The sequence below is a fragment of the Bacillus cereus group sp. N14 genome, assembly GCF_016483555.1.
Taxonomy (GTDB): domain Bacteria; phylum Bacillota; class Bacilli; order Bacillales; family Bacillaceae_G; genus Bacillus_A; species Bacillus_A wiedmannii.
The window spans coordinates 1-57,671 of the sequence record NZ_JAEHBQ010000024.1; the positions used below are offsets into that span (position 1 = coordinate 1).

Consider the following 57,671-nt stretch of genomic DNA (forward strand, 5'->3'; position numbering starts at 1 on the left):
TCGTCGGCAGCGTCAGATGTGTATAAGAGACAGCAATAGATGGTAATAAAAATGAAAATATTTCTTTCCCTTAGAAACATATAAACGTACGGTACTATCAAGAAAATAAGGCCAAAGAAATATTTGATACTTACCAAAATAACCAATAAGAATTTTGTTGCGCTAATTTTTCTGATAATTAAGAAAACACATTTTGTCCCTAAACAAAATTTATTAGCACGCAAAATTCAAATACACTAGAACACCCAAATAAATGAAATGTCCTTTTTTATTGAGCATTGAGGTATGAAAAAAGAATTCTTCCTACAAAATTCAGCTGAGTAGCATAAAAACATCTAAATTATTGCCTTTAGCGCCATCTATTGTTGACAATATATTTACCAACTATAAAAAAGAACCTATCGAAGGTTCTTTTTTGTTATAATCATTCAAATTTCAATTCTATCTTGATACTTAGATTTCCACACAAATTACCTCTACTTTTTTACTCTCAATTATTAATTTCCATTCCAAATTTGTTTAAATTTATGAATAAAATTCCATCATATAAAAATAATAAATACAACTAATCGTTATATATTAAAGAGGTGTCAATTTTGTCCTTAAATGAAGAGACCTTAGAAACTAAAACAGATAAAAACATTGAAAAAATCCAAACAAGTAACTTAGAAGAGCTTAAAAATACATTAGATAATATCTTTGATATTAGTGCAGATTTAATCGAACATCCTTTGCAATTAAAAACAAACACGAATATTTTACTATATTATTTTGAAGGCCTTACAGATGGTGTCGCTTTAAAAGGCAATGTTGTTACACCATTATTACAAAAAGTAAATGAGGACAGCCAAATATTTAATTCTAATATTATTGCTACTTATACCAAAATAGTTTATACATGGAATGAAATTAAAGAAGGATTACTTGAAGGTCAATGTGTTCTATTTATGGAAGGAGAAAAGCGGTCACTTCTAATAAATACAAAAGGCTGGGCAGAAAGAGCAATTCAAGAACCAATTTCAGAAGTTACTATTAAAGGCTCACATGATGGATTTATTGAGAATGCCACAAAAAATATAGGCTTAATTCGTCGATATCTTCCTTCTACAGAGTTAAAAATCAAAAAGCTGACGATTGGAGAACGAGCAACTTCATTAGTCTATTTAATTTACTTAGGTGATGTAGCAAACGCAGATGTTGTCCAAGAAATAGAAACTAGAATCTGTAAAATTAAAACGGATGCGGTATTGAGCATTGGAGAACTATCTAATTATACAAAAGATCAAAATTGGACTCCTTTTCCACAGGCTTATTTAAGCGAACGCCCAGATGCCATTTCAAATCATTTACTTGATGGGAAAGTAGCAGTGTTAATGGATAGATCCCCTGGTGCAATGATTGTTCCAATGAATTTAATTGGATTTTTTCAAACTCCAGATGATTATAATATTCATTGGCTCATTGCATCTTTTTTTCGCCTATTACGATTTGCAGGATTTATTATAGCTATTTTTTTACCGGCATTTTATATTGCTATAGTCTCTTTTCACTTTGAAATCATTCCTATAGATTTATACACTTCTATTGCAACGTCAAGAGTCAAAGTCCCTTTCTCTCCCTTATTGGAAGCTTTTATAATGGAAATCACACTAGAAATGCTACGTGAAGCTGGTATTCGCTTACCACAACCCATTGGACAAACTATAGGAATTGTTGGAGGGATTGTAATTGGACAGGCTGCTGTTCAAGCTGGTCTTGTGAGTAACGTTATGGTTATTATCGTATCTATTACAGCCATTGCATCATTTATTGTTTCTAATTATGATTTATCAAGTTCTATACGCCTTATTCGTTTTCCAATGATGTTATTGGCATACTTTTATGGGATTGTAGGTATTGTTAGTGGATTAATGCTCTTATTCGCTCATTTTGTTTCACTAACTTCCTATGGTTCACCATACGGATTGCCAATCGCGCCATTTCGGCTCAAAGAATTAAAAGATTCTTTTGTAAGATTTCCTATTTCTATGATTACCACCCGCTCGAGTACAGGACAGCCGAAACAAAAAAAGAAAAAAGAAGGTGGTCCGCATGGGGAATCTTAAATTTCAAAACCTAACTTTATTCGAATTTATTATTTTCATTCATTCACTGCAACTAGCATCAGGTATGTTAATTATGCCAAGTCCACTTGCTACTACAGCTGGCACAGATGGCTGGATTTCCATCATTCTTGGATGGATAGTTACTTCTATAATAGGCATATTTATTATATTAATGTTACAAAAAAATCCTAACAAAAATTTCTCACAAATCTTAAAAAGATACTTTGGTAAATGGATAGGGACAATTCTTTTTCTTTTATATGCCTTTTATCTATTTTTTGCTGGCTTTAATACTTTATTAAAGGCAACTGATATTGTAAAAGTGTGGATATTCCCTTCCACTCCTGCTTATCAAATCACCATATTATTACTATTACCTTTTATTATTTTAGCCCTGAGTGGGTTAAGGGCTCTTACTAGTTATTCTATGCTTGTTTTCTTCTTCACTACTTGGATGCCACTATTTCTTCTTTTTTCACTAAAGACTAACTACAACCCTTTACACCTACTACCTATTTTTAAAGATGGATTATACCCTATTGTAAAGGCAACAAAAGAAACCATTACTCCTTATGCTGGCTTAGAAATTGCATATTATATATACCCGTTCTTACAAAGAAAACAAAAAGCCATAAAAGGACTACTAATTGCGAATACTGGAACTATGTTTTTCTATCTATATGTGACTATTCTTTCTTATATATACTTTAGTCCGGAGGGGATAAAAGACGTAATCTGGCCAGTATTTCATCTGTTAAAAGGGGTTCGTTTTTCATTCATGGAACGATTAGAAATTATATATATCGCTTACTATTTAATTGTATTTTCCACTACGATATATCCGTATTTATTTTTCAGTTTTGAATCTGTGACCATTTCACTTCAAAAAAACACCCGCAATTGGGCGCTGCTTGCTTTTATGTTATTTATAGTTGGCATATTTATTTTCCTAAATCCCGATGTAGATCAATATTTGTTTATATATTCTCTTATGGATATCTTAAATGTCATTTTCTTTATTCTATTACCGATCTTATTTTTCGCTTACAGTATTCTTTTTACTTGGGTTACTAGGAGGAAACAACTTTGATTCGAAAATGGATATGGATTGTAATTTGTTGTGTATATATAATTGGTTGTAGTCAGAGAATTCCTCTTGAAAAGGTTTCATTAATCCTGTTAATTGGCCTGGATAGAAGCTCTAATGGAGACATAAAAGTTGGAACAAGTATACCACTCTTTCATCATAAACAGCCAAAAAGTACTATAGAACATTGGACACAAGCATCAACTGTATATACTGGATTCAGTAAGATAGATACGAAGTTAACTGGCTTTATGACAGCTTCCAAAGCTGAAATCATTTTAATTGGGAAAAAATTAGCGCAAGAAGCAAATTGGTTGCAGGAGCTTGATTCTTCTTACCGTGATCCTTACGCTACCATTAATGCTAAAGTAGTACTTGTAGATGGACCTGCAGAAGAAATCTTTAAAATTCACAAGCCTAGTAAACCATCACTTTCATCTTATATAAATGGTGTAATCGAATCCTCTATTCAAAATAACCAATCCGTCTCTTCTACAATTCAACAATTAATGAGAAAACAAAATGAAGAAGGAATGACGCAAACTGTTCCAATTATCAAAAAAACAATGAATGAAATCGACACAGTAGGAATTGCATTTTTAAATCGAAAAGGGAAATATTTAACTCATATCCCTAAAAAAGATGTTAAATTTTTCAATCTTATAAATAAGCCAAAAAGTAACGGCCGAATGATACTACACCTTGCGCTTCCCCCTAAAAAAGCAAACAAAAAAACAAACACTTCTATCTTCGTACAGAACGCGACAAGGAAGGTAGATGTTACTTTTCAAAACGGAAAGTTTGTATTTAATTTCAATATACATGCTAATATAGCTTTAATAGAAAAAACCAATACGAATTTAGTTAAGGGGCATTATGATAATAAAAAAAATATAAATAATTTAGAAAGCGCTATTCAAAAAGAAATTAATAGTAAATTACAAAACATGTTGCATGACATACAGCAGAATAAAATTGATCCAATCGGATTATCTTTATATGCTAGAGCTTTTCAATATAAAGAGTGGAAAAAACGAAAAGGAGATTGGCTGCAAGCGTTAGCAGAGGCTAAAATAAATGTAAAGACACACGTTAAAATAAAAGATACTGGGACCATTAGAAATTAGATTAGCCTATTCTTTTATTTGACAGCTTTTCTCAGTCGAGTGAGTTTTTTACAAGTTACATTAAAAAATATAGCTGTTGATGAAAACAAAAGTATATATAATAGAGAGTGTATTTTCATTTCACTTTTATATAAATAAAAGCTAAATAGCCGTTCATAATGAACGGCTATTTAGCATCTTACTAATAATTTGAATGTTCTTCATGTTAATCTATTTTGTTTAATCCCGTAGAAGTAACTTGATAGGTTCTTTTTTTACCTATATATTCTTGTTTATTATTCTCAAGGTTAATAAGTGTAGCGCGTGTCTTTTCCTTTACTGCTTCCCCTTCTATATGGGTAAACTCAATGTAATCTCCCACTTTTACGGGCACAGCTTGGCTTTCAGCAGTTTGTTGTCTATTTCCCACTATTTCCTTATTGTACACAACACTACCGGATGAATTCTGTACTTTAATACTTGCATACGTATTATTAAAGTAAGAATGTGGTACACCTGCTTCTAAATTCACCTGCATTTTCTCTGTTACCCAATTATAATCTACTTTTGCGATTTCTCTATCACTATATCCCTTTAAAGACCAGCCAAATTGATTCCCGTCTAAAACCGTTGTTTCTGGCATTTTTTCTACTTTCTTCAGACCTTCTTTTGTAACTTCGTACATTGCTTTTTTTCCAAAGCTTTCTTGCTTACTGTTATCTACATTTGTTAAAGTAGCTCTATGCACACCTTCTAGATGTGTTAACTCAATATAATCTCCTACTTTAACTGGAACTTTTTGCGATTCAGCATTTTGTTGTTTGTTTCCATAAATGTCTTTCTTGTATACTACTTTGCCTGATGCATTTTGTACTTTAATACTCGCATATGTTTCATTAAAATAGTGATGTGGTACGCCTGCTTTTAAGTCCATTTGCATTTCTTCTGTCGACTTATTGAAATTGATTTTAGCAAACTCAAAATCACTTATTCCTTTTAGTGACCATGCAAATTGATTCCCATCTAAAATTGTTGATTCTGGCATTTTTTCTATTTTTTTCAGGCCTTCTTTTGTAACTTCGTACATTGCTTTTTTTCCAAAGCTTTCTTGTTTACTATTATCTATATTTGTTAAAGTAGCTCTATGCACACCTTCTAGATGTGTTAACTCAATATAATCCCCTACTTTAACTGGAACTTTTTGCGATTCAGCATTTTGTTGTTTGTTTCCATAAATGTCTTTCTTGTATACTACTTTGCCTGATGCATTTTGTACTTTAATACTCGCATATGTTTCATTAAAATAGTGATGCGGTACGCCTGCTTTTAAGTCCACTTGCATTTCTTCTGCCGACTTATTGAAATTGATTTTAGCAAACTCGAAATCACTAATTCCTTTCATTGACCATGCAAACTGTCTTCCTTCTAAAATATTATTTGCATTAGGCACATTTGGTTTAATCGGATTAGAATCAGTACCCTTCCAAATCTCTGCTGTTAAAATTGGATATCCTAATGCAGCCACTTTTTGAATGGTATCATTATTTGGACGTAATCCCCACTTCTCAAAGAAAGGCATCAAATTTTGTTTGGCTACTTTTGATGCTGAGATCATAAATAATTGTTTTTTATTTTCATCTGTTTGTGGAAGTTCATCAGAAGGCATATCTCTATACAATTGATGCAGTTTAGGATAGAAGTCTTCTCCATATGCTAATTGTAGTTGCCAAAGCATAACAAGCTTAACAAAAGCATCACTAATTTCATCATAATTTTTATTAGATTGTTCTAAGTATTGAAATGCCTTAGTATAAGCACCCTCTTGTTGCAATCTAAAAGGTTGATTAGATGTAAATGCTTTTTCTACAGAAAGGCTGTAAATATTATTTTGTACTTCTGTCATATTATAAAACTTCCAAGGTGATTGCTGTCTCAAATGCCCTGCCTCATGCCATGGACCCCAACCATCTTTTATAAATTTATTAATATCTAACACGTATTGGATTGCGTCTCCCACATATGCGGTTCGATAAGAAGTTGCATACATATAATAATCAGGAGAATGATTTTCTTCTACGTAATGAATATAATGTTTATCTGCTTGTTCTTCAGATAATCCAGCTACTTTGTCTTGAATTCGAGTAGCTTCATCCATCTTTTTTAAGAGTTGTACAGGATCTGTATTAGAACCTAACAAATATTTCTTAACACGTGCCGGGCTGGCCGTAATTAATACACGTTCTCCTTTTAACTCCACTGCATGTGCATTTGGATATTGGTCCAGCATGTTTATTAAATCTTGTTTCGTATGTTTGCCTAGTTCAAAGAAAGGAGTAGTCGCTCCACCCGTTGTGACTGTTGTTCGAATAGTGCCACCTTGTTGTTTATTATAAAAATAAATCATCCCCCCATTTGGAGATTGGATTGTGTTTATACCAGGTTTTAATGTAAATGATTTTATTTTAGAATCTTCTCTCCAAGAAGCATCATACGAATACGTTCCAATGTATGCTTGAATATTTTGATTTCCTTCTACATTAATCGTTATTTGTTCATTTGGCTTTGCATATAAACCAGTGGGTTCATATGGACTAAATGCCATACTTTTTCTTTCCTGTTGTTTCAGTAGCTCAACATCCCCTTTTCCCGGGACTGTATATATTCTGTTTTCTGATTTAACTGACTTTCCCTCTTGCAGTGATGTTGATAATTTTTTTTGCTGCTTTGTTTCCTCTGCAAAGACATCTGATGAAGAAATCATTCCAGTCGCAAGCATAGTTACTGTAGCAGTAGCTGCAAGTATTTTTATAGTTTTATATTTTGAATTATTCCCCATATTATCTCCCTCATTTTTCCTTAGTGCATGTAAGGATTATTATTTTATTTATTATTTTTTTACACCAAAAATTATTTACGCTATTTATGTTGTATCTAATACTCTATTTTTTCTCATAATAGTCTCCTTTTCTTTATTTCTAATTGTTTATAAATGTTATTTGATGACACATAAAATAACAACTTTACGATAAACTCATCAATAACAACCTATTATGTTTTGATTTAGTATTCTTAACTTCCATCTAATTGTATAAAAGTATTCAATTAGGAAAATAAGAATATAAAGCTCACTAATCATAGATTAGGTTTTACGGAAAAATTCATAAAAATCATTCACCTTAAAAATTCAAACTTGCATAACTACTTTCTACATATAGGATGGAATTATAAAAATATTTCAATAAAACAAAAGACAGAGGCCTGATTATACCTCCGTCTTTTCAATTTATAAAGAACAAAAAATCATTTTATAACTGTATAAATGCCCTTGCAACAAATACCGTATTCCGCTATTTTTTTGAAGAAACAGGATCCATTTTTAATGTTTTTATCCCTTCTTTTAATGTAAACGCATCCGCTCTCAATGTTTTCCAACTATCTTTCGCTGCATTCAAATTAGGTTTTAGGAATTTGAATTTATTTTGATCCGCTTTTTGGGATGCTTTATCAATATGACTAAGCACTCCCGAATATTGAGAATCTAAATCATGCCATTGTGCAGACATATAGGTAAGTGCATTAATAGCCGATCCAATCGCATTGTGCATTTCATTAATATTATTATACGCAACACCAACTACACGATTTAATGTTACTTTATAATCTATAGTCTGACGTAATTGTGCTAACAACGGCTCTAACGTACCTAAATTATTTCTTGCTACCCCTATCATTACACCACCAGCAATCCACGTAGGAATTGAGGGAATTGATACAGTTATTATTCCATCTGATTCTACTTGTTTAAAATGTCTAACTTGCTCTAAAACTTCATTTAGGCGCTTTTCATCTTCATCAATTCCAGATGCTTGGTTTTTCAGAATCGAATGCAAAATATCTTTATGACCTCCAAATGCCCGGACATCTTCTCCAATACTATCTCTTAACTTAGCTAGTTCTTGTATTAAATTCTGTGTATATGCTTGATTTTGTTTAATCTCACCTTGTAAATCTGTAATGCCTTCTTTTAATGTGTCTGCATCCCCTTCATTAATCGCTTCTACTAATGTGTCATAATAATTGTCGAATTTAGTATCATACTCTACAATCCCCGTCAGTGTATCTAAAAGTTGTTTTTTTATGTGTGAATCCCATTTCGTAGCATGCTCTCTTGCATTCTTTTGATCTTGTAGAATTTGACTAGGTAGATTTGTATATCCTTTAATGTCAATTCCTTCAAAGTTAACATCTGGGTTTTTAATTAATAAATAAGAGTAATCATTCATAGATTTTGCAAATACCCCAGCATCTTGCAAAGCTTTTTTCATCTTTTCGCTGTTTACAGAAAGAGATATATCTTCGGTACTAGTTTGTTCCATTTTACTTTCACTTGCGAAGGCTGCCACTGGAGAAACTACAGTAGTTGTTGTCACAGTTAAAAACGTCGATACAGCAAGTAGTTTATAAGGAAAGTTTTTATTCATTTTAATTCCTCCTATACATATATATTGATTTTTAATTTGTTTTTTCTTGTTTAAAAGCAATGTCTTTTGAAATGAATTCTGCATCCTTATGAACATCATTCCAACTTTGTTTAGCAGCCTTTAAATCGTCAGGTATTAACGAAAGTTTATGTTCTTGCATTTGATCGATATTATCATATAAATCTTTATAATTTGCTCCCATCGTATTCCATTGTTGCTGAATATTCGTTAGAGACATAATTGCTTGATCCACTGTTTGATACAAATATGTCAACGTGTCTTTTGTATTAGTAAGTGAAATAACTGCTTGGTTAGCAAGATCGGCTTTCATACTTAATTCTCCGATTTTATTAGAAATTTCATTATAAGAGTTCATATGATTAGATGCCGTAACACCAGCTGCTGTTCCTAAACCAATACCAGCTGCCCCTAGAGCTGTTAGACCACCAACAACAGCTGGTGTCGCTGTGCCACCGGTCACAACAATTACTACCGCTCCTGCAATCGTTCCAATAACTAAAATAGCTGCTCCTAATCCACCACCAATTGACCAGGCTAATACATTATCAAAATGTGCTTTCTGCGTAGAACGTAAATTCTCAATTTCGGCCTGAAGTTGTGGGACTAGTGCTTGTTTTCCCGCTAATATAGCCGTTAATCCCCCTTGTCCATCTGGACTTCCAACATTATTTTTAAAATCTACAGTATTTGTATACAACTTTGTTTTGAAAGCTTCTAACATCTTAATAACTTCCGTAACTTCATTTGAATTTGTATGAATTGTACCGATTAAATCCCCTATTCCTTCTTTGAGGCCCGCCTTATCTTTCTTTTTTACAGTATCTACTAGTGTGTCGTAATAATTTTGAAATTGTTCATCATAATTTACAATATTACGTGCTGTCTTTTGAATGTTTGGCTTCGCTGTATCTAGCCAGTAATTTGCATTGATTCGTGACAGTTCCTGATTCAGGTGAATGTTTTTGATTAATTCTCCCCCTCCTGAACCTAAATCAACGTTGGATAAATTTACATTCGGTTGCTTAATCATTGTTTTTGCGTACAAATCCATTACAAGAATATGAGAGCCTGTTTCAGCCAACACTTTCTTTAACCCTTCAGGTCCTAACGCATAATTTTCTATTTTCTGTTCTTGTGCTGTCTGTTCTTGTGCAAGTGCGTGAATAGTACTACCATTCGTAGCAGTTATAACCGTTGCTAAAGCGGCCAAAGTTATGACCTTAAATGGAAATTTCATTTTTTAATTCTCCTCCTTATTTCCAGTTGCGTTATAATTTTTTTATTAAACCTTATTTCTTAATATTAAAATTTATTAACTTGTTCTTCGAGTTGATTTGTTACATTTTTTAGTCGTCTTAATGTATCTTTTTGAGACTGAGTGTTATTCGTATCAACTTCAGTCGATAATTTTGTAATACTCTTATTTATTAGATTCAAATCCTCTTTATAACGTTTCATTAGCTCAATTTCTCCATCTACTTGATTAGCAAATGTATGCAAATCATTTTGCATGAAAAGAATCATTGATTTTTGTAAATCTGCTACTGTTAATTTAGTTGTTAAGTCATATAATGTCTGATTTTGTTTCTCTAAATCATTTAAATATGCTTTTTGCTCTGCTGTTAGTTTATTAATTTCGGCAAAGGTACTATATGTTTTTTTAATTTTTTCAGGATCAATCACTTTCATAAGATCATACTCTTTCGTTTTGGTAACCGCAGCTGCAGCAATTTCACCTTTTTTACTTTTCTCTATCGCTTCACGCGCTTCTTTTTTGGCAGCTTCAATTTCTATAACTGATTTTCCCTTTTCTGTTGCTTCTTGCTCTGCTTTCTTCTCTGCTTCTACAATAGCATTGTTTATTTCTTTTCCTTTGTTATACGCCACTACTGCGGTTTGAGCAGCCGGTTCAATGATATCTTTTGATAGACTATAAATTTCTTGGAATACCTTTAGCCCTTGTTCATTTAAAGCTCCTGGTAATAATGCTATTTGCTCTAAATCATTTTGAATTGATTTTTTTGTATTTAGCATTTCATTTTTTAATTTGTCTATTTTTCCTGTTCCCTCTGAACTAAGTACACTTTGTGCTTTTACCACATCTGTATCAAGATTTTTCAGTTTCTTATCTACCTGTAGTTTAAGATCTGTTAACTCATTAATCTGACGTTGCACGTTTTCTTGGTTTGTTATAGTCATATCTTGAAGAACTTCCAGTCTATCTAAAAACCCTTCTTTATTTTCCTTATTATCTACAAATCCTTTTAATGTTGGATAATAGCTATTAAATTTGGTTGCAAATCCTTTACTTTTTGAATTTAGTAGAATTAATTTTGGATATAGTTCTGAGGACCACTCTTTCATATCTTGTTTAATTAGAAATTGAGTTGTATTTAAAGATGGAACTTCTTCAAGTTGCACATTCGGACTTGCTAAGGCTCCATCTATAAAGGTTTGTGTTAATTTGGAGTGTGCACCTATTTTTCGTAATGCTGAGGAAATATCTATATTTTCTTGTTTCGTTTCTGCCTGAACGGTTGGCGTTGCGAGAGTATTGATAGGAATAGTCGCTCCAGTAACGATTGATGTTATTAAAAATCCTGTCATAATTTTATTCTTCATTCCGTACACCTCTTCACTATTGTTTTTTACAGTTTTAATCGTAAATGTTGTACAACCTAACGTTAGGATTTCATCACACACACTTGAGGATAGAAATTTTTTCAAAAAAGTAATTCCATCTCGTTTTTTATTTATTTTTGATAAAATATAAGGACCTTACTTCCCCTTCATTTTAAACACTATGTTTTTCATAAGTAAACCTGAAAATCACATTGATTAAATTTGATTTTTCAGATATTTATTATTCGAATTTAAAAATATTATATTTAAAAAAGTTAAATACAAATTTCATTTCATAAAGTGAAATAATTATACTATGATAATTAAACATAAAAATTCTTTGATTCCCTTAAATCTATATGAATCCCCTTACCTAAAAATGATTTTAATATAATTTAATAGTGATTAGCACATATGTGTCTTTTATATGGATATGTAAAATTACATATCCATATAGGAGTATCTAGCTTAACTACTCCAAAATATTATTATCGTATACATAATAATCATATTGCTACGAACACCACAGGAGAAAATTTCCCTCATGCACTTTAGGGAATAAATCGTCCATGAAATAATAATTTTCGCTTATATACTTACTATTCATTATAGGAATACAAAAAAGCGATTCTTTTCACATGAAAAGAATCGCTTTCTAGGTTCATATTTTCAATTACATTACATAAAGAATTGAGAAATTATCATTTAAGAGCCTTAACTATAACTTCAGTTGCCTCTGCAATGAGTTGATTATCATAAGTAGCTTCTTTCTCATCTTTACTAGATAAAATTGCGATAATAATGGGTGCTCTATTTGGCGGGCAAACGATAGCAATATCATTTCGTGTCCCATAACTTCCAGCACCTGATTTATCTCCAACTATCCAGTCAGTTGGTACGCCTGCACGAATAAGTTTGTCTCCTGTAGCATTTCCTTTCATCCATTCTGTAAGAATGTTACGTTTATGAGCTGGAAGCGCATTTCCGACCGTGAAAGCTTTCAGATTAGTAGCAATTGCTTTCGCTGTACTAGTGTCACGAATATCTCCTGGAATAGCCTCGTTTAACTCTGTTTCAAAGCGATCAGCCATAGTAATCCGATCACCCATCTGTCTAAGCGCTTTTTCATATCCTTTAGGTCCACCTATTTTATTAAATAAAATGTTCCCTGCAGTATTATCACTGTAACGAACAGCAGCCTCAGCAATTTCTCCTAGTGTCATTCCAGTATCTACATGTTTCTCGGTAACAGGTGAATAATCCACTAAGTCTTCTTTCGTGTAAGTAATAACTTCATTTAATTTCTCAGTTGAGTTTTGCTGTAGTAATACCCCTGCCGCTAACGCTTTGTAGGTTGATGCGAAGGCAAATCTTTCGTTAGGTCGATAAGAGATTGTTTGATTTGTACCAGTATCAATCGCATATACACCTAATCGAGCATCAAATTTTTTCTCAAGTTGAGAGAACTCTTTATGCGTCGCCTGATGTTTATGCTTCACTTGTCCTGTCTTTTCTTTCGCCTCAACTTGCAGTGCCCCTCCTGTAAAAGTTTCTAGGCTCGTAAGACTTAAACCTAATATACCAACGCATATTCCTATTTTTAGCATCCTCTTGTTTTTCAAAATCATCATTCCTTTCAAGTTCTTAATACTTTTTTACTTACACATAATAGACAATCACTGAAACAAGTTTGTTCCATAAACTAAAAAAACTTTATAACTAATATCGGTATTATTAACAAAATAAAAGATAGCAACTATGATAGCTGCTATCTCTTATCTCAAATCTTCTTTTAACTTTTAAAGACTTATATATAAACAGGGTCTCTTCCCCTGAGACAAGTACTCACATTTTACTAATTTTGATTAGAACTATCTATACTAGCAGCTTCACCATGTATACGTTGCTGTTTTAAATCAAAGTATACATCTAAAACTTCCTTTCCAATTATAGAATTAATTCCACTTTTATCATCATGAAGCCATGGGACTACAATAGAAAATGCCACTTCTGGATTATCATATGGAGCATATCCAACTAATGTTAAGTTGTAACATTCCATACGTTCTCCTTTTGCATTTCTACCAATTGGATCATCTCCACCATATACAGTTTCGGCTGTCCCTGTCTTTCCTGCTGGTTTATATGAAGCATTTTTGAAATACTTCACGCCAGTTCCATCACCTTCTTGGAATACCCATCTAAACCCTTCTTTTATCCGATCAATATGTTCTGTCTTCATATCAATTCGATTTAATACGACAGGCTCTATGGAGCGTATAACTTTGCCAACCTCTTCTTTTATTGATTGTTCTCGTATTTCTTGTACAATTTGAGGTTGCATTCTATAACCGCCATTCGCAATCGTTGAAATATATTGTGCCAATTGCAATGGCGTATACGTATCATACTGACCGATAGAAAAATCTAGTAAAAAACCAGGTTGACTATCTACTGTTCTCGTTTGTCCAGTTATTTCATTCGGTAAATCAATACCTGTTGGGACACCTAAACCAAATTGTTTAAAATAATAGCGCATCGTATCAAATGCTCCTTGTTTTATATCCAATGAACCATTTGGTACGTAATTAACTCCCGCAATTTTTAAAGCTGTCTGGAACATGTATACATTCGAAGATACTTGTAGCGCTCGTAAATCATTAATATTACCAAATCCGGATACATTCCACGATTTCTTAGCTTGTGTACCTTTAAATTTCATAGGTGCATCATAAAATTGATCTCCTGGCTGTATTGCCCCTGTCTCATATCCAGTTAATAAAGTTGCACCTTTTACAGCTGACCCTAGCTCGTAGGAAGTTGTCATGTTACCTAATGCCAAATCCTCAATCTCTAATTTCCCTTCTTTTTCTACAATCTTTTTGCCTGCCATAGATAAAATCTGTCCGTTATTTGGATTCGTCATGACGACAAAAGCTCGGTCCAACAGTGGCTCTGAACTCTTAAACGCTCTCAAATTTTTCTCTATACTTTCTTCCACTTTCTTTTGTAATTCCATATCAATCGTTAATGTTAAACTATTACCACTTTTTCCTTTAGAGATTATCTCTGTGTTTATAATGTTTCCTGATTTATCAGTAATGTTTTTCATTTCTTCTTTTGTACCGTGTAACACATCTTCATATCGTTGTTCAATATAACTTTTTCCTACACGATCATTACGGTTATATCCACGTACCAAATAAGAATCTAAGTTTTCTTTCGGTAACCCTTCTTCACTACTCGTAATATTACCTAACACAGAACGAAATAAATTACCATTTACATAATTACGTTCCCAATCAACTGTTGCATCTACTCCTGGAAACTCAGCAAGGTTTTCACTTATTCGCGCATACTCTAGATCTGTTACATCTTTTTTTATAATTTGTGGTGTTAGTTGATAACCAGAACTCATTTTACTTTTAATAGCTAATACCTTTAAATCTTGTGCTGTTAATTCTGCCAATTCTACTTCTGTAACACGACTTCGTCTTAAGTCTTCTATTTTTTTATCTAACTCTTTTCCCTCTATTCCCTTATCTTTTAACTTTTCTATATCTTTTTTAGTAATCATTGTCTCCGCACGTTTCGTATTCAACTGCATCCAAAAATCTTTTTTATCGATTTCAGTTAACTTATTTATATCTTGTTCGGGCATTTCAAGTACTTTCGCTAAGTCTTTTGCTGTTTTTAAAATATCTTCACTCGTAATTCCTTTCACCCTTGTATACGTAATTGTGCGAAGAGATTTATTATTAACGACTGCTTTCCCTTCTCGATCTAGTATTTGTCCACGTGGAACTGGAATGCTAGTTGTTGCGTTTTGACTGCTTTCTACTTGATTCTTATAAGCCTCTCCCTCTACGATTTGCACTTTTCCTAGCTGCATAATAATAGCTGAAAATAATAAAAATATGCAAAGGAACATTATATTTAATCGTACAGATATATACGTCTTGTTCTTTCCTTTTTGTTTTTCCATAAATCCTCCATTTAATTCCTTATATGTTACATACCGATGACCGATCATAAATATCGTTTCGACTTTTTTGCTAAATCCTTGTTAGCACCCATCCCTTTTCGTTTAGCTACGTAATTCATAACTCTCCTTTCCTGTTTTCTCTCTATTTTTTTATTGCTAGCATTAGAAATGCTAAACTATATACTGGCCCATATAAAACTTACACATAGATTTGCTACAAACTTTTCATACTGATTATTCCTTTCTTCATACTGTAATACTTAATAGACAACCTAAATAATAAAGTTGTTCCACATTTACAAAAAAAATAATTAACTATAAGATGAAATAAGCTAAAAAGGGAGGGTTTTATGTTACATACAAAAACAAAAAGATGGAGATTTATAGCGATTCTTTCTATTGTAGGTTTGATATTAATAATTTTGTTAAAAAGCCATTTCTTTTCAATTACAATCGAAACTTCTTCGGCCAAAAGAGGACAAATACTTGATCGAAATGGTGTAATACTAGCTACAAATAAGAAAGTTAAGTCTTTATATTGCACTTTTAATGATGAGAAGCTATCGAAACAAGATACAGCAAACACATTAGCTTTTTTCAATCAATTTTCAAGCGAGTTTCAACATGACATTTCTACAGAGGACATAAAATCTCAATTACAACAATCTTGTAAAAAGCAGACTATGAATGATATACCGTTATACTCTGACATAACTGAGAATGAACTTGCATTCATAAACAAAAACAAACCCAATAATGTAATAATCAAAGATGAAGTGATTCGATATTATCCTAAACGTGAAATTGGTTCACAGGTAATTGGATATGTAGAAAATGCCGTTAATGTACCCGTTGGAAAAAGCGGGATTGAGCTGCAATATGAAAATGATTTAATAGGAAAACCGGGTAAAACTCTTATTTTTAAAATGAATAATAAAAAGTTCTTATGGAACATTCAAAAAGTACAAAAAGGAAAAGATATCCGGCTAGCTTTAGACTCTAAGTTGCAGCAAAAAACAGAGGAAGCATTAAGATCTCAAATCAAGAAAATAACTGATGTTAATGCTGGTTATGTTGTGGTAACCGATGTGAAAACTGGCGCAATTTTAACTATGGCCAACTCAGCAGTGTTTGATCCAAATACATTATATGAACAAGTATCATCTAAAAAAGAAAACATTAAATCACTTTCGCAAAATAAAGCAATTCAAAAATTAAAGTATGGTGAATCTTATGTAAATATGGCCTCAACTATAAAGCCACTTACTATTTTAATTGGATTAAACGAAAAGCTTTTTCAACCTGAAGATACTTATTTAGATAAAGGTACTTTTCAATATGATAATCAAAATAACATTACGAATGCACCTGGAACGCCAACAGGTGAGATTACACCGAGGCAGGCTATCATTAATTCATCTAACACATTTATGACAGCAAAAGTAGCTCTACCCTTATTCAACCAAAATAATGGGAATATAGAAAAAGTTGCACATATATGGACAGAGTATTTAAAGCAATTCGGCCTTCGTTCTAAAACTGGGATTGATTTACCTTTTGAAGAAGACGGACAATATGAATTTCATCCAACAAACAAGTTTGAAAATGGTATCTCCGCCTTATTAAATGCCTCTTGGGGAGGAAATGAAGTACACACTCCTCTTCAACTTGCTCAATATGCAGCAACTTTAGCAAGTAAAGGTGATAAATATAAACCTCAAATCGTAAGTGCTATTATTGATCAAAATGGTAAGGAAACAAAAAAGTTTAAACCAATTTTAGAAAGTTCAAATCGTTACCCTGTGAAATTTTGGAGTGTCGTGCAAGGTGGGATGAGCCAAAATATAGAGGAAATTAAAAACTTACCCTTCCATGTCGCAGGTAAAACAGGCATAACAGGTGCTCCGAATGAGCAAGAAAGAATGATAAACCATTCTCTTTTCATTGCATATGCTCCTACCGAAGATCCACAAATTGCCATTTCTGTCGTTATTCCTGGTAGTAATTCAGAAAAAAACATCGCTGCTCTCGTTACATCGGAAATTTTAGAGTCTTGGCATACACTTCAAAAAAAAGATAATAACAAAGAGGAAGGTTCATTAAAGTGAACCTTCCTCTTTTACCATATAGAATCTATATTTATTATTTTCCAATCACCATTATCATTCTTTTCGAACATAAATGAATACTTAATATCAGTTAAAACATACTCTTTTTGTACATATCCAGTATTACCGTTAATTGTCGATATTTTTATATATCCATCATTTTGCACTTTTTCTGGAATCCAAGCTTTTACCATTTCATTAGATACTTCATATAAAACTTGTGATTCTCGTTTTGGTTCAGCTAAAATTTTCGTTTTATTTCCAGTAACCGTTGCATATATAAAATGCGCTTGCTTTGGTTGGTTACTTTCTGTCAATCCACTTGGTACTTTGTATACTTTTTTTGTATCATTTGCAAATTCTCCCCCCATTGTAAGAGCGACTTGCAACTCATGAAAAATATCTTCATCAAACTTCAATTCATCCTTCTTATAACTCTTCCCTTTAAATAGAACTTCATCATTTAACGCTCTATACAAGTCATTTTCATTTTTTGAATTGGTATTTTGATATAATTCATTCATAAATTGTTTTAATGTTGGATCTTGAGCAGACTCATCTTTAGTTTTAGGCTTAATTTGTGTACTACTTTGGACCGGTGATTTATTATCATCAAGCCATGGTTGTTGAACGATAACAAATAACATTGTACAAACCAAAACAACTACTATAGGCAATGCTCTTTTACGAAACGGTCTTTTATGTTTTACAAGATCCGCTTCATTATTTTCATATATAGACTGCTTTATTTTAAAAATAAACTCTTCTTCATCTTTACGATTCTCCATTGGGCCTTTTTTTAATTGTTTATACCAGTCAGGATTTTGTTTATTGTTCATCACTACTACCCTCCCCTATTAATTTTGAAACCTTACTTCTCGCACGGCTTAATCTAGATTTTACAGTTCCAATGGATACTCCTAGTGTTTCGGCCATTTCTTCATAAGATAATTCATATTTCGCGTCTAAAATTATTATTTCACGGTGTTTTTTAGGTAGTTTTAATACAACATCCCACACTTCATTCATTTCCTCTTGATTAAAAAATTCTTTTTCTGCCGATGGAGATTGCTTATCATCACTAAAAAAACCTACTAATGATATCCTTTTAAAATAGGAGGATTTCAAATAGTTTATTGCTGTATTTCTTGTAATTTTTAATATCCACGTTTTAATAGATGACTCCTTTCGAAATGAATTCCAATTTTTAAATACCTTTATAAATACATCTTGCGTGATATCATCTGATAAGTGTGGATCTTTCGTAATAATAAATGAATAATTCCATACATCTTGCCAATAGTCTTTTATAACATAGTCAAGCTCATCATGAATACACTTTTCAATAAACGTCTCTTCCATTTCCACACCTCGAACTTATTTGAATAAAGATAAAACTGCCCTCGCTTTTATTATGGTTTCAATATATAGACAAGATACAAGTTTCATTTGTTCCGTTCTTTATCTTTTTTTAATAAAAAAATCCTCCTAAAAATGTAAAGCGGTGCAATTACTTTCATAACATAATCATCTATACATTCTTTTACATGACAGGCTCCTAACAACAAGTAAAGCATACAATGTTAAAAATACACTCAAAAAAAATCTGATTATTATTTGTGCATTTCACGCAAAACTCCACTTGTATCACCCTTTTTCTTAGAGCATACTTATTTGTGTGCTCTATTTATGTTTTACTAAATAACTGTTTTGTTACAGTTTAAAATTCCCCTCCCTTGTCCCTTTCAATTTGTTTTACTCTTCTATTTACTATTAGCAATACCAACCTTTCAAAAATGAAAACAAAGATTGGTTATCATCTTTATTCAGCCACAACAAAAAAGCATTCTCGATTAAGGAGAATGCTTTTTCGAAACTTAATTGTTCTTTGTATTGCTCACTTTATACCTTCGTGTTAAACAAACAATGAATGTAGTAAAAGATTTCACCTTATAGTTACTTATTATTTCTGAAAAACATGTTTTACTTTTTCGCCTGGAACGTTACTCCCCCCTCTTCCTTTTACATCTTCGATCATCATGGTAACAATCATGTCGGGCTTATGTGCATCAAAAGCTGCAAACCATCCAAGTTCTCTTCCGTCTGCTTCTTTCGACTCCTTCAGTTCTGCTGTACCGGTTTTACCAGCAAGAGTTATACCATCAACCTTAGCAATTCTCCCCGCGCCATCAGGGTCATTAATGACTTTTATTAATGCGCTCTTTAATATCTCTTGATTCTTTTTAGAAACCACATTTTCTTTCCAATTCCCCTCTACTTTTGCTTCTTTTAAAAGATGAGGCGATGGAATATTCCCTTCATTCACAATCGGTGCATATGTTAATGCTAAATGAAGTGGTGTCATTAATACTTGTCCTTGTCCATATCCCGTGTCTGCTAGTTGAATATCATTTTTTATCCCATCTCTTGCAATGATTGAAATAGGAAATTCGTATTCGATTGGTAATTTTTCATGAAATCCGTATTTCTTAAATTCATTTACATACTGATCTTTTCCCATTTTCAAAGCTTGTTGAGCAAAATAAATATTATCAGAGTATTTCATTGCCTTATCAAAATCAATTGGACTAGCTTCCTTCACACGTGTTACATAATAATTTCCCCAAGATGAATCTTTTGTCCACTTTAATCCTTGAATTTTAAATTCTTCCTTAGGGTTTATAGTGTTTGTTTCCAAACCAATTGCACCAGTAATCGTTTTAAATACGGAACCTGGTACAAATGCTTGTGTGAAACGATTCATCATTGGTAGTTTCGAGTCGTTATTCCATGCTTCTCGTTGGGCTTTTGATGCTCCTCTAACTATTGTATTTGGATTATAAGCAGGGCTACTTACAAGTGCAATAGTTTCACCCGTTTTAGGATTGACCGCTGCACTAGATCCTGCTTCATTTTTCATCTCATTAAAGATTTTTTCTTGAATTGCAGCATCAATTGTTAACGTAACATTTTCCCCTGCTTTCGCTTCTTTTTTTGCTACGTTTTTAATCTCTTTCCCACTCTCATCTTCTATAAATACGCGTCCACCTTTTTCGCCACGCAATTTATTCTCTAATACTTTCTCTAAACCTGTCTTACCTATTAAATCATCAGCTTGATAACCTTTTTTTTGAAGCGATTTTAACTCCTCTGCATTCACCTTTCCTATATATCCAGTTAAGTGTGCCGCTGCTTCTCCTAATGAATACGTACGAATATTTACTGGGCGAGATGATACTCCTTCTAATTCAATATAATCATTCTGTCTAGTTCCCTCTTTTAAAATCCCAATTGGTACAAAGGAGTCTGGTTTTATCCATTTCGCTGAAAGCTTCTGATCGACCTCTTCTATAGACATATCCAGTAACTGTGCTACTATTTCTTTTGTTTGCGCTGCCGTTTCGCCTAGTTTCTCTGGAATAATTCCAACCTCAGTCGCTTTACCATTCGTTGCTAGACCCTTCCCATTTCGATCATATATTTCTCCGCGTTTTCCTTGTTCTATTTGCATACGTACTTTGTAATCTTTTTTCATACCTGGAAAAATGAAATCTGGTGTCCAATCTATTTTCCAAGATTCTTTTTCTTTCACAAGTTTTGCTTCATGGATAAATGAAGCTGTTCCTCCATCCGTATCCATCTTAACTTCAAAGAGAAAAAGTTCTTTATCTTTAGCATTCTCTCCTTTCGTTTTAATTTTTAAATCCTTAGCTCCAATACCCTCATAGATTTTTTGATATTTCTCGGTGAATTCCTTTTTAGAAATCGTTTTTTGGGCACGTTCTGATAAATGATCATACATATTTGCGAATTTTTTATCATTCCATAAATTTATATATTCTTCAAATGCTTGTTTTGGCGGTTCGTTTTTATTACATCCTACCAACATAACTGCAAAACAAAAGAAAACCAACATCCATAATTTTTTCAATTCAATCTTCTCCCTTAGTTAAAAATATTTATTCCTTTCTTGATATATTAAATAAAAAATGTTGTAACGCTTAATAGACAGTGTAAGTAATGAGATTGTTCCATATTTACAAAAGAAATTAATTTATGGTTCAGATGCATTCGAAGGGGAAGATTTTAAAATTCTTACAAATAAAAAAGCGGATCTATTTAGCAATCGGTGTCATTATTAGTGCTGTTTTAACAATTTTATTTAAAATACCTTTTAGTTTGAGTTCTCCGCTCTTATCTTTTTTGTAGATATTTGAAACAAAAAAGACCCCTTATACTAAGGGGCCTACAACAGAAAACAAATAAGTATAAACAGAAAGTATAATTTATAGGCGCTTATATCCTTCTATTTCGCATCAAAACCCCTGCACTGTATGCGACAGGGGGCTTGTTCATTCTAAAGCTTATTTAAAAGAGTCATGTACAGGCAAACTACTAAAAATCAATTCAGCAACTTTTACATATCCTTTTGAGTTTGGATGAATTAAATCCTTAGACCAAAGCGTATTGTCATTAACTAAATGATGATTCCAAAAATCAACATGATGAAGCTTATACTCTCTGCTCAGTGAATGTATAACTTCATTTGCCTCTAATAATTGTTCTTTTATTACTTGTTTTTTTTCAGAAGCAAAAGGAAGCCTAACTGTAAAATCGGGAAGGTTTGCTATAATAATATCAGCATCTGTTTTACTTAATGTATCTATCATAAATTCCATTTCGTTCTTATATGCTTGATGATCCCAACGTCCTTTTAATACATCGTTTGCACCTGCAATTAGACTAACCAAATCTGGATTAAACGTTAATGCCTTTTCCAATTGCTGTGAGCGAATTTCTTTAGTTACTAACCCACGCTTTGCAAAATTAACATATTCTATATCGTTTACACAGAGTTGAACAAAATGATCTACCCAGCTTTTTAATGCTATTCCCTCAACTTCATCCCCTATCCCCTCTGTAAAACTATCACCAATCGATACAAATCGCTTCCACATATGTAGTCCCCCTTTATTATTATCCATATCTATACTATACAATAGCTTACAACGTATTTGTTATTTCTAAGTGTTTTTCGATTTCAATTACATTCCATTTTAGTATGTTTACATTTAGTAAACGAAATAAAATCCCTCTAGGTATTATACTTTTTTCAAAAAATTTGTTGTTCTTTGTTTTGCCCAGTTGATACATTTCTTTTCGATTAAATGATACGAAACTATAGAAAAAAGGAGTGTCATTGTAATGCACAAAGTAAGAAGGAATAAGATAGGTATCTTTGTATACAAAAGTTTAAATAGTATCATCATGATTGGAAAATGACACAAATAAATACTGTATGAAATTTCTCCTAAATATACAAACACACTCTTATTTAAAAATGCTTTTACTTTAAGGTTACTCATGGCCATTATAATAAATATACTAACACCCATTACGACACCCCAATCTTTTAATAAGAAAGTAGTATCATTACGGGAAATACCATAAATTAAAATGGAATATAAATATAAAATAATCCCTAGTGCAATAAGAAATCCTTTATTAAATTTTTTCATATTCCTATATGAGTAGATAAGTTTTTCCTGATGCTTAAAAAGTAACATCCCAACCATAAACATAGATGTAAAATGCAGTGTATCAGCATAACCATTATAAAACCCCTCAGCTTTCCCAATATGCAACATATTAAGAAAAACACTAATGAAAGAAAAGCTCAAAGCAAATAGTATCGTTTTCTTCCAACTCAGTTTATAAAAAAGAAGGAATAAGAAAGGAAACACAATAGATATACGCATTTCTTGAGCCAATGACCAGATAACTGGATTATAATTTTCCGTAAAAAAGTTATTAAGAAGCACAAAATGGTTTATAATATCTAATTTTGTTATAGAACCTTGCCACCTATCATAGAACCAATCCCGTAGTCCTACCACTTCATAGGGTGAAAATAAAATAAATAAAGCAAAGGTAATGATTATCCAAAAATAATAAGGGATATAGATTCTTACAAATCTCTTAATTAAATATCCCCAATAATTTGTTTTTGAATGATAAAGTGCCATAGATAACACAAAACCACTTAGTACATAAAAAACGATAACAGCTTCCCCACCCGCCCATAAAAATCTCAGCGGGGAAAATTTAATAGAATTAGGCAACGATGGTAGCATTAAACAAAAATGTCCAAATACCACGGTAAGTGCTGCTAACCCTCGTATGGAATCTAATTCTTTTATTCTCTTACTCATAAAATGTTCTCCTTGTAAATTGTAGATTTTGCTGTTCATAAAGGCCACTATATGAATGTAGTGGGAGAATTGTACATATTGTTTCTTTAAATTCCTAATATAAGCAGTACAAAGTTAATTTGACCTCCATTTCTTTATATACATAATTTAAAACAAAATATTTAATACAAAGAAAAGATTTTATTAAATTTTTATAAAATCTAATTACAGAAATACGTACCGGATATTAATTTTTTATTGTCATTTGATGGAATAGCGTGTGGTTTTTCATCATGTAACTTTATTAAACTAACCTTGCACCTGAACCCTTTAAATCGAAAGATTCATAAAAAACGCCATCCTTTCTGTATATTTCTACAAAAAGAATAGCGTTTTTTAATTTATGGACACAAATTTATGTTAGCTTTTTACTATATCAACCGCACTATCCCATATACCGCTAAAGAAAGATCCAATTTGGCGCATAAAACGTGTAAACCAATTTGCTTGTTCTACATCAGATTTTGTTACAAGGTCTATTTGTAATGATTTACCTGATAAGAACCCAGGATCTGTATTATCTTTAGGCGAGATAATCATTTTACTTATTGTTACACCTTTTTTAATAGGAGCTTCTTGTTCTTTATTCGATACTTTAAATTCTTTTTTATAAACATCTTTATTGCCCTTTGGCATTGGAAGTGAAACAGCTTGCTTTGTTTGAACTACTACATCTTTGTCTTTCGCATTTGCAACTCGCAAAGTTTCATGCCCTTTTACTACTGAATCTTTTCCGTAGATATTCTTCACTTCAAAATTCGCAAATCCATAATCATATAATTTCTTTGTTTCATCAAAACGTGCTGTATGAGAGTTTGCTTTTATTACTACAGAGATTAGACGCATACCTTTTCTTTCTACTGTACCAGTGAAGCAATCACCGGCTTCTGGAGTAGTTCCTGTTTTCAACCCATCTACACCTTCGTATTGCTTAATTAAACCTTTTAACATCATGTTAAAATTCACCATATCAATTGGATACTTGCCACCCTTTTGGAATGTTTTTTTGGGGATTTTTGCTGTATCTAACATTTTTGGAAAATCTCGAACGAGACGTTGTGCTAAAATCGCACAATCTCTTGCGGACATTTTATTGTTCTCGTCTGGAGTTGTCCCTTCTGGATGATGTCCTTTTAAATCATAGTTTGTTAAGCCTGTAGAGTTTACAAATTTATAATTTTTCATTCCAAACTCTTTTGACTTATCATTCATCATTTTCACGAAATCGGCTTCTTTTCCCGCAATTTCTTCAACTAAAGCAATTGTTGCACCATTTGCAGAGTAAATTGCCATTGCCTCATATAACTCTTTTACTGTATAAGAGCCACCATTTTCTAATGGAACGTTTGATAATGAGCGATCTTGTGAAATCTTATATGCATATTCAGAGATTTTAACTTTTTGATCCCATTTAAGTTTTCCTTTATCCACCGCTTCATGAACTAAGTATTCACTCATCATTTTTGTCATACTAGCAATTGCTAGTGATTCATCCGCATTTTTTTCATATAAAATTTTTCCGGAATTTGCTTCTACTAAAATTGCTGATCCTGCTTCTACGTCTAAAACAGGAACTGTTTCCGCTGATGCGCTCCCAGATGTAACAACTATGCTACAAAATAGTGTAAGCACTGTTACTATTACAATGAATTTTTTGTAAAACATACCTTTCAATTCTCTTACCTCCAATATCTTTGTACTCAAAAAAAAAACGTTATTCTAGCATAATTCCTATAAAAATAGATAGTTTTATCAAATTCTATATACATATAAGACGTTAGGATCGCTTTCATATAGACCATCTCACACTTTTAGGCGCACTGATACTTTGTATTCCTACACGCATCCCTATTATTAATACCCTTGTATTTTTCAAAATGATCCGTACTTTCATATTTTTTAGGATTACAATGAATAGACAATCTAAATAATGCGTTTGTTCCACATTTACAAAAAATAAAGCCAGTGTATCCCGATTAAATATCGAGACATACTGGTTTTATTAGCTATCAAGGATTTTAATTATTGAATTCAGCTATTTACTATACTCATACCAGAGATGAATTTTCCTTAGTCTAGACTATTCATTTTTTATAATAAAAAACTACATCCTATATAGAATGTAGTTTTTTCACAGATCTATCTATTTTTTACTTCCTTTTTATAAAAATCATATAATAATTCAATAGATGAACTAGATAAAATAGGAATTGCCTTCTCAACTAATTCTCTATCCCAATCAAACCAACGCATTTCCATTAGCATATTTATTTCTGCATCAGTGAACCGTTTCTTTATTTCTTTAGTAGGATTTCCGCCCACTATTGTATACGGCGGAACATCTTTACTTACGACAGATCCTGCTGCAACGATTGCACCTTCACCGATTGTAACGCCAGGCATAATAATAGCATTCATTCCAATCCAAGCATCACTTTTAATGACTGTATCGCCCTTCGGTTCATATGAATGTTCAATTTGCTCAGCGAATGGATATACTGTAATCCATTCTGAGTGATGATTGTGATTACCACCCATTAAAATGACTACTCCACTGGCAATACAAACATAGTTCCCAATAATGAGTTTATCAAGATGCCATCCCATCTGTTCAATTGGATTGAAAAGTGCACGGGACTTAGCATCCCCCCACAAATACCTTACACAGCCATCTTCAAAATTTTGATGACCGTAATACCCTGAATAATAGGAGTACTCTCCTACTTCAATGAGTGGATTTGTTACTATATCTTTTAAATACTTCGTTTCTGACCAGTGATTAAATAATGGATGCTTCATAACTTTATTCCTCGCTTCTAAGTATTGTAGATCTTTGTAATTCACTTAGAAGCTTAATACGACTGCTACATTTTTTAGCTTTCTCAAACGACGAATCATTATATTCAAGCCTTTCTTTTATAATAAAAAATCATAACTTGATAATTTACATAAGTCAAATTGTAAAATTATATACCCAAACTTAAGATGTGCATTGAAATTTCAGTTTTAAAATAATCATGTTTTCAAATAATAAATCGCAATTACATATAATAAAGATTTATTAGCTATATCTCTAACTTCTTTCTTATATTAGCCTTCACTCCCTCGATATAATTTTATTATTTATTAATTTATCTGATAAATATATAAATGTTAATATGATTATAGAAGATATTATCACCCATTAGATTTCACAGCTAGTTTTTCACAAAAACGATTTCTGAATCCTTAAGTAAATAGGAGGTTTAGAACATGAAACTTTTAAGGCAATCAACAATTATTGGTGCATTGATTGTTGGAGGATTTTTATTTTCGAATACAATTAGTACAATCACACCTGTGTCTGCTGAATCGCAATTTACACAAAAAGAATCACGATTTTTAGATAATTGGCAGTGGCAAAGCTATTTTTTATTACATCATAATGCAGATTTTATAGAAGAGTTAGCAGTTGGTGCCTTAAAGCATGGAGATACATTCGATGTTACTATATATACTGGTGGTAAGGATACTGGTATTGTAAAAATATATCAATTGAGTGAAAATGAAAATAATGAAATAAACTTGCATAGATATAAAACCATTTATGACTCAGGTCTAAAACATAATTATGGTAGATTTGTAACACCTATTACTAAGGTTTATAATCCAGAAACATATGTGGCCGTTATGAAACTTGGAGAAAATTATTATTATGGGGGCAGCTTTAAAATCTCAAAATAATTTACGTTTATCTCACCAATAAATATTGGATACCATTGTTATTAGACAAAAACTATTTTAAAAGCTTCTCTGCCTTATATAAGGAGCTTTTTGATTGTCTGCCCTTTTTAAGGTTAGAAAAATCCTTACTTTCTTTATAAATTAGCATTTTTATTCACGAACCGTTTTCACTTCTTTATGCCCTACAATTCGATATGCAATATTGCATATTTTATATGTTCATTCCTTAAACATGCGATAATTTATTTATATAAAGGTTTAAAATTAATATTGGAAGGAGAATATTACATGTCTTTCTTTTCTTGGTCTCCTCTTATTTTCTTAATAGTTGTCGCAATTATCATTTCTATTCAAAAGGCTAAGAAACAATAATTTATTATTTGGAGGTGTAATAATGTCATTTGCAGCATGGAGTGCAATTTTTATGACTTTAATCGGAGCAGTATCCGGAGCAATCTTAGGTACAATATCCTCTAGAAATAAAAGTAAAAATTAAATACTAACGTAAAAAAGAATTTCTAATAAAACTCTATACAAAAAAGTAGCCTATAAAGTTTTATAGGCTACTTTTCATTTCATCCATATTATTTAGCTAATTCTTTCGTACCCTTCATTACATCAACGAAGAATCCCCAGTTATTCACAACAGAAGAAATACTAATATGTTCATCTGGTGTATGAACGTTAAAAATGTCTGGACCAAATGAAATCGCATCTAAGTCAGGCATCTTTTGAACGAATGCACTACATTCAATACCTGCATGTACAGCGAAGATTTCAGCATCCTTGTTGTATTTTTCTAGATGCACTTTTTCAAACAAATTACGAATTTGTGAATTCGGATTGTATGGCCATTCTGGATACTCTGACTCTATTTCAAATGTTGCACCAACTAATTCGGCAATACATTTAATTTCATCTGCAACATGTTGTTTTAAACTACTGACAGAACTTCTCACTTCGTTACGTAATTTAATTTCATTTTGCAACGTTTCAATAACGCCTAAATTTGTTGAACTTTCTACTAGACCTTTAATATCCATGCTCATACTTTGAATACCATTCGGAATTAAGAATAATGATGAAATAAGTTGCTTTTGTGTCTCTTTAGCAAATACTTTTTCTACTTTCTCATCCAATTTTGTAAGAGTTACATGAACATCTGGATCAACAGCACGCATTTCTTCTTGTAATACTCTTGTCCATGATTCTAGTTTTTCTTCTACTTTCTCTACATCTTCCGTACGCAATACAATTGTAGCCACACTTTCACGCGGAATTGCATTTGTTTTTAATCCGCCGTGAACCTCACTTATATCAAATTGGATATTTGCTGATAAATCTCGTAATACTCGTCCTAATACTTTGTTCGCATTACCGCGTTGTTTATCAATTTCCATACCAGAATGTCCGCCTTTTAAACCACCAACATATAGACGGTATGCATCCGTATTCACTGGCGCTTCATCCCAAATTACTGGAATTGTTTCTACAGCTTTCGCACCACCTGCGCTACTTACAAGTAATTTATGATCTTCTTCAGAATCGATATTTATAAAAATCTTTCCTTCAAAGTGATTTGCATCAACAGCGAAAGCCCCGCCCATTGTCGTTTCTTCTTCAGTAGTAATAACTACTTCAAGTGCTGGATGCGAAATGTCTGATGCATCTAATAAAGCCATTGCATACGCAACTGCAATTCCATTATCAGCACCTAAAGTCGTTTGATTTGCATATAACATGTCCCCAATGATTCGTAATTCAATTGGATCTTTTTCAAAATCATGTACGGTTGCTTGATTTTTTTCACATACCATATCCATATGGCCTTGAATGATAATAGCTGGTACATTTTCATAGCCAGTAGTTGCGTCTTTTTTAATAATGACATTCATTGCTTCATCTTGAATCACTTCTAAGTTACGCTCTTTTGCAAAACCAACTAAATAATCACTAATTTCCTTTTCATTACCAGATCCTCTAGGAATCTTTGAAATTTCTGCAAAATGATAAAATACAGGGTGCTTTGTTAATTGTTCTAAAGTAGAATACATTTTTAAGCTCCTCTCAAAATGACAAAATAATATGTAAGTCTGCTATCATTATACCATGATTCGTTACTTTCCCTTTCTATTTCATCCTTTAAAATCCACCCTTTAAATATTTAATCGTATAAAAAAACGAAAGAAAATGCACTATGCATTTTCTTTCGTTTTTTTTGCTCTCATATATTTTGAAGTACCATTATTCATTAATTTCTCTAACCGATTTATATTTTCCGTTAATGCACCTTTCACAAGAGAGAAATCTGTATTTGGTTCTTCTTTTTTTTCTTTAAAAAATGAAGACTTTTGTACGTTTACTTCAGCCATCTCTTCTCCCCCTTTTCAAAAAGATACAATCTTCTATTTATATTATATCGCAAATGTAGACAGCGTGTACACGTATCATTTTCTTTTTAATTCTTCTTCTAATTCTTCTACTTGCTGTAATGTATCTCCTTTTATTAACGAGAAATCTGTTGTATCTTCATTATCTTCTTTAAAAAAATCATTGTCATAATCTTTTATCATTACAATCACCTCTACGTGCTAGTGTAGGAATGATTGTCCGATTTTATACAAGTCCTTTATGTATAAGTGAAAAGGACAGAAGAAAATCCTGTCCTTATTTACTAAAATAACTATGATGTATTGTTAAATTATATACATTTTCAAAATCTCGATCTTGCAGGTTATTTTTCTTCCCATCAATAACAATGAAAACATCACTCACCATTTTTGCTGGTATTATTCCGACATTTTCTACTTGCACCGCTTTCTGCTCATTCAATTGCTCAATGTGTTCTAACGGAACGATAATACTAAATTGAGAACGGATACCACGAAAGTTTGTATTTAATTCCTTTGCCGCTTCAAATACAACAATTTTCGCACCAATCTTTTCTCCGTACGAATCTAAAAATGCGTTTAAGCTCTTTGTATATTCCTCTTCCGTATGCCATTCCATTGTACCGAATACTGCTGGATTGACATTTTGAATAATTGTTGTGTATATTTCTCCTCTTGCTTTAGAAGCAATTAATGACCGTTTTATCGATTGAACAGTCTTGCCGATATCGCTAAATTTCGCTCCCCATATTTCTGAAATATTTGGTGTTAAAATAAATGCGATATCAACGAAAATAACCATTGCAGTGAACATTAAAAGATTTTTCCAGAGGGTTAAATCAATTCCTTTTATCATGAAATACACGGTGACTGATATTATAAACAACCCATACCAAGTCTTTCTAATACGTTGCTTTTTCTCCTCGTACAACTCTTCGTTTCTCCAGTAAAAGAACACAAGAACGAGAAAAACGATTGCTAAAATAAATAAGCCGATTCGAATGTTAGAGATCACCAATGACATCACCCTCCATTCAAAAACTACTCACGATATCATTACATGCACAAGCAGCTCTCTTTATGACAAAAGACGTGGACAAGCTTCTAAATTTAGCAATATCGCATATACATTAGAAGGTGCCACGTCTTTTATCATGAATCTACATTGTATATGTAGACAAGCATGCGTTTCAAATTTTCATGTTAAAAAGAAATATGTTTCGGAATTTCCCCTTCTGGTACTTCTCCGTCCATACTTAAGTAATAATGACGAACCGGACGTAAATCATCGTCTAATTCATAAACGAGTGGAATGCTCGTTGGAATATTTAATGAAACAACACCATCGCTTGAAAGGTTATCTAAGTATTTCACTAGCGAACGAATCGTATTACCGTGTGATGAAATAATTACCTTTTCACCATTTTTTAATGACGGTGCAATTTCTGAATGCCAATAATCAAGTACTCTTTTCTCCGTATCCACTAAACATTCAGTCAATGGAAACTCACCTTTTTTAAGTGCTTTATATTTTGGATCATTCATTTCATATCTAGGATCATCCTCAGTAAGAGCAGGTGGTCTTACATCAATACTTCTTCTCCAAATATGAACTTGCTCCTCACCATATTTTTTCGCAGTTTCATCTTTATTCAACCCTTGCAATGCACCGTAATGTCTTTCATTTAGCTTCCAAGATTTATGTACTGGCACCCAGGCAAGATCCATCTCATGAAGTACAATCCATAAAGTCCGAATTGCTCGTTTTAATACAGATGTATAAGCAACATCAAAAGTATATCCGTTTTTCTTTAATATTGCTCCTGCTTCTCTCGCTTCACTTAATCCATTCTCTGATAAATCTACATCTGTCCATCCAGTAAAACGATTTTCAAGATTCCATAAACTTTGTCCGTGACGAATAAGTACAAGTTTTATCATAATAATTCCCCTCTCGGAAATGTGAATTTTATTGTTCCATTGCGTACACGTATAAAGTATCTAGTAATGTATCTTTTTATCCATTCACTCTATGACCAATCCATAGTTGCCAAATGTATGGATAAAATTTGTTCTTTTTCAAACTATAAAAACAGATATATTTCTTATTATTTTTGATCGATTACAACTTCTCGTTTTGATATCCAAGCATCAAAACCTGATCGACTATTTGCCATTTCATTCATAACTTGATGCCAATTTTCTTCACACGATTCACCAAATTTCGAAAAAATAACACTCATTTGTTGTCTTTGAACATCGCTCAGTTTTTTCTCTAAATCTACACCTATTTCTGTTAAAGATAACTGTTTCACACGGCGATCATGTGTAGCTTCATTACTCTCAATTAAGCCCTTTTCCACAAGTTGTCGTAGTGGTCCGTGAAGAGCTTGTTTACTTATTTCTAGCAGTGATAATAACTCATTTACACTTATCCCTGGAAATCGTGCGATAAAAAATAAAATTCGGTGATGTACTCGTTGTATGCCATACTCTTTTATAATTTCATCTGGCTTTTCAGTAAATGTTTTATATGCAAAATAAAATAATGCTAATGCTTCATTCATCTGTTCTTCTTTATGTTGTGTCATCTACTTTCCCCCTGTATGTAAATTATACCACAATCTAGTATTGAATATTTTAACGACCACATTAGAACTTCTATAGTTTATTGAAATATTCAATGCACAATTAGGAGAGGATTCATTTGAAATCGCAATATACTATAAGTACATATTTATTGGATAGACTACACGAATTAGGAATTGAACATATATTTGGGGTTCCTGGTGATTATAACCTTGCCTTTTTAGATGATGTAGTAGCACATGAAAATTTAAAGTGGATTGGAAATTGTAATGAATTAAATGCTGCATATGCAGCAGATGGGTACGCTCGCATAAAAGGAATCGCTGCTCTTATTACTACTTTCGGTGTTGGAGAATTAAGCGCCATTAACGGTATTGCTGGCTCATATGCAGAAAACGTGCCAGTTATAAAAATCACGGGTACGCCACCAACAAAAATAATGGAAAATGGAGAAATCGTCCATCATACGTTAGGAGATGGAAAGTTCGATCACTTTTCCATTATGTATCGAGAAATCACTGTAGCACAAACAAATATAACACCTGAGCATGCAGCTGAGGAAATTGACCGTGTATTACGTGCATGTTGGAATGAAAAACGCCCTGTTCATATTAATTTGCCGATTGATGTGTATAATAAACCAATTAATAAACCTACAGAACCAATTTTATATAAACCGATTTTAAGTAATAAAGAAACGTTGGATAAAATGCTTCTACATGCCAATTCAATAATAAATAACGCCAAAAAACCTGTAATTTTAGCTGATTTTGAAGTAGCTCGATTTCACGCTAAAGAAAATTTACATCAATTCGTAGAAAAAACTGGGTTTCCCATCGCGACGTTAAGCATGGGAAAAGGAATATTCCCTGAAAAACACCCTCAATTTATAGGAGTTTATACTGGTGATGTAAGTTCTCCGTACTTGCGAAAAAGAATTGATGAATCTGATTGTATTATTAGTATTGGTGTGAAGTTAACTGATACTATTACAGGCGGCTTCACACAAGGTTTTACAAAAGAACAAGTTATAGAAATCCATCCCTATACTGTGAAAATTATAGATAAAAAATACGGTCCAGTTGTAATGCAGGATATTTTACAACATTTAAGTGATTCAATTGAGCATCGTAATAAAGATACCCTTGACATTAAGCCATTTATTTTAGAATCATCACCTTTTACTGAAGAGTTCAATCCAAAAGCACAAATGGTCACACAAAAACGTTTTTGGCAGCAAATGTACCATTTCTTACAAGAAAACGACATCTTAATTGTAGAGCAAGGAACACCTTTCTTTGGTAGTGCTGCTATCCCTCTACCTAATAACACTGCATATGTAGGACAACCGTTATGGGGATCTATCGGATATACACTGCCCGCTCTACTTGGTACACAGCTCGCCAATTTATCACGGCGCAATATTTTAATTATTGGTGATGGTTCGTTCCAATTAACTGTTCAAGAGTTATCGACTATACTTCGTCAAAATTTAAAACCGATAATATTTTTAATCAATAACAACGGATATACTATTGAACGTGCAATTCACGGTCAAAATCAACCGTATAATGACATACAAATGTGGGATTACACGAAACTAGCAAACACATTCGGATCAGAAGAAAAAAGCCTAACATGTAAAGTGGAAAATGAAATAGAGTTAGCAGAAGTCTTAACTAAAATAAATTTTAATATGAATCGACTTATCTTTGTTGAAGTTGTAATGAGCCAAGGGGATCAGCCTGAATTGTTAGCTAAACTCGGTGAAAGATTCGGCAAGCAAAATTCTTAAAAAGAAAAAGCGTAACTATAAATAGGCTACGCTTTTTCTTTTTAAATTTTTATTCCGCAAGCGTTAACTGCCAAGACACACCATATTTATCATTTAACCAGCCAAACTTTTTGCTAAATGGATAAGAACCTAAAGGCATTAGTACGGATCCATCCTGCGCTAGTTTATGAAAAACCGTTTCAATTTCTTCTTCTGTCTCACAAGTTACATAAAGAGACATAGATGGTGTAAATGTAAAACCATGCTTTACATAACTATCAATGCACATAAATTCTTGACCATTTAACGTAAAAGTTGCATGAATGACAGAACCCTCTTTACCAGGTCCGTTTTCATCGTAGCGAGAGATACTTACAATTTCTGATTGGTCGAATAGCGACGTGTAAAAATTCATCGCCTCCTCAGCATTACCTTCGAACATTAAAAAAGTTGTAATTTTTTGATTTGTAGTACTCATATAGAGACAACCCCTTGATATGTATTTATGTAAAACATACATTGGCCAAAAATACCGAACGTACATTCCTATAAGTGTATTGTCTATAAAAACGATGCGTTTGTCAATTATCTACTCTCTTATTTCTTCTTAAATAATGCTGTCCAAAGAAATGATTCTCCAAACATAGTATTTGGTTGGTCAATTTGCTTCATCTTTCTAATTTCAATCACTTCAAATTCTTTATATATCTCTCTTAATTTCTCTTCAGAGTATGCAAGACCACCTTGCAGACTCCATCCTCTATATACGTCCCAATCTGATATTTCCGAGCCATTTCGTTCATCTAAATCACCTGCCGCAAAACATGTTAATCCAAAATGACCACCCGATTTCAAGGAGTTTTTAATTAAATTCACATAATTTATTCTTCTATGTGGTGGAATGTGATGCAAACAGCCCGAATCGTACACAAAATCAAATTCCTTTTGAGCCTCTAAATTAAAAATCGAATCACAAATAAAATCGATTTCTATTCCTTTTGCTAACGCCCTCTCTTTCGCCCAATTAATGCCCTCTATAGATAAATCCACTGCTGTTACTTCAAATCCTTCATTCGCCAAATAAATTGCATTTCTTCCTGGACCACATCCAAGCTCCAACACTTTCCCTTTGGAGATCCATTCTTTTTGTATATAGGAAACTAGATTCTCATCTGGAACATTTTCAAAAAACGGAACATCTTTGTCTCTATTCGCATAAAATTCATTCCAAAATGGTTCTGCCGGTCTTAATAATGAATCAAGCATTTTAATAATATCTTCTTGCGTGTGCAACGTTTCATTTTTCATTTGTACCCCTCCAAATTTTAATAGTCAGAAAATTATTATATATCTTCAAGAACCTTTAGACAAAGAAAAAAACCCTACATTTTTAACTCTTTTCAACTTTAGTTTACAAACTGTTTCTGTAAGCGTAGTGTTTCCTTTGTACAACAGGCAGTTAGTTTTATCCATAACAGTACACCTCTGCACAATACACTATAAATTTTCATATAGTGTATTGTGCTTGTCCAAAACGTGAGGTTATTACTCACGCAATCTAAATGAAAGAAAGGAGTGAAAATATGCGCTCATCTAGTCGTAAGCTCACAAACTTTAATTGTGGAGCACAAGCCCCCAGTACACTACCAGCTCTCGGTTTTGCTTTTAATGCTACTTCACCTCAATTTGCAACACTATTCACGCCACTACTACTACCTAGTACGGGACCAAATCCAAACATTACTGTCCCTGTAATCAATAATACAATTAGTACAGGAACTGGTATTAGAATTCAAGTAGCTGGTATTTATCAAATCAGTTATACATTAACAATCAGCCTCGATAATGTTCCATTAGCCCCAGAAGCAGTGCGCTTTTTCTTGACACTAAACTCATCAACTAACATTATTGCAGGATCTGGAACCGCAGTCCGTTCTAATATCATTGGCACTGGTGAAGTAGATGTATCCAGCGGTATCATTCTAATAAACTTAAACCCTGGTGATTTAATTCAAATTGTATCCGTTGAAGTAATTGGTACAGTAGATATTCGTTCTGCCGCTTTAACAGTTGCACAAATTCGTTAATAAAAACAATATGCTTAGCTAATTAACATTTAATGTTCTTTCTACACACCAAAATATATGTTATAGATTTGACTCACATTTATATCAAACAAGCATATTTTATTGTATGGTGACTATCTAGTCATACAAATCTAAAGCGTTCATAAGAGCACACTTATATATGTGCTTTATTTTTTATGAAAATCAAGCTTTAATATAACTATTTTGTTTTACTTTATACTCATCGCTTTTTTGAACATTTACCTTTGTATTGTTATATTTGCTCATTGTTTTTCTCTTTTGTTTTACTAATTAGCTGATTAATTTCACAAACACCTTTTATTAAACACTCCATGTTTCTTCACCCCTTGAATATTTTTCAAATAAAAATACATACTATTTTCAAGCCGCCGTGTCCACGGCTAATACTTCTTTCTTTTGTTACAGCAGAAGCAGGTAGGTTCTTCACTTATCTGCTTTCTCTGTATATTTTTTAACAAATCGATAATAATACCAACAAGCTGTTTGAACTAGCAGCTTCACTCTTCTCGTAATGGGGATGCAAATTATCACAATTAGCTAACTCATTGAACACACTGGCAGACAACCAAAATCGTTGTCTGCTTTTTGTATGAGATTTTTCGTTTTACATATACTACTTTTGAACCTGCAGACCAGTACGAGCCATTTTGGTGCTTGGGATTTCCCTTCCGGGGATAAGTATTTTTTACTTATCCCTTTTTTGTATAGACACGTATATTTAGGGTAAAACTAATTACAAGCAGATTTTCTGTTTATGCGTAGTTCTAAACAAGATTACTTTTTCTCCTATTAAAGGAAGGCAGGTACGACTGCTAGTCCTTTTTTCTTATTTCGTATACTATCCCTTCTATTAACTTCACACTACATTACCTTCATCGTCGTAGTAATAAGCAATTTCCCAATTAGGATGGCCATGGTGCTTCTCGAGTTCCCCATCGAACAAAACTAACAAATTAGTTTTCCAGTTTCCAACGATCATACCCTAATACGAGTTTAATCCTTCATAAACTTCTCTTGTTCCATTTCAATAATTGCGGAATGTGTAATAAAAATATTCGCTCGCTTCAATACCTTTCCTTTCAACTAAAGTGTTCTGCCGAAATAGTAGACATAATAAGTTCCGTTCTTTTTACTGCAGCATAACATTCCCGTACCGTTTGAATATGTTACGAATTTCTTTCACCAAATCTTCCAATTCTTTGTTAGTAAAAGATGTTTTCGTATTGTTATACGAATTGATTTTTCATAATCCGTATCATCATCAGGGGCGCTAGTACAAATTGCTTTCCCTCGATTTTTTTCGGTTAAATATTCTTCATACGTAAGTTGCACTTGTTCTCGAATTACGACATGGTAGTAATACCCTTGCTCTACTGGTTTTGGACTATAAAATTTCCTTTATAAGTTTTAAATACGGTGAATGAAATTTTTGTTTTTTCTTGCCATTATCCTTGTTCTATACAAACAAAAAAAGAGCCACAATATTTTGTGACTCTTTTACAATTATAACTATTTAACGGCCACGTCTTTGCTGACCTTGTTTTGTACTACCTTTTTTATTACTTGGCTTATTAAATGATCGATTGTTATCATTTCTTGAGCTATTTCTCGAATCACGTCTTGATTCACTTCTTGAACCTTCACGGCTATCTCTTTGACGATATTGATCTGATTTCTTCGGAGCTGGCTTTGGTAACGGTTTTCCATTTTCATCTACACGTTTTATCTTCGGTTGTTCAATTATTTCTCTTTGTATTGGTGCACCAAGCGTTTTTTCAATTTCTTCTAAATGTTTTTCATCTTTCGCTGCAACGAACGTAATTGCAAGACCTGATCCACCTGCACGTCCTGTTCGGCCAATGCGGTGAATATAACTTTCTACATCTTCAGGGATATCAAAGTTAAATACGTGCGTTACACCATCTACATCAAGTCCACGAGCTGCTACATCAGTCGCAATTAAGTACTGAATTTTAGCTTCGCGGAAACTCTTCATGACTCTTTCACGTTTCGCTTGAGGTATATCACCATGAAGTTCAGCACAATTATAACCTAGTCCTTTTAAATTATCATAAAGCTTACTTGCTCTAACCTTTGTACGACAGAAAATAACTGCTAAAAATGGCTGATCACGATCCATAACAAAACGAAGTGCATCTGGCTTTGCACGATCTGTCGTCTCAATGACACGCTGCTCAATTGTATCTACCGTTACTTCTTCACTTTGTACTTGAATCATTTGCGGCTCATCCATATAACGTTTCGCCAATTTTTTAATATCTTTTGGCATCGTTGCTGAGAATAACATCGTTTGTTTACTACCAGGTGTCTCATCTAAAATATCTTCAATATCGTATAAGAAACCGAAATAAAGCATTTGATCCGCTTCATCTAGTACAATTGTTGAAAGATTACTTAAATCAATTGTTTCACGACGTATATGATCTAATAATCGTCCTGGTGTCGCAACAACGATATGTGTATTACCTTTTAATTTTCTTAATTGTTGTGCTACATCTTGCCCGCCATAAATCGCTAGTACATTAATATCTTCTCTTTGAACAAGCATTTTTTTAATTTCAGTTGTAATTTGCAGTGCTAGTTCCCTTGTCGGTGCAACAATTAAAGCCTGAACATCACTACACTCTGGATCGATTTTTTCTAAAATCGGTAACACGAATGCTAACGTTTTACCCGTTCCTGTTTTCGCCTGCCCAATAATATCTTTACCTGACATAATAACAGGAATTGCCTGCTCTTGAATTGGTGTTGCTTCTGTAATTCCATTTTCACGTAATGTATGATTAAAAGTTTCACTAATTCCTAATTCTAAAAAGTTTTTCAAATAGACCACTTCTTTTCCTTATTTTTCACATTAGCTTTCATTGTACCATTTGTTTCGCCAAATATGAAAAATAAAAAAATTCTTATCTTCTTTTTTTATATTCATCGTGTACTAGGTGGACAAATTCTTTTTGTTTTCTTTCCGATTTTAATAACCCTTTCATATTAGCCGGAGACAAAATGTACTTCTTAATTTTTCTATTGTATTTGTATTTTTCATAGTTGGACGCCCTCTCTTCTTTTCATGTAGGGAATCCACGCCTTTTAAATCATATACTTCCTGCCACCTACGAACCGTTCCATAAGACGGGATATTAAAAATAGCCCCTGTTTCTCTAATATATGTCCCTTGTCTATCCATATAATTAATTACATCCAGTTTATAATCCAGGGGATATCTTCTATAGCGTTTTTCACCTACCGCATTATATTGTTTAATCCACTGCTGGAGTACACTCGGATGAACCTTTATGGATCCCGCAAGTCTTTTCACTCCGTCACCTTCATCTGAATATTTTTTTACTACCTTTACTTTTTCTTCTAGTGAGAATTTAACTATAAAAAAGTACACCTCCAATTGTTGTTTGTGTCTAACAATTGGGGTGCACATCCTAAGATTCGGCTTTTTTACTAGTAATAATATCAAAAAAACAAGTGCGATCCTGTGGTAAAAAACATCTGTACAGATTAAAGCACTATTTAACGGATCTATATCAATCACAGTCATATATCCATTGAGCAAATAACCATCCTCATAATATGTAATTAGTATTTCTTATTCAGATAACAATGAGCATAATAATATGTTTTCTATAAATTCCTTTTCCTCCTAAGTTTGTGTTTACCACTCAACCACTCTTTCTTGGACATGCTTCTGTTAGCGACTTCTAGCCCTATCAGTGTATGCTCACAATAGGTTGTCAATTGCTAGTACCAATTCATTTTTCGCGAATATTTCCCTTTGCATCTCACTATATTTAAAAAGAGGGGGTTACATAATGATAGATAACCACATGGAGTTACTATGTTTTTTGGACGACCTGGAACAACTCATTCATCAGCATAATCAAAAAGAAAATAAGTTGATACGTAATGCATCTAAAAAGCTCGGGATTATTAGTAAAATAGAAAAAATGCGTGATGAGACTTTGGCTACAGTGATAGAAGAAATTGTATCTTCTTCTATCACTGGCGAAGATATTAAATTGGATAGCGCTTATTTCCTAAATGAGCAACCAGAAAACAACAGACAACTACGTATAGTTATAAATCATCCAATATATGGAGAAGATATTGTAAGCTGTCTACAAGAGATTAGGGAGAACTATCAAACATGTGCTCAACGAATTGAAGATGAATTAAATTTCTCTGTAGAAATTAGAGTAACTTTTTCTAGTTACGAGAGCATGTGTTCTTCCTCCTATGTGGATACTAGCCCTGTATATGAAGATATATTTGGGGTTTTAACAGCTGAGGATATTTGTGACGACTAAACTACTGAGTAATTCCAACAAAAACGCAAGCAATATGCTGCGAATAAAAATATTAAGTTAATTGATGGTGATAAGCTCATTCACATGATGAATTCATGAAGCCAGCTCTTTTAAAGACTTGGCTTTTTTCTTATAAAAACATTTTTTATGAATTAATTAGAATTGCAGAATCTATGAATTAAAAAAACGATCTTTTCGATATGGGAAAGATCGTTTTTTATTATTTTATACAGTAAGCTTTCCTCCATGATAACAATAATACGTTGCTACTTTAAGGTTTTTAATTCTCTTTAAAGATTCTTCCGCTTTTTCTATATCTAAGCAAAAATTCGGATTAGCTATTACTAATTCATTATTATCTTGAACGGCCGCATCCCCTGTAATTACACAATTTAAATTTGGAAAATATAATGAAATATGCCCCGAAGTATGTCCTGGGGTCGCTACTATTTGACATTCATCATTCAAAATCATTTGGCCATCATGTACTTTTTCATCGACGGAAATATGTCTTATATTTTTTAACTGTTGGATAAACCATTTTCCAAATTCTTTTTCTTCATTTAGCATACGTTCTAACATTTCTTCTGCTTGAACTAATCTCTCTGATTTTATATCGCCATTAATATAGTTGGATTCAATTTCACTAGCAATAATATTAATGTGAGGATATTTCACTTTGAAATCATATAAAGCCCCTATATGATCGTCATCATAATGAGTAATAATTATATTTTTTAAGTTTTTCATCTCATACCCATGTTTTAATATTACATTTTCAATTAAAGGTAAAAAACTCGTATATCCTGTATCGACTAATGTTAATTCATTATGTACTATAATTAAACTTGGATAAATACATTGCTTTTGCCCGTTAAATTCGAATTCAATTGGTAGTTCTATTATTTTCATTTTTCTTCCCCCATACTGCTTTTAAAATGCATAATAATAATTAAATCATCCACATACATTTTACAATATATATACTATGTAACAAAACACTGTGAGTGGTTACATAACCAACATTCTATTATTTTGAACAGGTAATTCCCTATTTTTATGGAATATACAATAAGAAAAACAATAAAATTGATTATTTCCCTACTTCTTTGTCTATCCTTTTAAAAAATCGATGTTTTTGTAAAAGGAGTGTTTATATGGAGAAACAGACACTTTGGAAAAAGTTCAAAAAAAGCTCAGCAAACCTCGGGAAATCTAGCGTATATGAAAGTATTATTTTATACTACACAATGAGAAAAAAAGAGTTACCTACTAAAGCGAAATTTATAATATTAGCCGCTTTATCTTATTACGTATTAACCATTGATTTCATTCCAGATATAGCTGCTATTATTGGGATTGGTTTATTGGATGATGTTTTAGCAATTGCTATAGCGCATAAATTTGTAATGAGGCACGCAGACGCTGAAATTCGAGAAAAGAGTAAAATCAAAATGGAGACATTATTTACTTCAACACAGGCATAATTAAAAAGAGCTAAGACCATTCCTCTTAGCTCCTCATTTATAAAACTATATTTTTTAAATACTATTTCACTTCATTCGCTACAAAAAACTGTTCACAAACACTCGAAATACGCTGTAAGTCTACGTTTCCACCAGATATAACCGCTACTACTTTTTTCCCTTTAATATATGTATCCACTTTCCCTGCAAGTAGAGCAGCAGTAGCTAATGCGCCAGCCCCTTCTACAACAGCTTTACCACGTTGTAATAAATCTTTCATCGCTACTTCTAGCTCTTTTTCTGATACTGTTACAATATCATCTACTAATTCTTTTACAATTTCAAATGTTAGTTCCCCTGGTATTTTAACTGCACAACCATCTGCAATAGTAGGTGCCTCATAATGTTCTACTATCGTACCTTTGTCATAAGATGCCTTCATCCCATGAACATTATCTGCTTGTACACCAATTATATCGATTGATGGATTAAAAGATTTCAATGCTACAGCAATACCAGAAATAATTCCGCCTCCACCAATCGGTACAATAACAGTATCTACATCCCACATATCATCAAGAATATCCAAACCAATTGTACCTTGACCAGCCATTACTTCTATATCGTCATATGGATGTAAGTATGTTTCCCCTGTTTCCCCTATTATCTCTTCACATTTTGCTTTTGCATCATCAAAAGTTTCACCATATAAAATCACTTCTGATCCATATCCTCTAGTTGCTTCAACTTTCGCCTGAGGTGCAGAAATTGGCATCACAATTTTACTCTTAATACCAAGTAAATGAGCTGATAAAGCAATTCCTTGTGCATGATTACCAGCGGAACAAGCAATTACTCCTCTCTCTTTTTCCTGATCTGTTAGCTGTGACATTTTATTAAATGCACCTCGAAATTTAAAAGAACCCGTTAATTGCATATTTTCTAATTTCAAGTGAATTTCTCCACCTGTTTTACTAGTCAAATAAAATGATTTTACTAAAGGCGTTTTACGAGCATTTCTGTCTAAAATGGTTTGAGCTTTTTTAATATCGTCTATATGTAACGGTAGTTTTTTAGTTATCACACTAACACCTCTTCCAATGGTCTATTCCTAAGTTTTCGTATGTAGCAACTCCTTTATACGAAACCATCTATATTAAGAAAAAGTCTTTATATATGTACCCCACTCTGTAATACACACATTTGCAAACAATTTAACATCCTCTTCGTATCGCGTTCTTTATAATCATTTAAACATGCAATTTGGATCCAATTATTCTTTTGTAAATAAGATGACTCATAATGAACAATGTATCCTTGTAACGCTAACGCATCGCCAATCTCCTTAGAAGACTGATTTTCATTTAATTGAATGGTAACTATAATTGGCGCGGCATGTTCTTTAGGTGAAACAAGATTTAAACCCATATTAGTAATAGCTTGTTCAATATATGCATACGTCTCGTTTATTTTTTCAAATGCTTTTGCATCTTCAAATCTCTTTAATGCTTCTTGCAGTGCATAAATTAAATTCCATGAATGAGAATATGGAATACTGTCATTTTCTTCGTACATGCCAATGTCCATATAGGCCGGTAATGCCTCATTTACTTTCACATTGTGATTATAAAAAACGAAAGATAATCCAGTAAACGATTTAATTGCCTTTCCACTTACACCGCTTGCAAAATATACATCTTTCAAATCTATCGGTATTGCTCCAATTGAGCTAATGCAATCTACACATAGTTTCACTTTATACTTTTCACAAAAAACATTTAGTTCGTCTAAATCATTTAACATTCCGGTTGATGTTTCATGGTGAACAAACCAAAGCCATTCATAATTGCCAGTTTCCATTATTTGTTCTAATTCTGTATAAATAAACGGTTCTCCCATTTCTTTTTTATACGTATCAAAATGTAATTGCGCGCGTGCTGCATGTCCAACTAATCTATTACCAAATTCCCCATTTGTTAATACTAGTCCTTTCCCTTTTAAAGAACGTAACTGTAAAGCAATGGCATCATTTGCTAACGTCCCTGTTCCTAACATAAGTTGTACATGCTTTGCTTTTGTCATGTGAAGTAACCGTTTTTTCACATTGTCCATCGTCACTTGAAATGACTTAGAACGATGCGAAATAGGCTTAGTAGAAAATGCCTTTCGAACATTCTCTTCAATATCTACTGGACCAGGTAAAAACGTATATTCTTTCGTCATAATTCCCCCAACACTCGATGCTTCAAACATAGCAGGGGTAACATACATTGGCTGGAAGGCTGCTTCTTCTGTACCAACTAACGTATGGAAAGATTTGAATCCCATTTGCTCATATAAAGGTAGTTCACGTGTTGTAGCAGAAATGAGTGCCAATTCATATCCATTTAGAAGCAAATAACGATGTAAAAAGCGAATTAAACCTAACAACGCTCTTCCATTTCTATATTCACGTTCTACTGAAAGTAAACGAATTTCATATACGTTTTCTCCATGTTCTTGCAAATAATAATCTAGATTTGGAATTTTATTGTCTAACGAGAATGGTCGTTTTCCTCGCAAAGTAACCATACCTACTAACTTATCGTCATCTAAACAAATTAAATATGTATTTTCTTCATGGAAACGATCTATACGAACACGCTCTTTCGTTTCTTCATGTTGCGGAATTTCTTCTACAAATGTTTTATAATTCAACTTATGTATACTTTCAAATTCCCAAGCTTGATCAGCAACTTTATAAATTAACCCCATGTTGTATCTCCTTTATGTATTTAATAAAAATTATAAGTGGAGATTAACTCCACTTATAAAAAGTTCATTTCATTCTCGATTTACATATAAAATAAGTACAATTATAAGTGCACTTAAAATAGTCGTAACAATAGAGTAAGAATACAAAATCATGCAAACTGGTAAACAAGCGATTGTAATTAGTCCTGGCTTAGTAAATCCTTTAAAGATTAAATAAAATATAATGAAAACAGCAACGAGGGTAAGCGCTATTAAATAATCAAATGCAATTAATCCTCCAATAAATGTTGAAATGCCTTTTCCACCCTTGCCTTTAAATAAAATCGGGTAAATATGTCCAAGTAAAACAGCCAGTAAAGCTAACATTACAAATGTAGAATCTTCAAAAAGGTATTTTGCAATAGAAACTACGATTGCCCCTTTGATCGCATCACCTAAAAATGTAGCGACGAAATACCCTTTTCCATATACGCGCCCCATATTTCTTGCGCCAGGATTACCGCTTCCTTCCTGCCGAATATCAACATTATGTTTCCATTTCGTCACTATATAAGCGTTCAATATGTTTCCAAATAAATAAGAAGCCACCAAATACAAAAATTGCATACTATTAATCATGTAATCATTCACTTTCTACATGGGAATACATATACAATATTCAAGAACTATGTATATTGTACTTTTTTATCCACATCCCTTTATACATTTTAACATCATATATTTACAAATCATACAAAAATTCTCATACAGCTATTTATTAAAAATATATATTTTTCATTAAATAATATGTTCCTTTCACTGCTGTTTCTGATTGTGATACAAATGTAACTTCTCCTATACTCTTCTCACAGCATGTCTTAAATTCACCATATATTTCAGGAACGAAATGCAATATGCTGCCACTTACTGCAATTGAAGTTGATAAATCAAACTGCATCTTATTGTAAATATTCACCGTAATTCTCGTTAATTCCGTAGCCGCTTGCAAAATAATTTTAAGTGCGTCATCATTCCCATTTCTCGCTTCCTCAATAATGAATGGTGCAATTGCTGCAACTTTATCTTTTGAAAAACTATATACTAGTCTTTTTATATGAGACGACGTCAAAAGTTGAAACGCATCTTGAATCCTTAAGCTTAATGGGCAAAGTGCAACCCCTTGATCAAATTGATTTGCCATTCTCTTTAAACCTTGTAACGCAATCCAATATCCACTTCCTTCATCACCTAAAATATGTCCCCATCCACCGCTATACTCGTACACTTCTCCTTTCTTTCCTAAACAAATCGCGCCTGTACCGCCAATCGTTAAAATTCCATCCTTCCCTTTTAAATTAGCTGCATGTGCAATCATCGCATCATTAAATACTTCAATTGGTGTTCCGTACTTCTTTTTTAGACGTAATGTTAATTCATTTGTATTTGCTCCACTTACACCCGCTAATCCTAAACAAATACAAGCGCAATCCCCATTTAATAAACCTTTTTGACATTGATCAATCACTTCCATAATATGAAAAAGCGCTTCTTCAAAATCTATTAATATATTTCCAAAACCACTTGTAGCCCTTACAAGTTCATTTCCGTCTTGATCAAATGCAATTGCTTCTGTCTTCGTTCCCCCGCCGTCTACTCCAATCATATACTTCATATGTTCGCCTCATTTTCATCATCTTATTGGAGGGAATGTTATATTCCCTAAAACTACAGATTGCTTTGCACCTGTTGCACTTGGGACATTACTCGGATTACGATGATGCGTTTCGTTTGCTAAAATGGCAAAGGCGATTGCTTCTTTCGCCTTTGAAGAATAACCTATATCTTCTTGAAGGAATAATGCACATTTTTCTTCTTTCAATCCATTCCGTATCATTTCAACGAGTGTACGATTATAACTGCCGCCACCACCTAAAATCACTTCATCGATTTCATAATATGGCAAAATAAACTCCTTATAATGATAAACAATTGAACTTGCTGTAAACATCGTGACAGTCGTCACTATATTTTCTTTACTATGCTTTTCCAATCGCTTCAATAATTCACTGACAAATTCTTCTCCAAACTGTTCTCTACCAGTTGATTTCGGTGGATTCATTTTCAAAAATGGATGGTTCATACAATATGTCAAAATTTCTTCTACAACTACTCCCTGCTTTGCAAGCTTACCATTTTGATCATATGGCAACTGAAATAACCTTTGACATACTTCATCAATTATCATATTCCCTGGACCAGTATCAAAAGCTATAACGCTCTTATCACTTAGTTGACTTGGTATTATGGTAACATTACCGATCCCGCCAATATTTTGTAGTAGTCTATTTTTAGTTGGATGACGATACAAAATAATCTCTGAATATGGTACAAGTGGTGCACCTTGTCCCCCTGCTGCGATATCCATTGTTCGAAAATTAGAAATAACCGTCGTATTTGTTTCATATGCTATAACTGCTGGTTCTCCAATTTGCAATGTGGAAGGAATCATATTACCATCGTGCTTTGGCTGATGATAAATCGTTTGTCCGTGAGAACCAATTAAATTTAATTGTCCCAAAGGAAAATTGGCCTCTTTACAAACTTCCCTTACAGCATTAGCGAAGCATAAACCGAGTTTGAAATTTAAACTGCATATGAGTTGTACATTTGAATTTTCTATTGATAATGCCTGCTGGATCTCATTTTTCATATCATTACAAAATGGAACTGTAATAAAATGGATGAGTTTGACCTTAGACTCTACACCACTCCCCTCTATATGAACGAGTGCTACATCTATTCCGTCTAACGAAGTACCAGACATTATCCCTGCAATATACATAACATGCATGACCTCCTATTTACTAAAAAACAATCATGTAAGTTACAAGCGTACAACCGATGGAAAATAATATAAATCTATAAAACAACTGGGCTTTCGATGCGAACGATCCATCAATGAAAGAAACAACTACTGTAAGCAAAATACTTGCCGCAATGCTTGTAACGAGCCATATACTATGCATTTGTGATAAATGTAGCATTCTTAATAAAGGTACAAAAAGTAAATTTGCACATATCACTCCAAATAATAATAAAAATACACCTTTATAACTAAATTTTATATTCATTCCATTTCACCCTCTCTGAACTTCATGTGAAAGAAGTGATAGACAAAATGCCTATCACTCAAAATAAAATATAAAACTTACGGATTAACAGATTCCCCATCACCATTTTTCTCAATTTCAAGCATGTTTTTGTCGTACATTTTAAAGAATGGTAAATAAATAAGGAATGATATTGTTATGTTTATAAATACGAGTACAATCGCTCTCCAATCCCCACCTGTTGCTAAATATGCACCAATTGGAGCTGGTAATGTCCATGGAGGCATTATATGTGTTGGTGTAACAAACCCCATCGCAGTTGCTGAGTATGCAATAGTTGCTGTTACTAGTGGTGTAATGATAAATGGGATAATTAATATTGGGTTTAGTACAATTGGCAATCCAAAAATAACAGGTTCATTAATATTAAAAATACCAGGCACAATACAAGTTCTTGATAATGCCTTCGAATATTTTGATCGACCAAATACAATCATAGCTAATACAAGTCCTAGCGTCGCACCAGAACCACCAATCCATATAAACCATTGGTATAATGGTTCTGGTGAAATGAATGGTAACTGATTTGCGCCACTAGCAACTGCTTCACCATTTTTCCCTAAATATACTTCCCATAATGGCCGGGCAACAGTTCCAACAACCGACACACCATGAATTCCGAATGACCAAAAAAATGTAATTAAAAATACTGGAATGATTACACCGAAGTAACTATCACCAGCTTTTACTAACGGAGCCGCTAATTTATCAACTACATGATGTAAATCAATACTAAAAACGACAGTTACTAAACTCATTAAAATAATAACGAATGCAGCAGGTATAAGTGCTTCAAACGAACGTGAAACAGACGGCGGTACTTGTTCTGGCATTTTAATCATTACATTTTTCGTCTTACAAAATCTTAAAATCTCAACTGATAAAATAGAAACAATCATAGTCACGAATAATCCATGACCTCCGAGATTTGCCATCGGAAGCATAAACCCTTTTTTATCAATTAATTCAGGCGTTAATGTTAATAGTAATGAACATACTGCAAGCTGTGCTCCTGATAAAGCATCTAGCTTGTAACTTTTCGCTAAATTATATCCTATTCCAAATGCTATATATAAAGACATAATAAACATCGTTAAACGATATGGTATTAATATACTTGTTTGATTTTTTAATGCCCAAACAGATATGAAACTATCTTTCGGTAATGGTGGAAATGCTACGATTAAAAAGAAACTTCCTACAATAATAAATGGTAACGCTGAAATAACTCCATCACGGATCGCTTGTAAATGCCTCTGTTCAGAAAGCCTCGCCATCGGTCCAGATAAGTTTTTATCAAGAAACGTGACAAATTTATTCATTACGCTTCCCCCTAACGAATTAAATCATTTACAGTTTTTAATAAAGTCGGTCCGCCAAGCGGCGTGTATGCTTGTGGCGGTATGATACCGCACGGGATAGATTCCTCTTCAGCGAATTTTTTAACAGATTCAAATCGATGTCTTACTTGAGGTGCAACCATAACAACGTCCCAACCATTCTTTACTTCTTCCTCTATCTCACTTGTTCCAATGGCATGGACTTCCATGTTTACACCTTTTTTCTCCGCCTCTTTTTTTAAAGCGTTTACAACAATTGCACTGGACATCCCTCCAGAACAAACGAATAAAACCTTCATTTATTAATCCTCCTATACTTATAATTTATCCCCTTCGAATGAAAGGAAGTTTCACTTTACTAACAAGCATATGAAGTTGTGAAAGAATTTAGTTATGATGAAAGTAAATTTCACTAAAAATATTTCCCCTATTAAATTAATGTTTCAATATTTATTTTTCTCAATTGTAAGAACAACCTCACCTCGGATATCATATTAGTTAACCATATAATAGGGAGGCGTATAAATGATCATGAAACGTTTATTAATGATATGTTGTATCGTCATCTTTTTTATTCCTTTCTCTTTCATTTCTCCTCACTCTACTTACGCTGAAGTAAATACTACGTATAAAAAACATGAATTACGTGCTGTATGGATCGCATCTGTTCTTAATATTGATTGGCCCTCAAAAACCGGCTTGCCAATTGAAAATCAAAAACAAGAATTTATTAGATTATTAGACGATGTAAAAAACACTGGTATGAATGCAGTCGTTGTACAAATTAAACCAACTGCTGATGCTTTTTATCCTTCCAATTACGGTCCTTGGTCTGAATACATTACAGGTACACAAGGAAAAGACCCTGGTTATGACCCGCTCGCATTTATGATTGAAGAAGCTCATAAAAGAAATATAGAATTCCACGCATGGATTAATCCATACCGAATAACGATGAATCACACTGATATAAATCGGTTATCAGATAACCACCCTGCAAGACAACATCCTGATTGGGTTGTACCTTATGGCGGGAAGTTATATTACAACCCTGGCATTCCAGAAGTGAAAAAATTTATAACTGAAGGTGCTTTAGAAATTGTACAAAATTACGATGTTGATGCATTACATATGGATGATTATTTTTATCCATATAAAGTAGCTGGTGAAGAATTCCCCGATCAAAAAACGTTCGAAACGTATAATAATGGTAGATTTACAAACATAGAAGATTGGCGACGTGACAATGTAAATGAACTTGTCAAAGGTTTAAATACTGCTATAAAACAAGAAAAATCATACGTAAAGTTTGGCATAAGTCCGTTCGGCGTATGGCGAAATATAGCTGACGATCCAACTGGGTCTAACACAACTGCAGGTCAAAGAAACTATGATGACCTTTATGCTGATACACGTGAATGGATACAAAAAGGTTATATTGATTACATTACACCGCAAATATATTGGAATATTGGTTTCACACCAGCTGCATATGACATATTAATAGATTGGTGGGTAAAAGAAACAAATAATAAACCGATTCACCTATACATCGGTCAGGCGGCCTATAAAATTAATAATAATTCTGTCCCAGCTTGGTCTGATCCTGAAGAATACCCAAGACAACTTGCATTAAACCGGTTATATCCTGAAATAAAAGGTAGTATGCATTTTAGCTTAAAAGATATGAATAACAATCCACTAGGAGTTAAAGATAGACTCTCAAAAGACATATATAAACATCCTGCATTAATCCCACCTATGCCTTGGCTTGATCATGATCCACCAAAACAACCGACTTTAAAAGGTGCTATTCCAAGAGATGAAGGTATTGCTGTAGGTATCATAGATAATAGAGAGAATGACTCTGCTTATTACGCCATTTACCGTGTGAATGGAAAAAATGAAGTGGATATAGAAAATCCGAAACATTTACTTACTACTGTAAGAAAGACAAAATTTGGAGAGATTTATGTAGATAAAACAGCTATTTCTGGAGAAACGTATACGTATGTAGTAACTGCAGTTGATCGATTGCATAATGAAAGTGTCGCTTCTAGTCATACAACCGTTAAAGCAAAATAACAACTAATAAAAAAACGCCTTAAAAGCTAAGAACTATAGCTTTAAGGCGCTTTTTTTATTTATTCTTAAACTTCTCAGTCGCTGCTCTCATCTTCACATTCAAATCATGATCAATCGAGTCACGAATATCTCGCTCGACTACTTCCATTTCTTTTTGGAAATTTTGCAAGTAGATTTTTAATTCTTCTTCTTTTTCTGGTCGTTGTGAAGGTGGTAATTGTACGACTAACGATAGCATCGCTGTTAAATCTTTCATTAAGAACGTTTCAAGTTTATGTTGTTGTTCAAACATACGCTGCTCCTGATAATACGGCAAGGCATTTAATACTGAAATTGTAATTTCATCAACCGTTCTTTGTAATGAAGGGTTTATTGAGCGTTTATACGTTTGAATTGTATTTAATGCATCTGGATATCGATCATAAAAATACAATTTATAAAACGAAAGGTCTGATGGTTTTACTGTTTGCTGCGTTTCTTGTCTTAAAAAATCTTTTACTTTCATCGCCGCTACATCAATATCTTCATTTGTAAGTTTTTTCGTTGTTTTTGCCATTACATGTACTTTTTTCTGTTTTTCTTTCGGTAACATTGAGAATACTTGCTCTCTCGTACGTTGACCCGATGCACAGAAAAGAGTGTTTAATGTATATTGTTCTTTCTTTCCTTCCGTACGAATCCAGCGATAAAAGAGTGGGTGCTGTGTAAATTCTTGTAGAAACGGTAATGATTTATTCGATAACTTATCTAAAGAATCATGTGCTCTTTTATATGGTTTCGTCCATGAAAAATACAGTTTACGTCCGAAATATACAACTAAAACAACGACAGTAAATGCGATTAAAAGCAATGTACCCAATAGTACTAATACTGTTTGAATGAAACTCATTTTTTCACCTCCTCTAAAAGTCTGTTATTTCCTTGGACGCTGAATGAGTTTTTGTTTCATTTCATCATTAAATGTGTCTAATTCAATTACAAACTTCTTACTTGACTCGATAATACGTTCTGATGATTTCTCAGAAGCTTCAATCGCAGCAAATACATTTTGGAATGATTCACGTAATTTATCCATGCTAATAGCAGGATTTTCAAGAAGTTTTGTTGTTTCTTCTGTATTTTGTTTTAATGCTTGTGAGTTACTTAATACCATTGATTCAATTGCTTCATTTGTCGCATTCACTGCATCAATTGTTTTACGCTGATTTGTTAACGCTAGCTGGATAGCAGCTGAAACTGTTACAACGTTTTGCGTCATCGTAATGGCATTACGAATTGCTTCTGTTAACTTTTCATTATTTTTCTTAATAATGTCTACAGATGCGATAGATTGTAATAAAACACTTTTCGCTTGCTGCATATTACGTGTACGTACTAGAATCTTTTCTAATGCATCGTTAATTAATGGAATATCTCTTTGACGTTCTGGATTTTGTTTCTCAGCTTCCAGCATGCCAGCAAGTTTTCTCCCTAAGTATACTTGCTTATCAAGTGCGTGAATTTTATCGTGCGATTGTTCTTTAAGCATTTCAAGACCAACTGTATCTTCTTGTAAGTTGTCACGACCAATTAGTAGGGATCTTATAATCTCCTCAATTTGCTTATCTATAGATTGATATTTATGCACGTATGTTTCAAGTGGATTTTTCTTGAATACTTTAAACATAATTTTCTTCATACCACTTGCTTTTAATGAATTCGGATCAAGCTCTGATACCACTTTGCGTAATTCTAGCAATGTATTTGGAATTTCTTCATTTTTTCCATTCATCATCGCTGTTACAGGACGTTTTAATGCTGATAACGTTTGTCCTGCTGCTTGTTGCTCTTTATCCCCTAAATCTCCTAGCTGTGACAATACTTTTGATAAATCCGTATTTTGCTCGCTATTTAATTTTTGTACATAAAGATCAGCTTCTTTATTCAGTTCCTCTAATTCTTGATCTTTTATAACTGTATCTACTACTACTTCTACATTATTATCTTTCACAATGGATACAGGTTCTTTTTTCTCGAGTTCAGTCAACAAAATCGCTCCTTTATTTATATGTGCGAATTTATATGCACTATATTTCATCTATTATATCGTATTTCATATACATTCTAACTGCTTGAAATCGTTTTTTTTAGAAATGCCTGTTTATGCAGTCATTCCCTGTTTCTTACTATAAGTATACCTGTAATCAACATAATTTTCCTCAGACTTAAGACCTAGAGAACAACATGCTGAAGGCGGATTCTTCGCGTGTTACGTATATGAACTCTATTCTTCCCATCCTACTGTACTCAATCTTTTGACATACAACCTTTTTCAATGTGATAATTATATTACGCTCTATCCTGTTTCTTCTTGCGCGCTACAAATGCTCCATTTTGAAATGCCAATAAAACCGTTTCAAACATTTCATCTTCTTCTATCATTTTTTTAAACTCGGCTAATTCGCTTGCATGAGAGGTTGCGTTATCAACAACAAGAAAACCCTTTGGTTGTAAAATGCGTTTTATATGCTCAAGCCACCACATGTATTGCGTCCGCTCTGAATCTAGGAAAATAAAATCAAATGAATGATCTAGTTGCACATCTAAAAATGCCCCTGCTTCTTGATTATGAACATCAATCCTTTGTAAAAGATTTGCCTTTTCAAAATTGACAAGTGCCTCTCCAACTCGTTCTGAAGAAAGCTCTACAGTTGTTACATTTCCATTTGTTTCTTCTACCGCATTAGCTAACCACAATGTAGAATAGCCATTAGAAGTTCCGATTTCTAAAATGTTTTTTGCGCTACACCCTTTTACTAAAATCGATAAAAACTGCCCCATCTCACGAGTAATATTCCGTAACTTTTCTTCCCGTGTTTTTTTATTTCGATCATGCTCTTCTCCATATTGTTCAAGTTGAAATAATAATGAATCTAACGTATCCATTTTTTCATCGCCTTTCCAAAGCAATATGATGAAAAAGCTCTTGCTGCCTGTCTACTTTCATTATATGCGAAACAAAAACCTTTTTCTCGTTATATGACAAAGATTTGAATTTTTTTATAGCATATTGTTTCGTTTTTTGGTAAAGTTAATTTCTACGTGCAATTATTCCATTCATACTATTTTTAATTCAATTGCAGTTATTAAAAAATATAAGCCCCAATTAAATGAATCGGTATTTCAAATTCAATTAAGCGCCCTTTCCGGACGCATTTTCTTTTGTTTATATATTTCTAGAAGAAAGGATGCTTACAATGAACGTGATTAGCTTAGATGCTGCTCGAAAACGAAAACAGCATAAAAAATTAATGATTACTATACCGATTATTTCACGTATTTATGAAGAAGATGGGGAAATTAAATTTGAAGTAGCAGGCGAAAAAGATGTACCTCTTGAAATGTTAGAGAAATAAAAAAAAGACGCACTTCTAAAGAAATGCGTCTTTTTTTATACAGCTACATTTAAGTGCATAAGTTTTTCAGGATTAACCATCATATAAATATTTGAGATTTTCTCATTCTCAAATGTAAATGAAAGCACATAAGTCACTTTATTATTTACTTTAACAATAACACCTGGGGCACCATTTACCATCTTATAATCAACATTGTACTCTTCCGGGAACTTCTTCCCAATTCCAAAGAATAAACGTATAATTCTATCTGCAGAATAGATTGGATGGATTGCAGTTGTAGCTTTACCACCACCATCCGCTTTTAATATCGCATCTGTTTTTAATACTTCTAATATGCCTTGCGCATCCCCACACTGCAATGATGATACAAATTTCTCCACATAGGCAGCCATCTTCTTCGTACTTAATGTTGAGTGCTTCGGCTTATCCAAAATACTTTTTCGTGCACGTTGAAAGATTTTTCGGCAGTTCGCACTACTCTTATCTACAATTGAAGCGATTTCTTCGTATTCATAACTGAAAACCTCTCTTAATATGAAAACAACTCTCTCTACCTCAGACAATTGTTGTAAAAGTAATAAATATGCCGTAGAAATTGATTCTTTCATTACAAATGACTCTGATGGATCATCAACCTCTTCCACAAATGGCTCTGGCAACCACATTCCGACATATACGTTCCGTTTATATGCTGCCGAACGTAATTTGTCAATTGAGCGATTTGTTACCATTTTACATAAATAGGCTCTCATATTTTCTATAGATTGAACGTCCTCCATATTATTAAGTGATATAAATACGTCATGGACGATATCTTCAGCATCCATAACACTCCCAAGGATTCTATATGCTAACGAAAATAATAATGATTGATACGTTTCATATAATTGCTCCGTTCCCATGATGAATTGCCTCACTTTCGGATTGCTTTAATATGTGTAACGCTGCACGTTTTCCGCTTGCCACCGCAGCATCAGCTAATATTTCATCATGCCCAGCCCAATCTCCTGCAACGTAAACACCTGGCATTCCAGGTATGTTAGGGCCTGGTTTTTCAACACGGTCAATATGAGGAAAATCATATACTACCGTTATTTTCGGTAAATATTGCTGTGCAACAACTTCTCTTTTCCAATTTGGATGTAACAATTCCATTGCATTTTCTAACTGTTCTTTATCTTCTTGAATATGATTCAGCTCTAGTACAGGGTTATGGTATTTAATTAGACTCACTACAATTGATCCATCTTCACTTAATTTAGCTGCTCTCGATTGATTCGTGAAAAATAGAGGTTGATCTAATCCCAATGCAAAATGATGCAAAGGATTCGGTAATTGTTTTAAACCAATATCTAACGCTGCCACGGTCACTTGTATAGATTGTTCACACCATTTTTGCAAACTTGTTCCTTCTGCACCTTTTATAATTTTACAAGCCTCTTTCGGTGGAGTTGTTACAATGACTACACCTGCTTCAAATACTTCATCGTCAAAACATTGTATTCTTTGTTTCCCTTCACAATGCTCTATTTTCAAAACATGCTTTTTAGCCAGAAATTGCACACCACTAGTACTTGCTATATTCCTTAAATTTGTTATTATCGTCTCCCAACCGCCATCTACATAAAGTACTCCGTCTTTCATAGAAAGCTGTATTTGCTTTAGTACGGAAGATGCTAATTGTATTGTAGGAGCATACGTATATGTTGTTGTTCGGCATAATGCATAAAATATATTTCGAACCATTGGATCTTGAATTTCATTTTCTGCCCATGTAGTTAGACTCATTTTTGGAACCTTTCCTACATCTAAGTTTCCTAAATGAATCATAAGACGAGCGAACTGGACTTTTGCAGACCATGAAAGTAACGGTGTTGATAAAATAGAGCGAAAATCTGTTGGAATGGTATAAATATTCCCTTTCCATATTCCATGTGCTTTTGTAGATGGGATTCCACCTGGAAGATTTACTCCTAGCTCATTAAAAGTTATAAACGCTTCTCCACCTCTATATAAAGCATGTGCACCAAGATTCATACAAATGCCGTTTTTATTTATAGTCATCCCTCGGCCGCCGTAGTGACTGGACTTTTCTAATACAATAACTTTCCTTCCAGCTTTCGCTAAATATATAGATGCTGTTAATCCAGCAAGCCCACCACCAACAATTGCTACATCAAAATGTTTCATAATAAAATCCCTCCTTATCCGTTCTACATACAAGACGAACGATTAAGGAGGGATGTGACATTCAGTTACACATAATTTATTTCACCTAACCACTTTATTGCAGTATCAACTGTCAAACAGTTACACCTTCTACACACAAACTTATTTACATAATAATGTTATTTTCTAATCAATTACATGCTGGTGCCAAATTTCTCTTTCTTCTTCAGTCATCCCCCCTATTATTTTTGAAAAATCTATTTTCCTATCAAATGAGTCTTTTAACATAAAAAATTGTTCAAACGATCCTGTAAATATTTCTAATGATCGAGAACAACAAATCGTTTCAAGGTTATCAATTGTTGCGCCATCTAATTCTAATTCCTTTAGTCCTTTCATTTTACCTAATGCCGATACATCTTTTACCTTTGTATCTGTCAACTTTATATTTTGAATTGACGCATTGTGTCGAAAGCAATATAAATTAGCGATGTCGCTATTTTCAAATTCAATTGTGATTAACTTATTTAAATTTTGCAAAACAAGTAAATCCAATTCACTAACATTCTCTAAACCTAAAATATATAAATGCTTTAAATTATCTACTTTCGAAATCGCGTAGA

The 57,671-nt window shown here is 33.1% G+C and carries 48 protein-coding genes and 2 pseudogenes (1 of these 50 running past the window's edge); 11 read left to right on the forward strand and 39 right to left on the reverse strand.

The genetic code is table 11. The annotated features are described in order from the left end of the window. Positions 1–596 precede the first annotated feature (596 nt). From JDS82_RS24510 to JDS82_RS24520, 3 genes are read left to right on the forward strand one after another with little or no spacing between them, the layout of a single operon-like run. Positions 597–2,105, forward strand: a complete 1,509-nt coding sequence (locus tag JDS82_RS24510) for a spore germination protein (protein ID WP_199714098.1) — start codon at positions 597–599, stop codon at positions 2,103–2,105. After that, complete coding sequence (locus tag JDS82_RS24515) at positions 2,092–3,195, forward strand: GerAB/ArcD/ProY family transporter (protein ID WP_199714099.1); 1,104 nt, start codon at positions 2,092–2,094, stop codon at positions 3,193–3,195. The genes JDS82_RS24510 and JDS82_RS24515 overlap by 14 nt, the downstream gene beginning before the upstream one ends. Further along, positions 3,192–4,319: a Ger(x)C family spore germination protein gene (locus JDS82_RS24520; protein WP_199714100.1), complete on the forward strand. Its 1,128-nt coding sequence runs from the start codon at positions 3,192–3,194 to the stop codon at positions 4,317–4,319. Before JDS82_RS24515 ends, JDS82_RS24520 begins: the two co-directional genes overlap by 4 nt. Positions 4,320–4,524: 205 nt before the next feature. Here JDS82_RS24520 and JDS82_RS24525 read toward each other — a convergent pair whose 3' ends face one another. From JDS82_RS24525 to JDS82_RS24550, 6 genes are all read right to left on the reverse strand, one after another. Beyond that, on the reverse strand, positions 4,525–7,134 hold the full coding sequence (locus tag JDS82_RS24525; RefSeq protein WP_199714101.1) for a putative mucin/carbohydrate-binding domain-containing protein: 2,610 nt from the start codon (positions 7,132–7,134) through the stop codon (positions 4,525–4,527). A 511-nt stretch (positions 7,135–7,645) separates the two neighbouring features. Further along, positions 7,646–8,779, reverse strand: a complete 1,134-nt coding sequence (gene hblA / locus JDS82_RS24530; RefSeq protein ID WP_098123804.1) for a hemolysin BL binding component B — start codon at positions 8,777–8,779, stop codon at positions 7,646–7,648. Positions 8,780–8,810: 31 nt separating this feature from the next. Beyond that, positions 8,811–10,037: a hemolysin BL lytic component L1 gene (gene hblD / locus JDS82_RS24535; RefSeq protein WP_199714102.1), complete on the reverse strand. Its 1,227-nt coding sequence runs from the start codon at positions 10,035–10,037 to the stop codon at positions 8,811–8,813. Between the two features lie 65 nt (positions 10,038–10,102). Continuing rightward, entirely contained in the window at positions 10,103–11,422 is a 1,320-nt protein-coding gene (gene hblC, locus JDS82_RS24540; protein ID WP_179866396.1) for a hemolysin BL lytic component L2, read from the reverse strand. Positions 11,423–12,123: 701 nt separating this feature from the next. Further along, positions 12,124–13,071 (reverse strand): class A beta-lactamase Bla1, encoded by a 948-nt coding sequence (gene bla, locus JDS82_RS24545; RefSeq protein WP_472926245.1) that lies wholly within the window; start codon positions 13,069–13,071, stop codon positions 12,124–12,126. Between the two features lie 206 nt (positions 13,072–13,277). Then, complete coding sequence (locus tag JDS82_RS24550) at positions 13,278–15,407, reverse strand: peptidoglycan D,D-transpeptidase FtsI family protein (protein ID WP_199714104.1); 2,130 nt, start codon at positions 15,405–15,407, stop codon at positions 13,278–13,280. Positions 15,408–15,757: 350 nt separating this feature from the next. Between JDS82_RS24550 and JDS82_RS24555 the strand changes: the two genes are divergently transcribed. Then, positions 15,758–17,515 carry a peptidoglycan D,D-transpeptidase FtsI family protein gene (locus JDS82_RS24555; RefSeq protein ID WP_199714105.1) on the forward strand — a complete coding sequence of 586 codons (1,758 nt, stop codon included), beginning with the start codon at positions 15,758–15,760 and terminating at the stop codon, positions 17,513–17,515. An 11-nt stretch (positions 17,516–17,526) separates the two neighbouring features. Here JDS82_RS24555 and JDS82_RS24560 read toward each other — a convergent pair whose 3' ends face one another. The 7 genes from JDS82_RS24560 to JDS82_RS24590 all read right to left on the reverse strand — a co-directional run bounded on the left by JDS82_RS24560 (position 17,527) and on the right by JDS82_RS24590 (position 26,565). Continuing rightward, positions 17,527–18,354: an SH3 domain-containing protein gene (locus JDS82_RS24560; RefSeq protein ID WP_199714106.1), complete on the reverse strand. Its 828-nt coding sequence runs from the start codon at positions 18,352–18,354 to the stop codon at positions 17,527–17,529. Next, positions 18,344–18,877 carry an RNA polymerase sigma factor gene (locus JDS82_RS24565; RefSeq protein WP_000393076.1) on the reverse strand — a complete coding sequence of 178 codons (534 nt, stop codon included), beginning with the start codon at positions 18,875–18,877 and terminating at the stop codon, positions 18,344–18,346. Before JDS82_RS24565 ends, JDS82_RS24560 begins: the two co-directional genes overlap by 11 nt. 601 nt (positions 18,878–19,478) lie before the next feature. Beyond that, positions 19,479–21,446, reverse strand: a complete 1,968-nt coding sequence (locus JDS82_RS24570) for a penicillin-binding transpeptidase domain-containing protein (protein WP_199714107.1) — start codon at positions 21,444–21,446, stop codon at positions 19,479–19,481. A gap of 433 nt (positions 21,447–21,879) precedes the next feature. Then, positions 21,880–22,473 (reverse strand): SGNH/GDSL hydrolase family protein, encoded by a 594-nt coding sequence (locus JDS82_RS24575; RefSeq protein ID WP_116349086.1) that lies wholly within the window; start codon positions 22,471–22,473, stop codon positions 21,880–21,882. A gap of 144 nt (positions 22,474–22,617) precedes the next feature. Then, positions 22,618–23,766, reverse strand: coding sequence for an acyltransferase family protein (locus JDS82_RS24580; RefSeq protein WP_199714108.1), 1,149 nt, complete (start codon positions 23,764–23,766; stop codon positions 22,618–22,620). Between the two features lie 360 nt (positions 23,767–24,126). Further along, a complete protein-coding gene (locus JDS82_RS24585; RefSeq protein WP_275952019.1) occupies positions 24,127–25,440 on the reverse strand; it encodes a D-alanyl-D-alanine carboxypeptidase family protein in 1,314 nt (437 codons plus the stop codon). A gap of 465 nt (positions 25,441–25,905) precedes the next feature. After that, positions 25,906–26,565: a CatB-related O-acetyltransferase gene (locus JDS82_RS24590; RefSeq protein ID WP_199714109.1), complete on the reverse strand. Its 660-nt coding sequence runs from the start codon at positions 26,563–26,565 to the stop codon at positions 25,906–25,908. 453 nt (positions 26,566–27,018) lie between these two features. On the opposite strand from JDS82_RS24590, the gene JDS82_RS24595 reads away from it, so the two are divergent. Beyond that, entirely contained in the window at positions 27,019–27,489 is a 471-nt protein-coding gene (locus JDS82_RS24595) for a DUF5065 family protein (protein WP_199714110.1), read from the forward strand. Between the two features lie 584 nt (positions 27,490–28,073). Here JDS82_RS24595 and pepD read toward each other — a convergent pair. The 6 genes from pepD to JDS82_RS24625 form a co-directional block, all read right to left on the reverse strand. Beyond that, complete coding sequence (gene pepD, locus JDS82_RS24600; protein WP_199714111.1) at positions 28,074–29,543, reverse strand: beta-Ala-His dipeptidase; 1,470 nt, start codon at positions 29,541–29,543, stop codon at positions 28,074–28,076. A 141-nt stretch (positions 29,544–29,684) separates the two neighbouring features. After that, a complete protein-coding gene (spoIISB, locus tag JDS82_RS24605; protein WP_000852619.1) occupies positions 29,685–29,861 on the reverse strand; it encodes a stage II sporulation protein SB in 177 nt (58 codons plus the stop codon). Between the two features lie 75 nt (positions 29,862–29,936). Next, a complete protein-coding gene (locus JDS82_RS24610; protein ID WP_000588712.1) occupies positions 29,937–30,062 on the reverse strand; it encodes a hypothetical protein in 126 nt (41 codons plus the stop codon). A 94-nt stretch (positions 30,063–30,156) separates the two neighbouring features. Further along, positions 30,157–30,894, reverse strand: a complete 738-nt coding sequence (locus tag JDS82_RS24615; RefSeq protein ID WP_116480647.1) for a type II toxin-antitoxin system SpoIISA family toxin — start codon at positions 30,892–30,894, stop codon at positions 30,157–30,159. Positions 30,895–31,082: 188 nt separating this feature from the next. Continuing rightward, positions 31,083–31,820: a 2,3-diphosphoglycerate-dependent phosphoglycerate mutase gene (gene gpmA, locus JDS82_RS24620; RefSeq protein WP_064449141.1), complete on the reverse strand. Its 738-nt coding sequence runs from the start codon at positions 31,818–31,820 to the stop codon at positions 31,083–31,085. Positions 31,821–31,987: 167 nt separating this feature from the next. Further along, positions 31,988–32,470: a MarR family winged helix-turn-helix transcriptional regulator gene (locus JDS82_RS24625; RefSeq protein ID WP_000191899.1), complete on the reverse strand. Its 483-nt coding sequence runs from the start codon at positions 32,468–32,470 to the stop codon at positions 31,988–31,990. Between the two features lie 116 nt (positions 32,471–32,586). Here JDS82_RS24625 and JDS82_RS24630 point away from each other — a divergent pair, with 116 nt between their 5' ends. Continuing rightward, complete coding sequence (locus JDS82_RS24630) at positions 32,587–34,263, forward strand: alpha-keto acid decarboxylase family protein (protein ID WP_061672559.1); 1,677 nt, start codon at positions 32,587–32,589, stop codon at positions 34,261–34,263. A gap of 49 nt (positions 34,264–34,312) precedes the next feature. Here the strand turns inward: JDS82_RS24630 and JDS82_RS24635 are convergent, their stop codons facing one another. Both JDS82_RS24635 and JDS82_RS24640 read right to left on the reverse strand, forming a co-directional pair. Continuing rightward, complete coding sequence (locus JDS82_RS24635; RefSeq protein ID WP_048561897.1) at positions 34,313–34,720, reverse strand: VOC family protein; 408 nt, start codon at positions 34,718–34,720, stop codon at positions 34,313–34,315. A 119-nt stretch (positions 34,721–34,839) separates the two neighbouring features. Then, a complete protein-coding gene (locus JDS82_RS24640; protein ID WP_199714112.1) occupies positions 34,840–35,550 on the reverse strand; it encodes a class I SAM-dependent methyltransferase in 711 nt (236 codons plus the stop codon). Positions 35,551–35,825: 275 nt separating this feature from the next. Between JDS82_RS24640 and exsF the strand changes: the two genes are divergently transcribed. Continuing rightward, positions 35,826–36,329 (forward strand): exosporium protein ExsF, encoded by a 504-nt coding sequence (exsF, locus tag JDS82_RS24645; RefSeq protein WP_064056605.1) that lies wholly within the window; start codon positions 35,826–35,828, stop codon positions 36,327–36,329. A 1,534-nt stretch (positions 36,330–37,863) separates the two neighbouring features. On the opposite strand, the gene JDS82_RS24650 is transcribed toward exsF, so the two are convergent. The 3 genes and pseudogenes from JDS82_RS24650 to JDS82_RS24660 all read right to left on the reverse strand — a co-directional run. Beyond that, positions 37,864–39,204 carry a DEAD/DEAH box helicase gene (locus JDS82_RS24650; RefSeq protein ID WP_199714113.1) on the reverse strand — a complete coding sequence of 447 codons (1,341 nt, stop codon included), beginning with the start codon at positions 39,202–39,204 and terminating at the stop codon, positions 37,864–37,866. Positions 39,205–39,384: 180 nt separating this feature from the next. After that, positions 39,385–39,753, reverse strand: a pseudogene (locus tag JDS82_RS24655) (helix-turn-helix domain-containing protein); the annotation flags it as partial. Between the two features lie 66 nt (positions 39,754–39,819). After that, positions 39,820–40,023, reverse strand: a pseudogene (locus tag JDS82_RS24660) (YolD-like family protein); the annotation flags it as partial. A 169-nt stretch (positions 40,024–40,192) separates the two neighbouring features. Here JDS82_RS24660 and JDS82_RS24665 point away from each other — a divergent pair. Continuing rightward, the gene (locus tag JDS82_RS24665; protein ID WP_199714114.1) at positions 40,193–40,687 is read left to right on the forward strand and encodes a hypothetical protein; all 495 of its coding nucleotides are present in this window, start codon (positions 40,193–40,195) and stop codon (positions 40,685–40,687) included. 225 nt (positions 40,688–40,912) lie between these two features. Here JDS82_RS24665 and JDS82_RS24670 read toward each other — a convergent pair whose 3' ends face one another. Beyond that, on the reverse strand, positions 40,913–41,599 hold the full coding sequence (locus JDS82_RS24670; RefSeq protein WP_199714115.1) for an MBL fold metallo-hydrolase: 687 nt from the start codon (positions 41,597–41,599) through the stop codon (positions 40,913–40,915). A 245-nt stretch (positions 41,600–41,844) separates the two neighbouring features. Between JDS82_RS24670 and JDS82_RS24675 the strand changes: the two genes are divergently transcribed. Then, on the forward strand, positions 41,845–42,174 hold the full coding sequence (locus JDS82_RS24675; RefSeq protein ID WP_199714116.1) for a YkvA family protein: 330 nt from the start codon (positions 41,845–41,847) through the stop codon (positions 42,172–42,174). A 61-nt stretch (positions 42,175–42,235) separates the two neighbouring features. Here JDS82_RS24675 and tdcB read toward each other — a convergent pair whose 3' ends face one another. From tdcB to JDS82_RS24715, 8 genes are all read right to left on the reverse strand, one after another. Further along, positions 42,236–43,237, reverse strand: coding sequence for a bifunctional threonine ammonia-lyase/L-serine ammonia-lyase TdcB (tdcB, locus tag JDS82_RS24680; protein WP_199714117.1), 1,002 nt, complete (start codon positions 43,235–43,237; stop codon positions 42,236–42,238). A gap of 86 nt (positions 43,238–43,323) precedes the next feature. Beyond that, on the reverse strand, positions 43,324–44,907 hold the full coding sequence (locus tag JDS82_RS24685; RefSeq protein WP_088091433.1) for an aminotransferase class V-fold PLP-dependent enzyme: 1,584 nt from the start codon (positions 44,905–44,907) through the stop codon (positions 43,324–43,326). Between the two features lie 69 nt (positions 44,908–44,976). Beyond that, positions 44,977–45,525, reverse strand: coding sequence for a glycerol-3-phosphate 1-O-acyltransferase PlsY (gene plsY / locus JDS82_RS24690; protein WP_199714118.1), 549 nt, complete (start codon positions 45,523–45,525; stop codon positions 44,977–44,979). Positions 45,526–45,664: 139 nt separating this feature from the next. Further along, the gene (locus tag JDS82_RS24695) at positions 45,665–46,558 is read right to left on the reverse strand and encodes a BadF/BadG/BcrA/BcrD ATPase family protein (RefSeq protein ID WP_199714119.1); all 894 of its coding nucleotides are present in this window, start codon (positions 46,556–46,558) and stop codon (positions 45,665–45,667) included. An 18-nt stretch (positions 46,559–46,576) separates the two neighbouring features. Beyond that, a complete protein-coding gene (gene anmK, locus JDS82_RS24700) occupies positions 46,577–47,728 on the reverse strand; it encodes an anhydro-N-acetylmuramic acid kinase AnmK (RefSeq protein ID WP_199714129.1) in 1,152 nt (383 codons plus the stop codon). A 22-nt stretch (positions 47,729–47,750) separates the two neighbouring features. After that, positions 47,751–48,017 carry a hypothetical protein gene (locus JDS82_RS24705; RefSeq protein ID WP_199714120.1) on the reverse strand — a complete coding sequence of 89 codons (267 nt, stop codon included), beginning with the start codon at positions 48,015–48,017 and terminating at the stop codon, positions 47,751–47,753. Positions 48,018–48,094: 77 nt separating this feature from the next. Continuing rightward, entirely contained in the window at positions 48,095–49,378 is a 1,284-nt protein-coding gene (locus JDS82_RS24710; RefSeq protein WP_199714121.1) for a PTS sugar transporter subunit IIC, read from the reverse strand. Positions 49,379–49,389: 11 nt separating this feature from the next. Continuing rightward, positions 49,390–49,695, reverse strand: a complete 306-nt coding sequence (locus JDS82_RS24715; RefSeq protein WP_000865896.1) for a PTS sugar transporter subunit IIB — start codon at positions 49,693–49,695, stop codon at positions 49,390–49,392. A gap of 226 nt (positions 49,696–49,921) precedes the next feature. Between JDS82_RS24715 and JDS82_RS24720 the strand changes: the two genes are divergently transcribed. Beyond that, entirely contained in the window at positions 49,922–51,481 is a 1,560-nt protein-coding gene (locus tag JDS82_RS24720; RefSeq protein ID WP_199714122.1) for a glycoside hydrolase family 10-like protein, read from the forward strand. Positions 51,482–51,536: 55 nt separating this feature from the next. Here JDS82_RS24720 and JDS82_RS24725 read toward each other — a convergent pair whose 3' ends face one another. The 3 genes from JDS82_RS24725 to JDS82_RS24735 form a co-directional block, all read right to left on the reverse strand. Then, positions 51,537–52,370 carry a DUF3974 domain-containing protein gene (locus JDS82_RS24725; protein ID WP_000008384.1) on the reverse strand — a complete coding sequence of 278 codons (834 nt, stop codon included), beginning with the start codon at positions 52,368–52,370 and terminating at the stop codon, positions 51,537–51,539. 24 nt (positions 52,371–52,394) lie between these two features. Then, entirely contained in the window at positions 52,395–53,507 is a 1,113-nt protein-coding gene (locus JDS82_RS24730; protein ID WP_000137410.1) for a toxic anion resistance protein, read from the reverse strand. A gap of 302 nt (positions 53,508–53,809) precedes the next feature. Next, on the reverse strand, positions 53,810–54,406 hold the full coding sequence (locus JDS82_RS24735; protein ID WP_199714123.1) for an O-methyltransferase: 597 nt from the start codon (positions 54,404–54,406) through the stop codon (positions 53,810–53,812). Between the two features lie 311 nt (positions 54,407–54,717). On the opposite strand from JDS82_RS24735, the gene JDS82_RS24740 reads away from it, so the two are divergent. Continuing rightward, positions 54,718–54,876: a hypothetical protein gene (locus JDS82_RS24740; RefSeq protein WP_001100983.1), complete on the forward strand. Its 159-nt coding sequence runs from the start codon at positions 54,718–54,720 to the stop codon at positions 54,874–54,876. Positions 54,877–54,911: 35 nt separating this feature from the next. On the opposite strand, the gene JDS82_RS24745 is transcribed toward JDS82_RS24740, so the two are convergent. The 3 genes from JDS82_RS24745 to JDS82_RS24755 all read right to left on the reverse strand — a co-directional run. Continuing rightward, positions 54,912–55,781 carry a sigma-70 family RNA polymerase sigma factor gene (locus JDS82_RS24745; protein WP_199714124.1) on the reverse strand — a complete coding sequence of 290 codons (870 nt, stop codon included), beginning with the start codon at positions 55,779–55,781 and terminating at the stop codon, positions 54,912–54,914. Further along, a complete protein-coding gene (locus JDS82_RS24750) occupies positions 55,759–57,069 on the reverse strand; it encodes a phytoene desaturase family protein (protein WP_199714125.1) in 1,311 nt (436 codons plus the stop codon). The genes JDS82_RS24745 and JDS82_RS24750 overlap by 23 nt, the downstream gene beginning before the upstream one ends. A 165-nt stretch (positions 57,070–57,234) precedes the next feature. Further along, positions 57,235–57,671: the final stretch of an SMI1/KNR4 family protein gene (locus tag JDS82_RS24755; RefSeq protein WP_064056595.1), read on the reverse strand. The gene runs 1,096 nt beyond the window's last position; only the last 437 of its 1,533 coding nucleotides appear in the window; the start codon falls outside the window, past its right edge; its stop codon occupies positions 57,235–57,237.

What these genes read in the sequence shown, in the direction of transcription:
- JDS82_RS24725 (WP_000008384.1), bottom strand. Translation starts at nt 52,370, where the DNA reads ATGAGTTTCATTCAAACAGTATTAGTACTATTGGGTACATTGCTTTTA.
- JDS82_RS24580 (WP_199714108.1), bottom strand. Translation starts at nt 23,766, where the DNA reads ATGAACAGCAAAATCTACAATTTACAAGGAGAACATTTTATGAGTAAG.
- JDS82_RS24695 (WP_199714119.1), bottom strand. Translation starts at nt 46,558, where the DNA reads ATGAAGTATATGATTGGAGTAGACGGCGGGGGAACGAAGACAGAAGCA.
- hblD (WP_199714102.1), bottom strand. Translation starts at nt 10,037, where the DNA reads ATGAAATTTCCATTTAAGGTCATAACTTTGGCCGCTTTAGCAACGGTT.
- anmK (WP_199714129.1), bottom strand. Translation starts at nt 47,728, where the DNA reads ATGTATATTGCAGGGATAATGTCTGGTACTTCGTTAGACGGAATAGAT.
- JDS82_RS24740 (WP_001100983.1), top strand. Translation starts at nt 54,718, where the DNA reads ATGAACGTGATTAGCTTAGATGCTGCTCGAAAACGAAAACAGCATAAA.
- JDS82_RS24705 (WP_199714120.1), bottom strand. Translation starts at nt 48,017, where the DNA reads ATGAATATAAAATTTAGTTATAAAGGTGTATTTTTATTATTATTTGGA.
- JDS82_RS24685 (WP_088091433.1), bottom strand. Translation starts at nt 44,907, where the DNA reads ATGGGGTTAATTTATAAAGTTGCTGATCAAGCTTGGGAATTTGAAAGT.
- JDS82_RS24675 (WP_199714116.1), top strand. Translation starts at nt 41,845, where the DNA reads ATGGAGAAACAGACACTTTGGAAAAAGTTCAAAAAAAGCTCAGCAAAC.
- JDS82_RS24595 (WP_199714110.1), top strand. Translation starts at nt 27,019, where the DNA reads ATGAAACTTTTAAGGCAATCAACAATTATTGGTGCATTGATTGTTGGA.
- JDS82_RS24670 (WP_199714115.1), bottom strand. Translation starts at nt 41,599, where the DNA reads ATGAAAATAATAGAACTACCAATTGAATTCGAATTTAACGGGCAAAAG.
- JDS82_RS24525 (WP_199714101.1), bottom strand. Translation starts at nt 7,134, where the DNA reads ATGGGGAATAATTCAAAATATAAAACTATAAAAATACTTGCAGCTACT.
- JDS82_RS24625 (WP_000191899.1), bottom strand. Translation starts at nt 32,470, where the DNA reads ATGACACAACATAAAGAAGAACAGATGAATGAAGCATTAGCATTATTT.
- JDS82_RS24590 (WP_199714109.1), bottom strand. Translation starts at nt 26,565, where the DNA reads ATGAAGCATCCATTATTTAATCACTGGTCAGAAACGAAGTATTTAAAA.
- JDS82_RS24640 (WP_199714112.1), bottom strand. Translation starts at nt 35,550, where the DNA reads ATGAAAAATGAAACGTTGCACACGCAAGAAGATATTATTAAAATGCTT.
- JDS82_RS24665 (WP_199714114.1), top strand. Translation starts at nt 40,193, where the DNA reads ATGATAGATAACCACATGGAGTTACTATGTTTTTTGGACGACCTGGAA.
- JDS82_RS24515 (WP_199714099.1), top strand. Translation starts at nt 2,092, where the DNA reads ATGGGGAATCTTAAATTTCAAAACCTAACTTTATTCGAATTTATTATT.
- JDS82_RS24710 (WP_199714121.1), bottom strand. Translation starts at nt 49,378, where the DNA reads ATGAATAAATTTGTCACGTTTCTTGATAAAAACTTATCTGGACCGATG.
- JDS82_RS24560 (WP_199714106.1), bottom strand. Translation starts at nt 18,354, where the DNA reads ATGAACAATAAACAAAATCCTGACTGGTATAAACAATTAAAAAAAGGC.
- JDS82_RS24565 (WP_000393076.1), bottom strand. Translation starts at nt 18,877, where the DNA reads ATGGAAGAGACGTTTATTGAAAAGTGTATTCATGATGAGCTTGACTAT.
- JDS82_RS24720 (WP_199714122.1), top strand. Translation starts at nt 49,922, where the DNA reads ATGATCATGAAACGTTTATTAATGATATGTTGTATCGTCATCTTTTTT.
- JDS82_RS24610 (WP_000588712.1), bottom strand. Translation starts at nt 30,062, where the DNA reads ATGATAAAAGATTATGACAATGATTTTTTTAAAGAAGATAATGAAGAT.
- plsY (WP_199714118.1), bottom strand. Translation starts at nt 45,525, where the DNA reads ATGATTAATAGTATGCAATTTTTGTATTTGGTGGCTTCTTATTTATTT.
- JDS82_RS24715 (WP_000865896.1), bottom strand. Translation starts at nt 49,695, where the DNA reads ATGAAGGTTTTATTCGTTTGTTCTGGAGGGATGTCCAGTGCAATTGTT.
- spoIISB (WP_000852619.1), bottom strand. Translation starts at nt 29,861, where the DNA reads ATGGCTGAAGTAAACGTACAAAAGTCTTCATTTTTTAAAGAAAAAAAA.
- gpmA (WP_064449141.1), bottom strand. Translation starts at nt 31,820, where the DNA reads ATGATAAAACTTGTACTTATTCGTCACGGACAAAGTTTATGGAATCTT.
- JDS82_RS24735 (WP_199714123.1), bottom strand. Translation starts at nt 54,406, where the DNA reads ATGGATACGTTAGATTCATTATTATTTCAACTTGAACAATATGGAGAA.
- JDS82_RS24635 (WP_048561897.1), bottom strand. Translation starts at nt 34,720, where the DNA reads ATGAGTACTACAAATCAAAAAATTACAACTTTTTTAATGTTCGAAGGT.
- hblC (WP_179866396.1), bottom strand. Translation starts at nt 11,422, where the DNA reads ATGAAGAATAAAATTATGACAGGATTTTTAATAACATCAATCGTTACT.
- JDS82_RS24550 (WP_199714104.1), bottom strand. Translation starts at nt 15,407, where the DNA reads ATGGAAAAACAAAAAGGAAAGAACAAGACGTATATATCTGTACGATTA.
- JDS82_RS24555 (WP_199714105.1), top strand. Translation starts at nt 15,758, where the DNA reads ATGTTACATACAAAAACAAAAAGATGGAGATTTATAGCGATTCTTTCT.
- JDS82_RS24750 (WP_199714125.1), bottom strand. Translation starts at nt 57,069, where the DNA reads ATGAAACATTTTGATGTAGCAATTGTTGGTGGTGGGCTTGCTGGATTA.
- exsF (WP_064056605.1), top strand. Translation starts at nt 35,826, where the DNA reads ATGCGCTCATCTAGTCGTAAGCTCACAAACTTTAATTGTGGAGCACAA.
- JDS82_RS24575 (WP_116349086.1), bottom strand. Translation starts at nt 22,473, where the DNA reads ATGTGGAAGCGATTTGTATCGATTGGTGATAGTTTTACAGAGGGGATA.
- hblA (WP_098123804.1), bottom strand. Translation starts at nt 8,779, where the DNA reads ATGAATAAAAACTTTCCTTATAAACTACTTGCTGTATCGACGTTTTTA.
- pepD (WP_199714111.1), bottom strand. Translation starts at nt 29,543, where the DNA reads ATGTATTCTACTTTAGAACAATTAACAAAGCACCCTGTATTTTATCAT.
- JDS82_RS24745 (WP_199714124.1), bottom strand. Translation starts at nt 55,781, where the DNA reads ATGGGAACGGAGCAATTATATGAAACGTATCAATCATTATTATTTTCG.